Source organism: Streptomyces sp. WM6386 (genome assembly GCF_000972385.1).
In the GTDB taxonomy this organism is placed as follows: domain Bacteria; phylum Actinomycetota; class Actinomycetes; order Streptomycetales; family Streptomycetaceae; genus Streptomyces.
Genome location: NZ_JXTE01000012.1, coordinates 1 through 57503 on the forward strand (window position 1 = coordinate 1; position 57503 = coordinate 57503).

At 71.8% G+C, this 57503-nt stretch carries 49 protein-coding genes and 1 pseudogene (1 of these 50 running past the window's edge); 25 read left to right on the forward strand and 25 right to left on the reverse strand.

The window, feature by feature from the left end; genetic code table 11:
• Positions 1-99 (forward strand): annotated as a pseudogene (locus TN53_RS44810) (electron transfer flavoprotein subunit alpha/FixB family protein); the annotation flags it as partial.
• A 63-nt stretch (positions 100-162) separates the two neighbouring features.
• On the opposite strand, the gene TN53_RS09725 reads toward TN53_RS44810, so the two are convergent.
• Positions 163-1026, reverse strand: a complete 864-nt coding sequence (locus TN53_RS09725; protein ID WP_420719091.1) for an endonuclease/exonuclease/phosphatase family protein — start codon at positions 1024-1026, stop codon at positions 163-165.
• 203 nt (positions 1027-1229) lie between these two features.
• On the opposite strand from TN53_RS09725, the gene TN53_RS09730 reads away from it, so the two are divergent.
• The 3 genes from TN53_RS09730 to TN53_RS09740 all read left to right on the forward strand — a co-directional run bounded on the left by TN53_RS09730 (position 1230) and on the right by TN53_RS09740 (position 4694).
• Positions 1230-2525 carry a DUF6986 family protein gene (locus tag TN53_RS09730; protein ID WP_046258052.1) on the forward strand — a complete coding sequence of 432 codons (1296 nt, stop codon included), beginning with the start codon at positions 1230-1232 and terminating at the stop codon, positions 2523-2525.
• Between the two features lie 18 nt (positions 2526-2543).
• Positions 2544-2795, forward strand: coding sequence for a DUF7660 family protein (locus tag TN53_RS09735; RefSeq protein WP_046258053.1), 252 nt, complete (start codon positions 2544-2546; stop codon positions 2793-2795).
• Between the two features lie 78 nt (positions 2796-2873).
• Complete coding sequence (locus tag TN53_RS09740) at positions 2874-4694, forward strand: serine/threonine-protein kinase (protein ID WP_046258054.1); 1821 nt, start codon at positions 2874-2876, stop codon at positions 4692-4694.
• Here TN53_RS09740 and TN53_RS09745 read toward each other — a convergent pair.
• Both TN53_RS09745 and TN53_RS09750 read right to left on the reverse strand, forming a co-directional pair.
• The gene (locus tag TN53_RS09745; RefSeq protein WP_046258157.1) at positions 4640-5419 is read right to left on the reverse strand and encodes a hypothetical protein; all 780 of its coding nucleotides are present in this window, start codon (positions 5417-5419) and stop codon (positions 4640-4642) included. The two genes, TN53_RS09740 and TN53_RS09745, sit on opposite strands and share 55 nt — an antisense overlap.
• 262 nt (positions 5420-5681) lie before the next feature.
• Entirely contained in the window at positions 5682-6731 is a 1050-nt protein-coding gene (locus tag TN53_RS09750) for a LacI family DNA-binding transcriptional regulator (RefSeq protein ID WP_046258055.1), read from the reverse strand.
• Between the two features lie 194 nt (positions 6732-6925).
• Here TN53_RS09750 and TN53_RS09755 point away from each other — a divergent pair, with 194 nt between their 5' ends.
• The 3 genes from TN53_RS09755 (at position 6926) to TN53_RS09765 (ending at position 9683) form a co-directional block, all read left to right on the forward strand.
• A complete protein-coding gene (locus TN53_RS09755; protein WP_046258056.1) occupies positions 6926-7873 on the forward strand; it encodes an ROK family protein in 948 nt (315 codons plus the stop codon).
• 439 nt (positions 7874-8312) lie between these two features.
• Positions 8313-8504, forward strand: coding sequence for a hypothetical protein (locus TN53_RS09760; RefSeq protein WP_046258057.1), 192 nt, complete (start codon positions 8313-8315; stop codon positions 8502-8504).
• 138 nt (positions 8505-8642) lie between these two features.
• A complete protein-coding gene (locus TN53_RS09765; protein ID WP_046258058.1) occupies positions 8643-9683 on the forward strand; it encodes an NUDIX hydrolase in 1041 nt (346 codons plus the stop codon).
• Between the two features lie 279 nt (positions 9684-9962).
• Here the strand turns inward: TN53_RS09765 and TN53_RS09775 are convergent, their stop codons facing one another.
• Entirely contained in the window at positions 9963-11318 is a 1356-nt protein-coding gene (locus tag TN53_RS09775; protein ID WP_046258060.1) for a dipeptidase, read from the reverse strand.
• Positions 11319-11450: 132 nt separating this feature from the next.
• On the opposite strand from TN53_RS09775, the gene TN53_RS09780 reads away from it, so the two are divergent.
• Positions 11451-12689, forward strand: coding sequence for a geranylgeranyl reductase family protein (locus tag TN53_RS09780; protein WP_046258061.1), 1239 nt, complete (start codon positions 11451-11453; stop codon positions 12687-12689).
• On the opposite strand, the gene TN53_RS09785 is transcribed toward TN53_RS09780, so the two are convergent.
• Positions 12679-13128 carry a nitroreductase family deazaflavin-dependent oxidoreductase gene (locus TN53_RS09785; protein WP_095046416.1) on the reverse strand — a complete coding sequence of 150 codons (450 nt, stop codon included), beginning with the start codon at positions 13126-13128 and terminating at the stop codon, positions 12679-12681. The genes TN53_RS09780 and TN53_RS09785 overlap by 11 nt on opposite strands.
• Positions 13129-13275: 147 nt before the next feature.
• Between TN53_RS09785 and TN53_RS09790 the strand changes: the two genes are divergently transcribed.
• Positions 13276-14007, forward strand: coding sequence for a TetR/AcrR family transcriptional regulator (locus TN53_RS09790; RefSeq protein ID WP_046258063.1), 732 nt, complete (start codon positions 13276-13278; stop codon positions 14005-14007).
• On the opposite strand, the gene TN53_RS09795 is transcribed toward TN53_RS09790, so the two are convergent.
• Positions 13962-14747, reverse strand: coding sequence for an AfsR/SARP family transcriptional regulator (locus TN53_RS09795; RefSeq protein WP_095046400.1), 786 nt, complete (start codon positions 14745-14747; stop codon positions 13962-13964). The two genes, TN53_RS09790 and TN53_RS09795, sit on opposite strands and share 46 nt — an antisense overlap.
• Positions 14748-14773: 26 nt before the next feature.
• Positions 14774-15001, reverse strand: a complete 228-nt coding sequence (locus TN53_RS09800) for a hypothetical protein (RefSeq protein ID WP_046258064.1) — start codon at positions 14999-15001, stop codon at positions 14774-14776.
• 145 nt (positions 15002-15146) lie between these two features.
• Here TN53_RS09800 and TN53_RS09805 point away from each other — a divergent pair, with 145 nt between their 5' ends.
• Genes TN53_RS09805 through TN53_RS09815 form a run of 3 tightly spaced genes read left to right on the forward strand, consistent with a single transcriptional unit; the run spans position 15147 to position 19221 of the window.
• On the forward strand, positions 15147-17288 hold the full coding sequence (locus tag TN53_RS09805; RefSeq protein WP_095046401.1) for an MMPL family transporter: 2142 nt from the start codon (positions 15147-15149) through the stop codon (positions 17286-17288).
• A 53-nt stretch (positions 17289-17341) separates the two neighbouring features.
• Positions 17342-18559, forward strand: coding sequence for a sensor histidine kinase (locus TN53_RS09810; protein ID WP_095046402.1), 1218 nt, complete (start codon positions 17342-17344; stop codon positions 18557-18559).
• Positions 18556-19221, forward strand: a complete 666-nt coding sequence (locus TN53_RS09815; protein ID WP_046258067.1) for a response regulator transcription factor — start codon at positions 18556-18558, stop codon at positions 19219-19221. The genes TN53_RS09810 and TN53_RS09815 overlap by 4 nt, the downstream gene beginning before the upstream one ends.
• Here TN53_RS09815 and TN53_RS09820 read toward each other — a convergent pair.
• Together TN53_RS09820 and TN53_RS09825 are read right to left on the reverse strand one after the other, a co-directional pair.
• Positions 19182-19475: a DUF6332 family protein gene (locus TN53_RS09820; RefSeq protein ID WP_046258068.1), complete on the reverse strand. Its 294-nt coding sequence runs from the start codon at positions 19473-19475 to the stop codon at positions 19182-19184. The genes TN53_RS09815 and TN53_RS09820 overlap by 40 nt on opposite strands.
• A gap of 76 nt (positions 19476-19551) precedes the next feature.
• Positions 19552-21033 carry an MFS transporter gene (locus TN53_RS09825; RefSeq protein ID WP_046258069.1) on the reverse strand — a complete coding sequence of 494 codons (1482 nt, stop codon included), beginning with the start codon at positions 21031-21033 and terminating at the stop codon, positions 19552-19554.
• A gap of 85 nt (positions 21034-21118) precedes the next feature.
• Between TN53_RS09825 and TN53_RS09830 the strand changes: the two genes are divergently transcribed.
• Positions 21119-21517: a MarR family winged helix-turn-helix transcriptional regulator gene (locus tag TN53_RS09830; protein WP_046258070.1), complete on the forward strand. Its 399-nt coding sequence runs from the start codon at positions 21119-21121 to the stop codon at positions 21515-21517.
• 13 nt (positions 21518-21530) lie between these two features.
• On the opposite strand, the gene TN53_RS09835 is transcribed toward TN53_RS09830, so the two are convergent.
• Together TN53_RS09835 and TN53_RS09840 are read right to left on the reverse strand one after the other, a co-directional pair.
• Positions 21531-22262: a maleylpyruvate isomerase family mycothiol-dependent enzyme gene (locus TN53_RS09835; RefSeq protein WP_046258071.1), complete on the reverse strand. Its 732-nt coding sequence runs from the start codon at positions 22260-22262 to the stop codon at positions 21531-21533.
• Between the two features lie 144 nt (positions 22263-22406).
• Positions 22407-23576: an MFS transporter gene (locus TN53_RS09840; RefSeq protein WP_046258072.1), complete on the reverse strand. Its 1170-nt coding sequence runs from the start codon at positions 23574-23576 to the stop codon at positions 22407-22409.
• A 135-nt stretch (positions 23577-23711) separates the two neighbouring features.
• Between TN53_RS09840 and TN53_RS09845 the strand changes: the two genes are divergently transcribed.
• Complete coding sequence (locus TN53_RS09845; protein WP_046258073.1) at positions 23712-24332, forward strand: DUF6629 family protein; 621 nt, start codon at positions 23712-23714, stop codon at positions 24330-24332.
• Between the two features lie 175 nt (positions 24333-24507).
• Here the strand turns inward: TN53_RS09845 and TN53_RS09850 are convergent, their stop codons facing one another.
• From TN53_RS09850 to TN53_RS09860, 3 genes are read right to left on the reverse strand one after another with little or no spacing between them, the layout of a single operon-like run.
• The gene (locus TN53_RS09850) at positions 24508-25470 is read right to left on the reverse strand and encodes a nitronate monooxygenase (RefSeq protein WP_046258159.1); all 963 of its coding nucleotides are present in this window, start codon (positions 25468-25470) and stop codon (positions 24508-24510) included.
• 35 nt (positions 25471-25505) lie between these two features.
• On the reverse strand, positions 25506-26372 hold the full coding sequence (locus TN53_RS09855; protein ID WP_046258074.1) for a sugar phosphate isomerase/epimerase family protein: 867 nt from the start codon (positions 26370-26372) through the stop codon (positions 25506-25508).
• The gene (locus tag TN53_RS09860) at positions 26369-27385 is read right to left on the reverse strand and encodes a Gfo/Idh/MocA family oxidoreductase (RefSeq protein WP_046258075.1); all 1017 of its coding nucleotides are present in this window, start codon (positions 27383-27385) and stop codon (positions 26369-26371) included. Before TN53_RS09860 ends, TN53_RS09855 begins: the two co-directional genes overlap by 4 nt.
• A gap of 307 nt (positions 27386-27692) precedes the next feature.
• Between TN53_RS09860 and TN53_RS09865 the strand changes: the two genes are divergently transcribed.
• Positions 27693-28688: a LacI family DNA-binding transcriptional regulator gene (locus TN53_RS09865; RefSeq protein ID WP_046258076.1), complete on the forward strand. Its 996-nt coding sequence runs from the start codon at positions 27693-27695 to the stop codon at positions 28686-28688.
• A gap of 18 nt (positions 28689-28706) precedes the next feature.
• Here the strand turns inward: TN53_RS09865 and TN53_RS09870 are convergent, their stop codons facing one another.
• Positions 28707-29120 carry a VOC family protein gene (locus TN53_RS09870; RefSeq protein ID WP_046258077.1) on the reverse strand — a complete coding sequence of 138 codons (414 nt, stop codon included), beginning with the start codon at positions 29118-29120 and terminating at the stop codon, positions 28707-28709.
• Between the two features lie 182 nt (positions 29121-29302).
• Here TN53_RS09870 and TN53_RS09875 point away from each other — a divergent pair, with 182 nt between their 5' ends.
• Positions 29303-30781, forward strand: coding sequence for a glutamate--cysteine ligase (locus tag TN53_RS09875; RefSeq protein ID WP_046258078.1), 1479 nt, complete (start codon positions 29303-29305; stop codon positions 30779-30781).
• A 7-nt stretch (positions 30782-30788) separates the two neighbouring features.
• Here the strand turns inward: TN53_RS09875 and TN53_RS09880 are convergent, their stop codons facing one another.
• Positions 30789-31889 (reverse strand): Gfo/Idh/MocA family protein, encoded by a 1101-nt coding sequence (locus TN53_RS09880; protein ID WP_046258079.1) that lies wholly within the window; start codon positions 31887-31889, stop codon positions 30789-30791.
• Positions 31859-32569, reverse strand: a complete 711-nt coding sequence (locus tag TN53_RS09885) for a ThuA domain-containing protein (protein WP_046258080.1) — start codon at positions 32567-32569, stop codon at positions 31859-31861. The genes TN53_RS09880 and TN53_RS09885 overlap by 31 nt, the downstream gene beginning before the upstream one ends.
• 209 nt (positions 32570-32778) lie before the next feature.
• Here TN53_RS09885 and TN53_RS09890 point away from each other — a divergent pair, with 209 nt between their 5' ends.
• From TN53_RS09890 to TN53_RS09920, 7 genes are all read left to right on the forward strand, one after another.
• Positions 32779-34959 (forward strand): RICIN domain-containing protein, encoded by a 2181-nt coding sequence (locus TN53_RS09890; protein ID WP_046258081.1) that lies wholly within the window; start codon positions 32779-32781, stop codon positions 34957-34959.
• 93 nt (positions 34960-35052) lie between these two features.
• Positions 35053-35952 (forward strand): SCO3242 family prenyltransferase, encoded by a 900-nt coding sequence (locus TN53_RS09895; RefSeq protein ID WP_046258082.1) that lies wholly within the window; start codon positions 35053-35055, stop codon positions 35950-35952.
• Entirely contained in the window at positions 35949-36809 is an 861-nt protein-coding gene (locus tag TN53_RS09900; protein WP_046258083.1) for a sugar phosphate isomerase/epimerase family protein, read from the forward strand. The genes TN53_RS09895 and TN53_RS09900 overlap by 4 nt, the downstream gene beginning before the upstream one ends.
• 49 nt (positions 36810-36858) lie before the next feature.
• Positions 36859-37575: an EboA domain-containing protein gene (locus TN53_RS09905; protein ID WP_046258084.1), complete on the forward strand. Its 717-nt coding sequence runs from the start codon at positions 36859-36861 to the stop codon at positions 37573-37575.
• Entirely contained in the window at positions 37575-38429 is an 855-nt protein-coding gene (locus tag TN53_RS09910) for a TatD family hydrolase (protein WP_046258085.1), read from the forward strand. Before TN53_RS09905 ends, TN53_RS09910 begins: the two co-directional genes overlap by 1 nt.
• A 7-nt stretch (positions 38430-38436) precedes the next feature.
• A complete protein-coding gene (gene eboE, locus TN53_RS09915; protein ID WP_046258086.1) occupies positions 38437-39639 on the forward strand; it encodes a metabolite traffic protein EboE in 1203 nt (400 codons plus the stop codon).
• Entirely contained in the window at positions 39636-41012 is a 1377-nt protein-coding gene (locus tag TN53_RS09920) for an alkaline phosphatase family protein (protein WP_046258087.1), read from the forward strand. The genes eboE and TN53_RS09920 overlap by 4 nt, the downstream gene beginning before the upstream one ends.
• 124 nt (positions 41013-41136) lie before the next feature.
• Here TN53_RS09920 and TN53_RS09925 read toward each other — a convergent pair whose 3' ends face one another.
• The 5 genes from TN53_RS09925 to TN53_RS09945 form a co-directional block, all read right to left on the reverse strand.
• Positions 41137-41928: an ABC transporter permease gene (locus TN53_RS09925; protein WP_046258088.1), complete on the reverse strand. Its 792-nt coding sequence runs from the start codon at positions 41926-41928 to the stop codon at positions 41137-41139.
• Positions 41925-42917: an ATP-binding cassette domain-containing protein gene (locus TN53_RS09930; RefSeq protein ID WP_234441539.1), complete on the reverse strand. Its 993-nt coding sequence runs from the start codon at positions 42915-42917 to the stop codon at positions 41925-41927. Before TN53_RS09930 ends, TN53_RS09925 begins: the two co-directional genes overlap by 4 nt.
• Before the next feature lie 88 nt (positions 42918-43005).
• Positions 43006-43848 carry a DUF4097 family beta strand repeat-containing protein gene (locus TN53_RS09935; RefSeq protein WP_046258090.1) on the reverse strand — a complete coding sequence of 281 codons (843 nt, stop codon included), beginning with the start codon at positions 43846-43848 and terminating at the stop codon, positions 43006-43008.
• A gap of 94 nt (positions 43849-43942) precedes the next feature.
• Entirely contained in the window at positions 43943-44455 is a 513-nt protein-coding gene (locus TN53_RS09940) for a toxin-antitoxin system HicB family antitoxin (protein ID WP_046258091.1), read from the reverse strand.
• A gap of 207 nt (positions 44456-44662) precedes the next feature.
• Positions 44663-45847, reverse strand: coding sequence for an MFS transporter (locus TN53_RS09945; RefSeq protein WP_052745164.1), 1185 nt, complete (start codon positions 45845-45847; stop codon positions 44663-44665).
• A gap of 134 nt (positions 45848-45981) precedes the next feature.
• Between TN53_RS09945 and TN53_RS09950 the strand changes: the two genes are divergently transcribed.
• On the forward strand, positions 45982-46530 hold the full coding sequence (locus TN53_RS09950; RefSeq protein ID WP_046258092.1) for an LLM class flavin-dependent oxidoreductase: 549 nt from the start codon (positions 45982-45984) through the stop codon (positions 46528-46530).
• Here TN53_RS09950 and TN53_RS09955 read toward each other — a convergent pair.
• Both TN53_RS09955 and TN53_RS09960 read right to left on the reverse strand, forming a co-directional pair.
• A complete protein-coding gene (locus TN53_RS09955; RefSeq protein WP_046258093.1) occupies positions 46520-47977 on the reverse strand; it encodes a tryptophan 7-halogenase in 1458 nt (485 codons plus the stop codon). The two genes, TN53_RS09950 and TN53_RS09955, sit on opposite strands and share 11 nt — an antisense overlap.
• A gap of 37 nt (positions 47978-48014) precedes the next feature.
• Positions 48015-55973: a type I polyketide synthase gene (locus tag TN53_RS09960; protein WP_052745165.1), complete on the reverse strand. Its 7959-nt coding sequence runs from the start codon at positions 55971-55973 to the stop codon at positions 48015-48017.
• A 250-nt stretch (positions 55974-56223) separates the two neighbouring features.
• Here TN53_RS09960 and TN53_RS09965 point away from each other — a divergent pair, with 250 nt between their 5' ends.
• Complete coding sequence (locus TN53_RS09965) at positions 56224-57375, forward strand: S1 family peptidase (protein ID WP_046258094.1); 1152 nt, start codon at positions 56224-56226, stop codon at positions 57373-57375.
• A gap of 56 nt (positions 57376-57431) precedes the next feature.
• On the opposite strand, the gene TN53_RS09970 is transcribed toward TN53_RS09965, so the two are convergent.
• Positions 57432-57503: the end of a LacI family DNA-binding transcriptional regulator gene (locus tag TN53_RS09970; protein WP_046258095.1), read on the reverse strand. 975 nt of this gene lie beyond the right edge of the window; only the last 72 of its 1047 coding nucleotides appear in the window; the start codon falls outside the window, past its right edge; the stop codon is at positions 57432-57434.

Genomic DNA, 57503 nt, shown 5'->3' on the forward strand with positions numbered 1-57503 from the left:
GAGGCCCCGATCTTCGACCTCGTCGACTACGGCGTCGTCGGCGACCTCTTCGACGTCGTCCCCGCCCTCACCGAGGAGATCAACACCCGCAAGGGCTGATCCGCACCCAGGCGTGACGAGGCCCCCGTGGCCGCTCTCCGAGCGGTTCGCGGGGGCCTCCTCTCATGCCAGGGTGAGCGAGGCCTGCACCGGCAGATGATCGCTCGGGAACTGCCCGTCCCGCGCGAAGGTGTTGATCCGGGCGCGGTGGACGGTGGCGCCGGACGTGGCGAGGATCCAGTCGATGCGTTCGCCGCCGGGAGTGAGCGGCTTGTAGCCGTGGAAGGTCGCGTACAGCTCACCGGGGTCGGCCGCGGCGTCCCAGGTGTCGACGAGTCCGGCGCTCAGGAGCGTGTCGTAGGCCTGGTTGTTCCCGGCCGCCGCGTTGAAGTCGCCGGTCACGATGACCGGGGAGGAACGGGCGAGTTCCGCGATCCGCTCGGCGACGAACGACGCGGAACGCTCACGCGCGTACTGGCTCACATGGTCGAAGTGGGTGTTGAGGACGTGGAACTGGCGCCCGCCACGGGCGCGTTCACGAAAGCGGACCCAGGTGACGATCCGGGGGAGGGCGGCTCCCCAGGTGTTCGAGCCGATGCTCCTGGGGGTGTCGGAGAGCCAGTACGTGTCGTGCTCGACGGGGGACAGCCGGCGGTTGTCGTAGAAGATCGCCGTGGACTCGTCGTGGCTGCCGCCCTCGCGGCCGGTGCCGATCCAGTCGTAGTGCGGGCCGAGGTCGGTGTGGATGTCCCGCAGCTGCTGGTAGAGGCCCTCCTGGGTGCCGATGAGTGTGGGGGACTCGCGCCGTAACAGCTCGCGCATCACCGGGCGGCGGGCGGCCCAGCTGTGGGGTTCGGAGGTGCTCGCGAAGCGCAGGTTGAACGTCATGACCTCCATCCGGCGGTTGCCCGACCTGGCGACGGAGGCCGGCATCGAGGCCATCAGCGGCACGGCGACCGCCGCGGCCACCATGGTTCTCAGACCCATGCGGCGCGTCATTCTGTTGGTGTGCGACATGTAATCCCCTCCCGACGGGTCAGGATGAAGGCCCGAACCGGAGTGCGAAAGAGGGCGTCTGGAATGACTGTGGTGACTCATGCTGCGGACGGGTGTTGACCGGCAGGAACTCCACGGATAACTTCGCTCTACGGATTGTTGATTCCGTAGAGCGGAAAATAGGAGGGTGTGGCATGGGCCAGGGCCAGCAGGAGCAGGTGGCGACGAGCCTCGCGGGTGCCGTCAGCGAGGAGATCAGTGCCTCCCTCGCGCCGGTCGACGCCGAGCTGGAGCGCCGCTACCCCGGTGACCCCGGCACCCGCCAGCCCGTCCACACCGTCTACGTCCCCGGTGATGCCTTCGCCGCCGACACCCTGCGCTCCTGGGGCGACCGGGCCCTGACCGCCCTCGACGAACACGCCCCGGACGCCGCGTCCTTCGCCGCCGTACTGGGCCTGTCCGACGAACTCGCCGAACCGGTGTACTCCCGGGTGCGCGCCAAGCTGGCGCGCGAGCCCATCGAGGACCTGCGGGTGGACTTCGAGGACGGCTACCAGGGCAAGGACGAGGACCAGGACGCGGCTCGTTCCGCCCGCCTGATCGCCGAGGCGTACCGGAACGGCACGGCGGCCCCGTACATGGGCATCCGCATGAAGTGCATGGAGACGGCGGTACGCGACCGCGGCATCCGCACCCTGGACATCTTCCTCACCGGCCTGATGGAGGCCGGTGGCCTGCCCGAGGGGCTCGTCCTCACGCTGCCCAAGGTGACCTACGCCGAGCAGGTCACCGCCATGGTGCGCCTCCTTGAGGAGTTCGAGAAGGCGCGCGGTCTCGAGCCCGGCCGGATCGGCTTCGAGATCCAGATCGAGACCAGCCAGTCCATCCTCGCCACCGACGGCACCGCCACGGTCGCCCGGATGATCCAGGCCGCCGAGGGCCGCGCCACCGGTCTGCACTACGGCACCTTCGACTACAGCGCCTGCCTCGGCGTCTCCGCCGCCTACCAGGCCAGCGACCACCCGGCCGCCGACCACGCCAAGGCGATCATGCAGGTCGCGGCCGCGGGCACCGGCGTACGCGTCTGCGACGGCTCCACGAACGTCCTGCCGATCGGCCCGACCGCGAAGGTCCACGACGCCTGGCGCCTGCACTACGGCCTCACCCGCCGCGCCCTGTCGCGCGCCTACTACCAGGGCTGGGACATGCACCCCGGCCACATCCCGACCCGGTACGCCGCAGTCTTCGCCTTCTACCGCGAGGGCTTCGAGCAGGCCGCCGCCCGTCTCGCCCGCTACGCCAACCACACCGGCGGCGACGTCATGGACGAGCCCGCCACCGCCAAGGCCCTCGGCGGCTATCTGCTGCGCGGCCTGGACTGCGGCGCCCTCGATATCGCCGAGGTCGCCCGCCTGACCGGCCTGACCAGGACCGACCTGGAGCGCTTCGCGGCACCCCGGCGCGGTGACCTGACGATCTCCGGCCAGTAGGGCCCGTAGATTGCGGCCATGACGCTCGCACCCGATGACGAGATACGCACCCGCGAGGAACTGGCCGCGTTCGTCCGCGCACTGCACGAGGAGTGTCTCCAGCGGGGTGACGAGTGGGAGAACCGCACCCTCGACACCTTCCTGGAGGCGCTCTCGGCCTGGATCGACGACGCGGGGGGCTGGTACCGGAACTTCGACAAGGACCTCCCCGCCGGGGGCGACTGGACCTTCCTGGCCCGGGCGCTGCGTGCGGCGACCGTCTACGAGTGACGGGCGGCACCCGAGGAGCCGTGCGTGACGGATTAGTCTGGGCGACACGCACGGACGGGCCACAGGAACGGGGCGACGGTGTCATCGGGGGAGAACGGGCGGACGGAGGAGACCGGCCGAGTGCTGGCCGGGCGCTATCGCGTCGTGGCGCAGCTCGGCCGGGGCGGCATAGGCGTGGTCTGGCGGGCCGTCGACGAGGTCCTCGGCCGTGAGGTCGCCGTCAAGGAACTGCGCACCTACACCGACTCCGAGGGCCCCGAGCTCGCCGGCCTGCGGCTGCGCATGCAGCGCGAAGCCCGCGCCGCCGCCCGGGTGCGCCATCCCGGCGTCGTCGCCGTCCACGACGTGACCGAGGTCGACGGCCGCCCGCTGATCGTCATGGAGCTGGTCGACGGCCCCTCCCTGGACGACGTCCTGCGCGAGCGCGGCACCCTCGACCCGGCCGAGGCGGCCGGGATCGGCGCCAAGGTCATGGACGCGCTGGCGGCGGCCCACCGCGTCGGCGTCCTGCACCGGGACGTGAAGCCCGGCAACATCCTGCTCGACCGGTCGGGCCGGGTCGTCCTCACCGACTTCGGCATCGCGACGATGGAGGACCCGGGCGACGGCTCCGCCACCCACCTCACCCACAGCGGCGAACTCGTCGGCTCCCTCGACTACTTGGCACCCGAACGTGCCCAGGGCGCCGACCCCGGCCCGGCCTCCGACATCTGGGCCCTGGGCGCCACGCTGTACGCCACGGTGGAGGGCTCCTCGCCCTTCCGCCGCACGTCCACGTTCTCCACCCTCACCGCGATCGTCACCGAGCCGCTTCCGGAACCCGGTCGCGCGGGAGCGCTCGGGCCCGTGCTCCGGCGGCTGATGGACAAGCGGCCCGAGGGCCGCCCGGAGGCGGAGGAGGCGCGGGAACTGCTGCAGGCGGTCGCGGACGCGGGCGGCACGGATTCACCGACGACGACGCTGCGGGGTACGGCGGGGGCCGGGTCGGCGGAGACGGAGCGCGGTGTGCCCTCGGTGCCGCCGGGGTTCGGGCCGGTGACGCCGATCGCTCCGGCAGGACAGGGCTCTGCGACGGGTGGACCGGGCTCGGAGGGCTTCGGCCCTTCCGGCCAGGGTGTCCCCGCCCCGCAGGGTTACGGTGCTCCCGGCCACGCGGGTCCGTCTGCGCACGGCTTCGGAGCAGCCGCCCGGGGACCGCTGGACCCGGCTGACACCGGACCCGTGGACACCACCCGGCCCTCCCGCGGCAAGGGCCGGATGCTCCTCGCCGCGGCGGCCGTCACCGTCGTCCTGGCGTCGGCCGGCGTCACCGTCGCCCTGCTGAACAACAGCGGCGACAAGGAGACGGGCGCGCGACCGGCGGCGTCCGCCACCGGCATCGGAGCCACCTCCTCGGCGAGCGGCCGGGGCGGCGCCGTCCGCACGGGCGACCCCAAGCCCACCGGGAAAGAGGACGAGAAGACCCCGACGGCGACCGGGTCACCGAGCCGCACGACCGAGAGCACCCCCACGGGTCGAGCCACCACGTCCTCCCCGACGAAGACCTCGGGCGGCGGCGACGGCGGGACCTCGGGCGACGGTGGCGCGACGGGCGGCGGTGGCGCGCCGACACTCGCCCCGGCCTGCTCTTCCACCGGCGGGGGCAAGTACAACTGCACGGTCTGGAAGACCGCCGACTCCTACACCGCCTCCGGCACGAAGGTCGGCATCCTCCACGCGGGCACCAACTACTTCTACTGCCAGCAGAATTTGGGCCGCCGGGTGACGGACGGCGAGTGGACCAACGTCTGGTGGGCCAGGACGGACGACGACAGCGGCAACACGAATGTCTACGTCAGCGACGTCTACATCAAGGGCGGCGACAACGACGAACCGGTGCCGGGGCTCCCGGTCTGCTGAGCCCGCACGTGGCGCTCCAGGCCGGAGGAGGTCACCAGCTTCTCCTCCTTGAAGAGCCGCGTGCCCTGCCGGCACAGTCCTCGGTCGGCCCGTGCCCGGGTACAGAACTCCTCGGGCGTGACCCCGAACAGTTCCCTCAACCGGGCGGAGCCGACGAGGAGTTCGGTGAGCAGCGCCCGCTGGCCCGGGTGGGTGCGGGGGGCGCCGGTGCCGTCGTGGAGGACGCCGTGGCGGTTGACGTACACGTACACGCCCGGGAGTCGCGTGCCGTCCGCCAGCTCGATCCGTACCTCGGGGGAGGGCAGCCAGACACGCTGGTAGTTGCCGGTCGGCAGCGGTACCCCCTCGCTCGCGTCGACCACCGCCAACTGCTCCGCGTCGAGCCAGGTGACGAACAACTCCCGTACGGCAGCGGGTGCGTCGACCGGCGATGCCGACACATACCCCAGCAGGCTCACATGCGCGGAGACGCCGACGTCGATGCCCGTGACACGGGTCCGCACCATCGGGATGGGGGAGGTGATCCCGTACTCGGCCATCTTGTGGCGCAGTTGGGCCGGGCTGGCGTTGGAGCCGACGGCGAGGACGGGGGCGCGGCCCTCGTGCAACAGCCGGTCCAAGGGCAGGAGACGGTCCCCGTCCAGGAGCCCGGAGTCGGCCGGCCAGGCACCCGGGTAGCGCAGCGGATGATCACGCGGCGCCTCGGCCAGTCCCAGGGCCTCCAGGGTGCGGGCGTCCGGGGCGGGGCCACAGTCTCGTACGCCGCTCCGGCGGCCGGGCGCGACCGAAGACAGCCGCGAGGGGCGCTCCGACGCCGAACCCGGCTGTGACGCAGAGCCCACGTGTCCGTCCAGGGTCGGCTGGGGCTGCCGTGGTTCGCCTGGCGTCGCCTCGGGTGCCGGGCCCGGCTGTGACGGACCGTTCGCGTGATCGTCCGGGACCTGTTCGGGCTGAGCTGCCTCGCGGGTGCGCCGCTCCATCGGCCGCTCAGTCCGCCGGCGGCAGTTCGCCCGAGCCGCGGGTGATCAGGCGGGTGGGCAGCTCGATGCGTTCCGGGACGACCAGGGTGCCGTCGAGCTGGCGGAAGAGGCGCTCGGCGGCGGTGCGGCCGAGCGCTGCGGCGTCCTGGGCGACGACGGTGACGCCCGGCTGGAGCAGGTCGGCGAGCTCGATGTCGTCGAAGCCGACCAGGGCGACGCGGCGGGGATGCTCGGCGAGGACGCGGATCACGGTGACCGTCACCCGGTTGTTGCCCGCGAAGACCGCGGTGACCGGCGTCGGCCCCGAGAGCATCTGCTCGGCCGCCCGGCGCACCCGCTCGGGGTCCGTGACGCCGAGGGACATCCAGGCGTCCTCGACCGGTATGCCCGCGTCCTCCATGGCGGCCCGGTAGCCGCGCAGCCGCTCGGCGGCGGTGTGGATGCGGGGCATGTCGCCGATGAAGCCGATCCGGCGGTGCCCGTGGGCGATGAGGTGGGCGACGCCGTCGCGGGCGCCGCCGAAGTTGTCGGAGAGGACGACGTCGGCGTCGATCTGTCCGGCCGGACGGTCCACGAACACCGTGGCGACGCCCGCCTTCAGTTCGGGCTCCAGATACCGGTGGTCGTCACCGGCCGGGATGACCACCAGGCCGTCCACCCGCCGTGCGCAGAGCGCCAGGACCAACTCCTGCTCACGCTCCGGGTCCTCCGCGCTGGAGCCGTTGATCAACAGGGCGCCGTGGGCACGGGCCACCTCCTCGACGGAACGGCTCAGGGGCCCGTAGAAGGGGTCCGCGAGGTCCTCCAGGACCAGCCCGATGCTGGCGGTGCTGCCCTTGCGCAGCACCCGCGCGCTGTCGTTGCGGCGGAAGCCGAGCGCGTCGATGGCCTCCTGGACCCGGCGCTCGGTCTCCGGTGTGACGCCCGGCTCGCCATTGACCACACGGGAGACCGTCTTGAGGCCGACCCCGGCGCGCGCGGCCACGTCCTTCATCGTCGGACGGTTGCCGTAACGCGAGGCGGAGAGGCGGTCTGCGCGGCGGGTGGAGTCGGGCACGATGCGGCGTCCTGTTCCTGTCGTCCGAGAAAGGTGCGGCGTCCATGATTTTGTATGAGGATGTGGCGTCGAGCATAGAGCCTGGACAACGTTGTCAGATGCGGGGGACACTGTCCACCGTAATCTCCGGTTCCGTGCCCCCACCCCGGGATCGGCCCACCCTTGCTCATGGTTGACCGGGAGATCACACACTGATGCACACCGACCTCGTGGCCGCGCTCGACATCGGCGGCACCAAGATCGCCGGAGCGCTGGTCGACGACCAGGGCCGGATCCTGGTGCGAGCCCAGCGCGCCACGCCCGCCAAGGAGGACGGCGAGACCGTGATGGGTGCCGTCGAGGAGGTGCTCGGCGAGCTCACCGCGTCGCCGCTGTGGGGACGTGCCTCCGCCCTCGGCATCGGCAGCGCGGGGCCCGTGGACGCCTCCGCGGGCACCGTGAGCCCGGTGAACGTGCCGGGCTGGCGCGACTATCCGCTGGTCCGGCGGGTCCGGGAGGCGACGGGCGGGCTGCCTGTCGAGCTGATCGGCGACGGCGTGGCGATCACCGCGGCCGAGCACTGGCAGGGCGCGGCCCGCGGCCACGACAACGCGCTGTGCATGGTCGTCTCGACGGGCGTCGGCGGCGGTCTGGTCCTGGGCGGCCGTCTGCATCCCGGGCCGACGGGCAACGCGGGCCACATCGGCCACATCAGCGTGGACATCGACGGCGACCCGTGCGCATGCGGTTCGCGCGGCTGTGTGGAGCGCATCGCGAGCGGTCCGAACATCGCCCGCCGGGCTGTCGAGAACGGCTGGCGCCCCGGCCCCGACGGCGACACCTCGGCGGCGGCGGTCGCCGCCGCCGCCCGGGCCGGCGACCCGGTCGCCGTGGCCTCCTTCGAACGGGCCGCCCAGGCCCTCGCCGCCGGCATCGCCGCCACCGCGACACTCGTCGAGATCGACATCGCCGTGATCGGCGGCGGTGTGGGCAAGGCGGGCGACGTCCTCTTCACGCCGCTGCGCAAGGCCCTGACCGACTACGCCACCCTGTCCTTCGTACAGCGTCTGGTGGTCACACCGGCCCAGATGGGCACCGACGCGGGTCTGGTGGGTGCGGCGGCAGCCGCGCTCGCGAAGCGGACGGACGTGGCCCCGGTCTGACGGGTCCTCGGCAGGAACGTTCACTCGCCGGCCGGACCCGCCGGGCGACTGTCGGGTCCGGTATCGGCCACCGGAGCCGGCCGACCGGATTCAGCGGGCCTGCTCGCCCCGCAGGCAGTGCCGGCCGAGCCCGTGCCGAACGGTGAGCAGCCGCTGGGGACGATGCCCGGGGAGCGGGCCGACAGCGGGCTGATGCCCGGCGAGGGTCCCACGACCGGTCCGATGCCCGGCGAGGGGCCGGGCGCCGACCCGGGGCATGGGGGACTCCGCAGCCGGCCGAAGCCGGGAAAGGTGCCTGGCGAGGAGTGAGATCCGGCAGACCCACGAGTGCCCGGACCCTGGCGCCGCCGCGCGCCGGACCCGGGCACTCGCGTCCGCACGCCGGGCGCATTCGTCGGTGTTCCCGTGACTCCCGGTCGCCCGTGCCGTTGATCCGGGCATGAAGAAGCGCACCATGCTCGCCATCGCCACCATGGCCACCGGTTTCGTCGTCGCCGCTGTCACCCCGTCGCACGCGCTCGGGGACGACCTGCCCGACCTCGACGTGGACAAGACCGTCAGCACGCTCGGCGACACGATCGCCAGCGACAGCCTCTCCGTCGACGACACCGCCCTCGGGCAGAACGGCTGAGGCCGACCGGAACACGGCGCCGGCACCCCTCGCGTCAGGGGGTGCCGGCGCCGTCGTATGCGCCCCCTCAACTGGGGCTGGTTTCCGTGGCAGGGTGAAGCGGGCAAGCCTCAGGGGGCCAACAGAAGAGGGGGAACCGTGATCGTCTGGATCAACGGTGCGTTCGGTGCGGGGAAGACCACCACCGCACGAGAACTGATCGACCTGATCCCGAACAGCACGCTCTTCGACCCCGAGGTCATCGGCGGAGCGCTGACGCAGCTGCTCCCGCCCAAGCACCTCGCCGAGGTCGGCGACTTCCAGGACCTGCCGATCTGGCGACGTCTCGTGATCGACACGGCCGCCGCCATGCTGGCCGAGCTCGGCGGGACCCTCGTGGTCCCCATGACCCTGCTGCGCCAGGAGTACCGCGATGAGATCTTCGGTGGCCTCGCCGCCCGCCGGATCACGGTCCGGCACCTCCTTCTCGCTCCGGCCGAAACGATCCTGCGGGAGCGAATAGCCGGGCGGGAGATCCCGCCGGACCTGCCCCACGGCGACATACGGATACGGCAGTCGTCGTACGACCACATCGAGCCGTACCGCACCGCCCTCGCCTCCTGGCTGACCGCCGACGCCCACCCCGTCGACAACGGCGCCCTCACCCCGCACGAGACGGCCGTCCGCATAGCGGAGGCGGTCGGATCCGGTTCCGTACCCGTCTGCGACATCGTGCAGACCCCCGAACCGACCGCCGAGACCCTCGCCGCCGGAGTCCTCCTCTTCGACGAGCGGGACCGGGTGCTGCTCGTCGACCCCACCTACAAGGCCGGCTGGGAGTTCCCCGGCGGCGTCGTCGAACCCGGCGAGGCCCCCGCACGGGCCGGTATCCGCGAGGTCGCCGAGGAGACCGGGATACGGCTGGAGGACGTGCCGCGGCTCCTCGTCGTCGACTGGGAACAGCCCCGGCCGCCCGGCTACGGCGGTCTGCGCCTCCTCTTCGACGGCGGCCGCCTCGACTCCGCGCAGGCGGGGCGGGTGCTGCTGCCCGGGCCCGAACTGCGGGACTGGCGCTTCGTCACCGAGCAGGAGGCCGCCGACCTGCTGCCGCCCGTCCGCTACGAGCGGCTGAGGTGGGCGCTGCGGGCCCGGGAACGCGGGGCGGCGCTCTATCTGGAGGCGGGTGTTCCGGCGCCCTGATCCCAGGAGTCGTACGGCGGGGCCGTCAGCCTGCTCACCTCCTGGAACCTCCTGCTGAACCCGTCCATCGCCGCCGCCGTCCGCGCGTGCCGGGCGATGACATCGGCGGCGGCCTCCGGGACGCCCTGCGGCCGGGCGCCGTCGGCGCACGCGCGGATGAAGGCTGACCGTTGATCGCCGCGGTGGCCGTACAACTCGGTGACCAGCCACAGGACCAGGTACAGGGAGGTGTACGCGCGGTCGTAGGGGCGATGGCGGTCGAAGAACTGTCCCGGTCGCTCAGCTCGCCGCGTAGTTGCGCAGGAACAGTGCCTCCGCGACCGAGAGGCGCTCCAGCTCCTGCGGGGACACGCTCTCGTTCACCGCGTGGATCTGGGCCTCCGGCTCGCTCAGGCCGATGAGGAGGATCTCGGCGTGCGGGTAGAGGGCGGCGAGGGTGTTGCACAGGGGGATGGAGCCGCCCTGCCCCGCGTACTGCATCTCCTGGCCCGGGTAGGCGACCGACATGGCCTCGGCCATCGCCGCGTACGCCGGGCTGGTCGTGTCGGCGCTGAAGGCCTGGCCCTGGCCGATCTGCTCGGTGCGCACCCGGGCGCCCCACGGGGTGCGCGCCTCCAGGTGGGCCTGGAGCAGCTTGGTCGCCTCGGCGGCGTCGACGCCCGGCGGCACCCGCAGGCTGACCAGGGCGCGGGCGCCCGCCTGCACGGACGGGGTGGCGCCGACGACCGGCGGGCAGTCGATGCCGAGGACCGTGACGGCCGGGCGCGCCCAGATGCGGTCGGCGACCGTGCCGGAGCCGATCAGCTCGACGCCGTCCAGGACCTTCGCGTCCTTGCGGAACTGCTCCTCGTCGTACTGCAGTCCGTCCCACCCGGTCTCGGGGGCCAGACCGTCGACCGTCGTCGAACCGTCCTCGGCGCGCAGCGAGTCCAGTACGCGGATCAGCGCGGCCAGCGCGTCGGGCGCCGCGCCGCCGAACTGGCCCGAGTGCAGGTTGCCCTGGAGCGTGTCGACCTGCACACGGACCAGGGTCATGCCCCGCAGGGTGGAGGTGACCGTCGGCAGCCCGACCCGGAAGTTGCCCGCGTCGCCGATGACGATGGTGTCGGCCTCCAGGAGGTCCGGGTGTTCCTCGGCGTACCGCTCCAGACCGCCCGTGCCCATCTCCTCGGAGCCCTCGGCGATCACCTTGACGTGCACCGGCACGCCGCCGTTGGCCTTCAGTGCGCGCAGGGCGAGCAGGTGCATGATCACGCCGCCCTTGCAGTCGGCGGCACCGCGTCCGTACCAGCGGCCGTCGCGCTCGGTCAGCTCGAACGGCGGAGTGGTCCAGGCGGCCTCGTCCAGCGGCGGCTGCACGTCGTAGTGCGCGTAGAGCAGGACCGTCTTCGCGCCGGCGGGGCCCGGCAGGTAGCCGTAGACCGACTGGGTGCCGTCCGGGGTGTCGAGCAGGGCCACGTCCTGGAAGCCCTCGGCGCCGAGCGCGTCGGCGACCCAGCGGGCGGCACCCTCGCTCTCGCTCCTGGGGAACTGGTCGAAGTCCGCCACCGACTTGAACGCCACCAGTTCGGTGAGCTCCGCCCGCGCCCTGGGCATCAGCGAGGCGACGGTCTCGGCGACCGGATTCGACGACATGGGCACGCTCCTTGTAGGTGCGACGTTGTACATGTGGGTACGGAGATCCTCCCACAGTGGCCTGCGACGATGACGGTCGTAGGATGCGGGAGGCAGGTGCGGCAACGGGCTTGATCGGAGCAGTAGACCATCGTGACCAGCGAGAACTCTTCGGCGGACGACGCGCAGCAGGTGTGGGACGTCGTCGTGGTGGGTGCGGGGCCGGCAGGCGCCTCGGCCGCGTACGCGGCGGCGGTGGCCGGCCGTCGTGTGTTGTTGCTGGAGAAGGCGGAGCTGCCGCGCTACAAGACGTGCGGCGGCGGCATCATCGGCCCCTCTCGCGACTCGCTGCCGCCCGGCTTCGAGCTGCCGCTGCGGGACCGGGTGCACGCGGTGACCTTCTCGCACAACGGGCGCTTCACCCGGACGCGTCGCTCCAGGCAGATGCTGTTCGGGCTGATCAATCGATCCGAGTTCGACCACCAGCTCGTCGAGCACGCCCAGAAGGCCGGCGCCGAGCTGCGCACGGGCGCCGCCGTCCAGCGGGTCGAGCAGCACGGGACGGCGGTGCCGGACCGGCGTACCGTCGCCGTGGTCCTGCAGGGCGGCGAGACGGTGCTCGCGCGGGCGGTCGTGGGCGCGGACGGCAGCGCCAGCCGCATAGGAGCACATGTCGGGGTGAAGCTCGACCAGGTGGATCTGGGCCTGGAGGCTGAGATTCCGGTGCCGGAGACCGTCGCCGAGGACTGGCAGGGTCGGGTGCTCATCGACTGGGGGCCGATGCCCGGCAGTTACGGCTGGGTCTTTCCCAAGGGCGACACCCTCACGGTCGGGGTGATCTCGGCGCGCGGTGAAGGGGCCGCGACCAAGCGGTACTTGGAGGAGTTCATCGGGCGGCTCGGCCTCGCCGGGTTCGAACCGAGCATCTCCTCCGGGCACTTGACCCGCTGCCGGGCCGACGACTCGCCGATGTCCCGTGGCCGGGTGCTGGTGTGCGGGGACGCGGCGGGACTCCTGGAGCCGTGGACGCGCGAGGGCATCTCGTTCGCACTGCGTTCGGGGCGGCTCGCGGGGGAGTGGGCGGTGCGGATCGCCGAGGCGCACGACGCCGTGGACGCCCGGCGTCAGGCCCTCAACTACGCGTTCGCCATCAAGGCGGGGCTGGGCGTGGAGATGAGCGTCGGCAAGCGGCTGCTGATGGCGTTCGAGCGCCGCCCCGGCCTCTTCCACGCGGCGCTGACCGGGGTCCGGCCGGTCTGGAGGGCGTTCATGGAGATCACCCGCGGGTCCACGACGCTGGGTGAGCTCGTCCGCGGCCGTCCCATGGTCCAGCGTGTGCTGACCGCGCTGGACCGTCGGCAGGTACCGGACGGCGACGAGGTCACTTCCTGACGGTGATCCGGAAGACGGGGTGGTCCTGGGCGGCCGCGGCGATCTCCTCGTCCGAGGACTTCGCGGTGACCCCCTGGAAGTACTGGTTGACCTCCCAGCCCCACTTCTCCAGGTAGGTCCGCAGGATCGCGAGCTTCTCCGTGTCGGGAAGCTCCACCGCGGTGAACTCGCGGACCTTGCGGCCGATCCGCAGTTCCCCGCCGCCGGCCACGCGCATGTTGCGCACCCACTGGGAGTGGCCGCGGGCCGAGACCAGGTACTGCTCGCCGTCGTACGTGTGCGGGTTGACCGGGATGCGCTGCATCTTGCCGCTCTTACGGCCGCGCACCGACATCTCCGCCATCCCGGCCAGGCTGAGGCCGTGCCGGGCCAGCCAGCCGAAGACGCTGTTGAAGCGGACGTTGAGCGGGCTGCCCTTGAGGTAGTACGGCTGCGACATGCTGACCCCCATCGGATGGAGAGCGGTGCTCTCGCTGTGCCCTCAGTCTGCGGCAGAACGGTGCTCCAAAGCAAGAGCAGCGCTCTCTTTTTTGTTCGGCGCTCTCGTTTGTGTGCACTGCTCTGCATTCATGGGAGACTGGCTCCCATGAGCACCGCACACGGCGCCCGTGCCCGGGCCAGGATCGAAGTCACCGCGGCCATCAAGGACGCGGCGCGCAGACAGCTCGCCGCCGACGGTGCCGCGAAGCTCTCGCTGCGGGCCGTCGCACGTGAGCTCGGCATGGTCTCGTCCGCGCTCTACCGGTACTTCCCGAGCCGTGACGACCTGCTCACCGACCTCATCATCGATGCCTACAACTCTGTCGGCGAGAGCGCGGAGGCGGCGCACGACAAGGCCGCGGGCGCCGGGCCGGTCGAGCGCTGGACCGCGGCGTGCGAGGCGGTACGCGGCTGGGGACTGCGGCATCCGCACGAGTACGCGCTGATCTACGGCTCGCCGGTGCCCGGCTACGCCGCGCCCGACACCACCATCCCGGCCGCCGCCCGTGTCGGTCTCGTCTTCATCGGGATCGTCCGCGACGCCCACCAGGACAACGCCCTGAGCGAGCCCCCGCTGCCGACCGAACTGCGCCCCGAAGCCGAGCGGATGGCCGCCGACCTCGCCCCGGACCTGCCGCCCGGGTCGATGGCGGCGCTCGTCGCGGCCTGGGCCCAGCTGTTCGGGCTGGTGGGGTTCGAGCTGTTCGGGCAGTTCAACCGGGTCGTCGAGGACCGCGACACGTTCTTCCGGCAGGCCGCGACCCGACTCGCCCACGGGGTGGGGCTGGTGACTCAGCCGACCGGCACCGCCGGCGAGGGCAGCAGTTCCGGGTCCTGACGCAGCACCCGCGCATGCAGGGACCGCAGCGCCGGTCCCGGGTCCGCCCCCATCGCCTCCGCGAGCCGCTGCCGGGCGCCCTCGTAGGCGGTGAGCGCGTCGGAGGAACGGCCGAGGCGGCACAGGGCGAGCATCAGCAGCTCGACCAGCCGCTCGCGCAGAGGGTGCGTCGCCACGAGGCGGACCAGCTCGTGGATGTACTCGAAGGAACGGCCGAGCGTGATCTCGCCCTCCAGCCGCGCCTCCAGGACCGTGAGCCGCTTCTCGGCCCAGCGCAGCCGCTCCGCCGCCAACCAGGGTGCCCGCACGCCCTCCGCGAAGTCACCGCGCCACAACTCCTCGGCCCGACCCGCCAGTTCGACCGCCCGCCGCACCTCACCGGCATCCCGCGCGATGAGCGCCTCGGCCACCATGAGCCGCCGCTCGGCCAGGTCGCCGATGACGGCACCGGTCAGCCGGTACCCCGTGCCGGTCCACTCCAGCAGCACACCGTCCCCGAGCGCGCGGCGCAGCCCGGAGACGTACTTCTGCACGAGGTTGCGTACATGCACCGGCGGCGCCCCGCCCCACACCGCCTCGACCAGCCCGTCGTACGACAGGGTCCGCCCCTCCTGGAGCAACAGCACGGCGAGAACCGCGCGCTGCTTCGGCGGGCCCAGCGGGATCTCGGTGCCGTCGCGCAAGGCCCGTAGCGGGCCCAGCAGTTCGAAGCGCACGGTCCCGGCAGTCCCATCACCCATGCGTCGAGCCTAACGCCGCCCGAGCCTCAGTCCGGGATGACCAGACCCCGCTCGCGCAACTGCGGCAGGCAGATCTTCAGGCAGGACTCGACAGAGACGGCGTCCGTGCGCACGAGCAGGTCCTCGTGGAACGGGGCTCCGTTCGCGACGAAAGTCCACGGCTTGACGCCGTCGCGCATCCGTTCGGCATCGGCCTTGAACAGGACCGTGACCCCCTGCTCGGCCAACGCCTCCATGATCCGCACGATGTCCACCGCGGCTCCCTCGTTACCCGTCCTCGACCAGGGGGCAAAGCTACCCCTTCGCCGTCTTCCAGTGGATCTTCCAGCGGGTCTTCCAGCGAGCGGGCGGACGGTGAGCGGGTCACTCGATCCAGAACTCCCCTGGAAGGGCTGCCCCATGCTCACCCGGCTCGGCCGTCTGGCGGTGCGGCGCAGTCGCGCCGTGCTGATCGGCGCACTTCTCGTCCTGTTCGGTCTCGGCGCCTACGGTGCGGGCGCCCAGGAGGATCTCGATCTGTCGCGCTGGAGTGCGCCCGGCACCGAGTCGGTGCGTGCCGGGGACCTGTTGCGTGACGACTTCGGCACCGGGAACCCCGATCTCGCCCTCCTGGTCACGGCACGCGACGGTGACGTGGACAGTGTGCGCACCGAGCGGGCCGCGCGTGAACTCCTCGTGGAGGTCGCGGAGTTGCCGCTGGTCATGGACGTGACCTCCTACTGGGACGCCGGCAGTTCCGCCCTGCGCGGCGAGGGCGGGCGGCGCGCCCTGATCCTCGTTCACCTGGCGGGCGACGCCACCGAGATCCGCGAGGAACTGGCCGCCCTCTCGCCCCGGTTGACCCGCACCACCGCCGAGCTCGACGTCCGTGTCGGCGGGCAGGAGGAGATCTCCCGGCAGGTCGGCGAGGAGGCCCGAGCCGACTTCCTGCGGGCGGAGGCGTTCGCCCTGCCGGTCGTGGTGCTTCTCCTGATCCTGGTCTACCGGCGCACCGCCGCCGCTCTGCTCACGGTGGCCGTCGGTCTGTTGTCCGTCCTCGGCGCGCTCGCGGGTCTGCGCCTGCTGGCGCAGTTCACGCAGGTGTCGACGTTCGCCGCGAACCTGGCCCTTGTGCTCGGCCTCGGACTGGGCGTCGACTACGGCCTGTTCGTCATCAACCGCTACCGCGAGGAGCGCGCCGCGGGCCGCGACCGGGAGGCGGCCGTCCTCGCGGCGACCGTCACCGCCGGCCGCACGGTCGTCTTCAGTGGGATCACCGTCGCCGTGTCCCTGTGCGCGCTGCTGGTGTTCCCGTTCTTCTTCCTGAGCTCGTTCGCCTACGCCGGGGTCCTCGTGGTGCTCTGCGCGGTCGCCGGGGCCGTGCTCGTCCTGCCGGCCGCGCTCGCCCTGTGGGGTCACCGCGTGGAACGGCCCACCGCACTGGCCTCCGGTTTCTGGCACCGCACCGCGCTGGCGGCCATGCGTCGCCCGCTCCTCGCCGGTGCCGGAGTCCTCACGGTCCTCCTCGTCGCCGCCGCACCCCTGCTCGGCCTGCGCTTCGGCCTCCCCGACGAGCGCACCCTCCCCGCGGGCACGTCCTCGCGCACCACCTCCGAGATCGTCCACCGCGAGTTCGCCGCCGAACCCACCGACACCGTCCAGGTCGTCCTCACCGAACCCGCCGACACACGCGCGTACGCCGCCCGGCTCTCCCGCGTCCCCGGCGTGCACCAGGTCGACGCCCCCGACGGCACCTACCGGGACGGCCGGCGCACCGGAGCCCCCGGCCAGGACCGGCTGACGGCACCGGACGGACGCGCGCGCCTGGCCGTCGTACCCACACAGGAGGCGATGTACGGGAACGTCCCCGCCCTCGTCGAACGCATCCGGGACACCGCCGCCCCGGCCCCCGCCCTCGTCGGCGGCTACCCGGGCGAGACCACCGACTTCCGCGCCACCCTCCTGGACCGGCTGCCGTTCGCCGTGGGCCTGGTCCTGGTGGCGACGTACGTGATCCTCTTCCTGATGACCGGCAGCGTGCTGCTGCCGCTGAAGGCGACCGTGCTCAACCTGCTCAGTCTGTCGGTGATGTTCGGCTGTCTGGTCTGGGTCTTCCAGGACGGACACCTGTCCGGGCTCCTCGGCTTCACCCCGACCGGCTCGATCGAGCCGAGCATCCCGGTGCTGATGTTCTGCGTGGCGTACGGGCTCTCCATGGACTACGAGGTGTTCCTGCTGGCCCGCATCAAGGAGGAGCACGAGCGGACCGGCGACACCGAGCTCGCGGTCGGTGAGGGCATCCGGCGCAGCGCACCGCTGATCACCGCCGCGGCCGGGATCCTCGCGCTGTCCTTCCTGTCGTACGCCACCGGAGGTGTCGTCTTCCTCAAGGAACTCGGTGTCGGGACGGCCCTGACGATCCTCGTCGACGCCACCCTCATCCGGGTCGTCCTGCTGCCGGTGACGATGCGGCTCGCGGGGCGGGCGAACTGGTGGGCGCCGAAGCGGCTGCGGCGGCTGCGGGTCACGGAGGGCGACGTACTTCGCGGGGAGTACGTGTGATGACCACGCCCGGCTGACGTCTCGGGCGGCGGGCGGCGTCTAGCGTGGCGGACATGGATGAGCAGCGGGTGTCCGGAGGTCTGTGGTGGCGGCACGGGCCGCCGTGGTGGCACCACTGGGCCGAGGCGGAGCGCGCCTCGCGGTGGCCCTGGCTGTCCACCGCGCTGATCACGGTCTTCGTTCTGGGCGGATCCCGCTTCGCCGCCGAGGAGCAGCTGGAGCGGGCCCCGCTCGACACCTTCGCGCGCGTGCTGCTCGTCGTGGCGGCCGGACTGCTGCTGTGGCGCCGGCGGTACCCGGTGGTCGTGGTGTTCGGCACGGCGGCCGCCACGATGCTCTACCTGGGCGCCGGATACCCCTACGGACCGGTCTTCGTGACCTTCGCCCTGGGCTGCTTCAGCGCCATCGTCGCGGGACATCGCAAGGCCGCCTGGACGGCACTCGGCCTGCTCTGGACCGGGCATGTCCTGGTGGCCCACTGGTTCTACCAGTGGCTGCCGCCGTCCGGGGACGAGGCGGCCTCCTGGGGCTCGGAGGGGGTGGTGGGCGCCTGGGGTGTCGCCATCGTGGCGCTTGCTGAGCTGGCCCGGACCCGCCGTGAACAGTGGGCGCGGGAGCGGGCCGAGCGTGCGCAGGCGGCGCGACGGCGCGCCGACGAGGAGCGGCTGCGGATCGCCCGCGAACTCCACGACGTCCTCGCGCACAGCATCTCCGTGATCAATGTGCAGGCCGGCGTCGGCCTCGCCCTCCTCGACAGCGACCTCGAACAGGCCCGCACCGCGCTCACCACCATCAAGGCCGCCAGCAAGGAGGCGCTCGGCGAGGTCCGCCAGGTCCTCGACACCCTGCGCACCCCCGGGGACGCGCCCCGCGCGCCGGCCCCCGGGCTCGACCGGCTGCCGGAACTGGTGGAGCAGGCGGCGAGCGCGGGACTGACCGTGGAGATCGAGGGGGAGGCCCCGAAACTCGCGCCGGGTACGGATCTCGCCGCGTTCCGTATCGTCCAGGAGGCGCTCACCAATGTCGTACGGCATTCGGGATCGCGGCACGCGCGCGTGCACCTCGCTCATGACGACGGGACGACGCTACGGCTCCGTATCGACGACGACGGGCCCGCGACCGGCGCCGACGCGGGCGGCGGCGGCAACGGGCTGGCCGGAATGCGGGAGCGGGCCGCGGCCCTGGGTGGCACGATCGAGGCCGGGCCGCGTCCCGACGGGGGCTTCCGGGTGCTCGCCGTACTGCCCCTCACAGTGAAGGAGAACCGGTGATCCGTGTACTGCTCGCCGATGACCAGTCGCTTGTCCGGGCCGGATTCCGGGCACTGCTCGACGCGCAGCCGGACATCGAGGTGGCCGGCGAGGCCTCCGACGGTGAGGAGGCGGTGCGCCTGGTGCGTGAACTGCGCCCGGACGTCGTCCTGATGGACATCCGCATGCCGGTGCTCGACGGTCTCGCCGCGACCCGCCGGATCACCGACGACGAGCGGCTGCCGGGCGTCAAGGTGGTCATGCTCACCACCTTCGAGCTCGACGAGTACGTCTTCGAGGCGATCCGCTCGGGAGCCTCGGGGTTCCTGGTCAAGGACACCGAGCCGGAGGAACTCCTGCGCGCGGTAAGGGCGGTGGTGGAGGGGGACGCGCTGCTCTCGCCGGGGGTGACCCGGCGCCTCATCGCCGAGTTCGCGGCCCGTTCCAAGGAGCCCGCGACGGCCGACGCGCTGGCCCGGCTCACCGAGCGGGAGCGCGAGGTGATGGCCCTGGTCGGTATCGGCCTGTCCAACGAGGAGATCGCCCGGCGCCTGGTGGTCAGCCCGCTCACCGCGAAGACCCACGTCAGCCGCACGATGGTGAAGCTGGGGGCCCGTGACCGGGCCCAACTCGTGGTGCTGGCCTACGAGTCGGGGTTGGTGCGGCCGGGCTGGCTGGGCTGAGCCACCCCGTCCTCGCGCCGGAAGCGCAGCAGCACACTGAGGACCCGGGCCACGAACAGCACCGGTGTCAGCGCGAGGGCCACGTGCATCAGGAGCTTCTCCACCGTCCGCGGCAGCTCGAAGAGCAGCGCCGGACCCGCGAGCGCCCCGAAGACGACAGCCGCCGCGAACGCCGCGCTGAACAGCGCGTATCCGATCTCGACGGTGATCGCGTCCCGCGCGGCCTGATCCCGTCGTCCCCCGTATGCGGTCATACGACGAGTCTCACAGCCGTGCGCCCGACGGAGCAAGCACTCCGCCGGGCGCACGACAGGGGGAGGCGTCCCCCTCTCAGTCGCGCACGGTCACGCGCTCCGCCTCCTCCTGGGATGTGGACTTGACGACCACGACGGTCTTCTGGCGGGGCCGGACCCGCAGTCCGGTCAGCGAGATCAGCAGGCCCGCGACCGCGACACCGGTGACCACCGTCAGGCCGGGGAGGTAGCTGTCGAGGACGGCCTGGGGTGAGGCGTTCTCCGCGGGGGCGTTCGCCGTCAGCACCGCCGTGACCACGGCCAGGAAGAGCGCGCCGCCCAGCTGGACCGAGGTGTTGAGCAGACCCGAGACCATGCCCTGCTCGTGTTCGTCGACGCCGTTGGTGGCCTGGACGTTGAGGGAGGGGAAGGTCAGCGCGAAGGCGGCGCCGACGAGCAGCATGGTCGGCAGGATCACCGACGCGTAGACCGGGTCGAGGTCGATGCGCAGGAACAGCAGATAGCCGACGACCATCAGCGCGAAGCCGGCCACGATGAGCCGCGGGGTGCCGAACCGGTCGATGACCGTGCCCACCTTGGTCGCGGACAGCGCCACCAGTGTGCCCGCCGGCAGGAAGGCCAGCGCGGTGTGCAGCGCCGACCAGCCGAGCACCTGCTGCATGTAGAGGGTGACCAGGAACTGGAAGCCGATGTAGCTGCCGAGGAACGTCAACGCCCCCAGCTGGGCCCGGACTTGGGGACCGGAACGCAGGACGCCGAGCCGGATCAGCGGGCTGGGGCTGCGTCGTTCGACGGCCACGAAGGCGGTCAGCAGGACGGCGACGGCCAGGAAGGACAGGATCGTGCGGGTGGAACCCCAGCCGACCTCCGCCGCCTGGACGACGGTGAACACCAGCAGCAGCATCGAGGTGGTCCCGAGGACGGCGCCCGGGATGTCGTAGCCGCCGGTGCTCTTCTCACGTTCGCTGCGCGGCAGCAGCTTCAGGCCCGCGATCAGGGCGATCAGGGCGACGGGGGCGGGCAGCAGCATGGTGTAGCGCCAACTGGCCTCCGTGAGCAGGCCGGAGAAGACCAGGCCCATCGAGTAGCCGGTGGCGCCGCAGGTGGTGTAGATCGACAACGCGCGGTTGCGGAGGGGGCCTTCGGCGAAGGTCGTGGTGATGATGGACAGGCCGGCGGGCGCGGTGAACGCGGCACTCAGGCCCTTGATGAACCGGCTGGCGATCAGCAGCGGCCCGGAGTCGACGAGCCCGCCGAGCAGCGAGGCGACCGCGAAGACACCGAGGGCGACGAGGAACACCTGGCGCCGGCCCAGCAGGTCGGCGGCACGACCGCCGAGCAGCAGCAGGCCGCCGTACCCGAGGATGTAGCCGCTGACGATCCATTGCAGGGTCGAGGTCGACAGACCGAGGTCGGCGCCGATGGACGGCAGCGCGACGCCCACCATCGACACATCGAGCGCGTCCAGGAACATCGCGGCGCAGAGCACCAGCAGCGTGCCCCACAGTCGGGGAGTCCAACGCCCGTCGGACGCCGGGGTGTTGAGCGGAGAGGTCATGACGGAGACACTACATGCGCATGCATCGAATGCAAGCGCATTTAATTACGGTGCAATAATTTCGCCTCTCTGCTACGGTGCGCCCATGGCGGCGAAGAAGGCCGAGCAGACGCTCGTGGACCAGTGGCGGGACATCCTGGCGCTGCATGCGCGCACCCAGTGCGAGCTGGACCGTGCGCTCCACCAGCACGGCCTGTGCGCCAGCGACTTCGAGGTGCTCGACGTCCTCGCCGACGAGCGGCGCGCCACAGGCGGCGACTGCTCCTATCGCGTCCAGGAGATCTCCGACCGGGTCCATCTGAGCCAGAGCGCGCTGTCGCGACTGATCGCCCGGCTGGAGAAGGACGGACTCGTCGAGCGGGGCATGTGCTCGGAGGACCGGCGGGGCGTCCGGGTGGCGCTCACGCCGAAGGGGCGCACGCTGCACGGCGAAGTGCTCCCGTTGCAGCGTGCGGTGCTGACGAAAATGCTGGCCTCGGACTGATCGGGGCCGGGTCTCAGATCCCGGACGTCGTGCGCCACAGGTCGGCGAGAGAGTCGTCACCGGTCACGCGGGGGAACGGCACGCGATTCCACAGCGACAGGTACAACTGCGCCGCGTGACCGGTGATCTCACACTCCGCCTCCCCCTCCGCGGTCCGCTCGGCCGCGGGCGGCTCCTGGGACAGTCGTACGGTCCACACGGCATCCTCGGTGTCCGTCGCCCGGACCCGCAGTACCCGGGGCAGCTCGCTGCGCACCCTGCTCCTGGTGCGGGCGTGGAAGCCGGTCAGCAGCTCGTCGATACCGTCGGCGGCGAACTCCGGCGCGATGACGCTCGGCGTGCCGCCCCGCGCGGACTCCGCGTCGAAGCGGTGCACCGCGGTCTCGTGCGCCTGCCTGCGCGCCCAGAACGCGAGCGGCGAGGGCGCCGGCAGGAACTGCCAGCACTGCGTGTCCGGATCGGCCGAGGTGAGGATGGACACGAGGCGCCGGTGCCCCTCACGGAACCACTCCAGGAGCTCGGCGTCGTCGAGGTCCGGCAGACCTCCGAAGGGGCGCGGGGAGGTGTGCGCCTCGGTGACGTGCGCCCCCGCCCAGCGGTGCACCGCCCCTGTGTGCCGCACCAGATCCCGCACCTGCCACTCCGGGCAGGTCGGCACCTTGGCGCCCGTACCGGCCTGCTCGGCGGCCGCGGCGAGCGACTTGCCCTCCTGGTCGAGGATGCGGATGAACTCGGCAGTTTCCATGGGGGTGAGTGTGCCGCATGGAGCGCGGTCGAAGGGGCGGCCCGGCGGAGCACCGAGCAAGTCGTCCGAGTCCCGAGAGAGTTGGGGCGAGGATCTGGTCGGTGACCGTCACCTCATCGAACTCGACCTACGAGCGGACGGCCCTCAGGCATGACGTCGTGTGAGGAACCCGATGGCGGCTGCCATGGCGGCGAGGGCGGCCACGCTGGTGAGGGCGAGGGGAAGGGAGAACCAGTCCGCCATGAAACCGATCGCGGGTGGGCCCAGGAGCATGCCGCCGTAGCCGAGGGTGGAGGCGGTGGCGACGCCGGTGGGGCCGGCGAGCGTTCCGGCCCGTTCGATGGCGACCGGGAAGAGGTTGGCGAGGCCGAGTCCCGCGATGCCGAAACCGAGGAGCGCCGCCCACAGTTCGGGGGCGAGCGCGCCGAGCAGCATGCCGGCCGCCGCGGTGGATCCGCCGACGATCACGGTGCGGGTGCGGCCGAGACGCTCCAGCAGTGTCGTGCCGGTGAGCCGGCCGACGGTCATGGTGAGGGCGAAGCAGGAGAAGCCGACTGCGGCGACACCGGGGGAGGTGTGGAGGTCCTCCTGGAGATGCAGCGCGCTCCATTCGGCCATGGCTCCCTCGCCGTACGCCGTGCAGAGGGCGATCAGCCCGAAGACGACCACCAGCCCACGGGTCCGCCGGTCCAGTCGGCGCGGGGCGCTGCCCGCTCGCGGTTGCGTCCGGTCGGGCGGCACGGGCGGTGCGATCCGCAGCAGCGCGCGTCCGGCCACGGCCGTCACGAGGAGGCCGATGACGGTGAGGCCGAGCAGATGACGGGTGGGGGAGAGGTGTGCGGCGACCACTCCGCCGAGGCCGGCACCCACCATGCCGCCGAGGCTGAAGGCCGCGTGGAAGCTGGGCATGATGGGGCGCTTCAGGGTGGTGACCAGGTCGACGGCGGCGCTGTTGAAGGCGACGTTGATCCCGCCGTAGGCACTGCCGAAGATCAGCAGCACGGCGCCGAGGGCCGGCGCGGAGTGGGTGAGTGGGGGCAGGGCCACGCTGAGGGAGAGGAGTACGGCACAGACGACGGTGACCTGGTGGTTGCCGTAGCGGCGGCACAGGCGGCCGGTGAGCGTCATCGTGATGACGGCACCGGCGGAGACGCCGAGGAGCGCGAGGCCGAGGGTGCTGGCGGTGGCGTGGGTCTGCTCCTTGATGGCGGGGATGCGGACGACCCAGCCCGCGAAGATGAAGCCGTCGAGGGCGAAGAAGACGGTCAGGACGATGCGGAGTCGGCTGAGTGCGTTCCCCTTGTCACCCGGCACGTCGTTGTGCGTTCGGGTTTTGTTTATTAGCGGCACAAAGTCAGGCTAGGTGGGGTGGCGTGCTGGGGCAAGGGCATGCGGTTCGGCTTCGGCTTCCGGTGTGCGACTGTGACGGATCGTTGTCATGGTGGTGCCATGTGCTGGAGTGCGACGGCCGATCTCGTTGCCGGTGCCGGGATCGCCGGCGTCGGTGTGGCCTGCGTGGCTCGGGTACGCAGGGTCGGTGATCTTCCGATGGCCTCGGTGCCGTTGCTGCTCGGTGCGCATCAGCTGATCGAGGCCCGCGTCTGGCAGGTCGATGGCGGGACCGGGCCCGCCACCGTCGTATGGGCGGTGATCGCCCTTCCGCTCCTGGCGGCGTGGGTGCCGCTGGCCGTGCTGTGCGCGGTACCGCGGCGGGCGTGGGGCCGGCTGGCGGTTCCCGTGGTGTGCGGTGTCGTGACCGCCGGCGTGATGGCGTACGCCATCGCCACCCGGCCCGTGCGTGCGGAGATCCGCGGTCATACCGTCGGCTACGTCCTCGGGCTGCCCCACACCGAAGTGCTCATCGCGGGCTATCTGCTCGCCACGGTCGGCGCCCTGCTGCTCTCCGGTGACCGCTGGCTTTTCGGATTCGGGGCCCTGGCGGCGGTGGGGGCGCTGGCGTGCTGGGCGATGTGGCGGCTGGAGTTCGTCTCGACCTGGTGTGCGTTCGCGGCGGTGTGCTCGTTGGTGGTCTTCGGGTGGGTGCGTCGGCGGTCGGCGTATTCCCCTTGAGCGTGGTGGTGTTGCTACCGGGATCGGTGATCCTGCCAGCGGGAGAGGCCTGGTCGGTCCCGGTGCCCGTGGCGCAGGGTGGGTTCATGAACACCGGTGAGCCGTCACAGCTCCGCAGCCGTGTGACACCACTGCGCTGCCTCAAGGGAGACATGTACGTACCGAGCAGGACCGGTCAGCGGCCCGCCGCTCTCGCCAGAGCCGCTTCGGCTTCGGCGGCGAGGGCGGATACGAGTGCGGTCGCGGGAGGCAGATCGGTGACGAGGTCCACCGCCTCGCCCGCCCAGATCGGCGACGGGGGTACGGCGCCGCGTGCCACGTCGGCGTCGTAGGCCCGGCGGGCAGCCGCGGGATCCGCGGCGAGTTCGGCCTCGCGGCCCCGCCATCGGTCGAGGTAGGTGTGTCCGAGGGTGCGAGCCGTGTATTTCGAGGGCCATCGGGAGCTTCGGGCGATGTCGAGGATGCGGTTGCGTTCGGTGTCCTGCCCCCGTCCCCGGACCAGGGCCTCGGCGACCGAGGGATCGACGAGCGCCTCGGCCGTGGCCTGGAAGCGGGTTCCGATCAGCGCCCCGGCGGCCCCCAGGGCCAGGGCGGCAGCCACCCCCCGGCCGTCGGCGATGCCGCCGGCCGCCAGCACCGGCACCGGTGCCACCAGATCCACCACGACCGGCACGAACGGCAGCGTGGACCGCCCGTGCCGGGCGCCGTGTCCACCGCTCTCGGTGCCCTGCGCCACGATGACATCGGCGCCCAGGTCCACCGCCTGCCCGGCCTCCTCCAGGTCGGTGACCTGGAGGAGCACCGCCACACCGGCCTCGTGGACCCGGTCGACGAACGGGCTCGGATCGCCGAAGGAGAACATCACCGCGGCGGGGTGGTGTTCCAGGACCTGATCGACCGCGCGCAGCTCGGTCGCCCAGGTCTGGAACCCGACGCCCCACGGTTCCTCGACATCCGCCAGGATCGGCAACTCCCGGGCCAGCAGAGCCGGATGCCCGCCTCCCGCCCCCAGCAGCCCGAGCCCGTTACCGCGCGAGACGGCCGCGGTGAGCGCACCGCCCGCCGAACCGCCCATGGGAGCAAGGGCGATGGGATGCCGCACACCGAACAACGTCGTGAAAGCCGTCGACAACGTCATGCGCGGCATCGTCTCATCCATCACGCACCGCCCCCCTAGGAGGCGAGCTCCTTCGTGATGCGGTCGAGCATGAACGCCGAGGACTCGTGGGCGCGTTCCTCCCAGGCGAAGACGCAGGCGGTCGCGACGCCGTCGAAGTTCAGGTCGCGCAGGGTGGCGAAGAAGGCGTCCCAGTCGACCTCGCCCTGACCGATGTCGAGGTGCTGGTGGATACGGGCGGTGGTGCCGGGCGGGTTGAGGATGTAGCGAAGCCCGCTGGAGCCCTTGTGGTTGAAGGAGTCGGCGATGTGCACATGCTGGAGCTTGTCCCCGGCGTAGCGCATCATCGCGGCGATGTCGGCGGTCGGATCGGCCCCTGACAGATGGAAGGAGTGCGGCGCGCAGTACAGGTAGTTGACCCACGGCTTGTTGAGGGCGCGGACCAGGTCGACCGCGGGGGTGTTCTCCTCACAGAAGTCGTCCGGGTGGGCCTCCAGGTTCAGAGCGATGCCTTCCTGCTCGAACACCGGCAGCAGCTCCTCCATCGAGCGCCAGAACGCCGCCTCGCTCTGCGCGGCGCGCTCTGGGCGGCCGTTGAACTCCGAGTTCATCAGCGGGCATTCGAGGTCGGCGGTGATCTCGATCATCCGCTTCCAGTAGCGGACGGCCGTCTGACGCTCGCTCTCGTCCGGTGACGACCACTTGTAGAGCGGCAGGACCGAGGACAGCTGAACGCCGTGCGTCCGCAGGGAGTTACTGAGCTGGGCGATCCGCTCGTCGTCGGCCCGCGGGTGCAGGAAGAACGGCATGAAGTCGTCGCGAGGCGACAACTCGATGTAGTCGTAGCCGAGTTCGGCCACCGTGCGCACCATGTCGTCGATCGGCAGGGCGCGGAACATGTACGGGTCGAGGGTGATCTTCACGCGGCACCTCCGTAGAAGGCGGGACGGGGCTTGAGGTCGGTGGCGACGACATGGCCCGACTCCAGGGCCTCGACGGTCGCGCTGGTGATGGCGGTGGCCGCGTAGCCGTCCCACGCCGAGGGACCGCTGGGTTCCATGGCGGCGGCGATACCCGCGATCCACTCACGGAACTCGGTGTCGAAGGCGTCCGCGAACCGGCCCACCCAGTCCGTGAGCACCTCCGTGCTGTGCCGGCCCGCACTGCGCAGACCGACCGCCGCCGGGTCCGGCAGCCGGACCAGACCCTCCTCGCCCACGGTCTCGCACTGGATGTCGTAGCCGTACTGGCAGTTGACGAAGACCTCCAGATCGACGCGTACGCCCTTGGCTGTCTCGAAGAGCATGATCTGCGGGTCCTTGAGGTGAGCGAACCGCTTGCTCGTGGCGCGCGGTGTGATCACCTGGGTGGAGACGATCTCGTCGTCGAGCAGCCAGCGCAGCACGTCCACCTCGTGCACCGCCGTGTCCAGGGCGGCCATCGAGGAGGTGTACGACTCGGGAGCGGTCGGATTGCGGTGGGCGCAGTGCACGATCAGCGGCTCACCGATGCGGCCCGAGTCGATGACCTGCTTCATCCGCCGGTAGCCGGCGTCGTAGCGGCGCATGAAGCCGACCTGGACCAGGCGGCGGCCGTGGGCCTGTTCCGCCTCGATGATCCGCAGACAGTCCTCGGCGCTGGTGGCCAGGGGCTTCTCGCAGAACACCGGCTTGCCCGCGGCTATCGCGTTGAGCACGTGCTCGGCGTGGGTGGGCCCCCACGAGGTCACGAGGACGGCGTCCACCTCCGGAGAAGCGATCAGGGCCGTGCCGTCGGGCAGCACCTGGGCGCCGACCGGTGCGGCCGCCTCCGTGGCGCGGGCAGCGTCGATGTCGGTCACCGCGGTGACCTGGGCGCCCGTGACGGTCTCGGTGAGACGCCGGATGTGCTCCTTGCCGATCCAGCCGGCGCCGATGACACCTACACGTACAGTCATGATCGTTTCCCAACTGGTCCTGAACCAGGAGAAGCGCGCCCGGAGTTCGCTTCGAGGGGTTAGGGCGCGTCCCTTGGTCCCGGGGACCTAGAGCTTCACGAAGGCGAGCGAGAGGACACCGGCCGCCACGAAGAGTGCTTCCCTTGCTGTCGCGCTCTACTAGCGCGCTCTAGTACGAGTACGATGATCCCTGTCCAAATGTCATGTCAATAGCTTGTCGCCGGGAGATTTCTCGGGAGCCCGCTAATGTGGGCGCCGTCGGAGGGTGGGTTCACAGGTGGATGCATCGGGCAGGCAGCGGCCCACGATGGCGGACGTCGCCGAGAAGGCGGGAGTCTCCCGGGCGCTGGTCTCGATCGTGTTCCGCAACCAGCCGGGGGCGAGCGAGGAGACCCGGCAACGGGTGCTGCGGGTGGCCGACGAGATCGGCTACCGGCCGGACAGCGCGGCCCGGTTGCTGGCCCGGGGGCGCAGTCGCACCATCGGCGTGATGTTCACCGTGCACCAGACCTTCCAGACGGATCTCATCGAGGGGATCTACCCGGAGGCGGAACGGCTCGGCTACGACGTGCTGCTCTCCGCCACCGCCCTGGGCCGCAGCGAGGAGAAGGCCGTCGAGGCGCTGCTCGGCCACCGCTGCGAGGCGGTGATCCTGCTGGGACCCGACGCCGAGCCCGCCTATCTCGAAGAGCTGGGGCAGCGCGTGGTCACCGTCTCGGTGAGCCGCAGGGCGCCGCGGGCCCGTGTGGACTTCGTGCACAGCGCGGAGGGCAAGGGTGTCCGGCAGGCCATGGATCACCTGGTGGAACTGGGCCACCGGCGGATCGTGCACATCGACGGTGGCCGTGGTCCCGGGTCGGCCGACCGGCGCCGTGCCTATCGGGCGGCGATGCGCCGGCACGGGCTGGAGGCGGAGGTGCGGGTCGTCGCGGGCGAGCACACCGAGCAGGCCGGCATCGAGGCCGGCCGGCTGCTGGTGGCGGAGCGCGACCAGGGCGTGCCCCTGCCGACGGCGGTCCTGGCGGGCAACGACCGGTGTGCCATGGGCCTGTTGATGGCGCTGACGCGGGCCGGCGTGGAGGTTCCGCGCGACATGTCCGTCGTCGGCTACGACGACAGCCACCTCTCACACCTCATGCCGATCGGGCTGACGACCGTACGCCAGGACGCCGTGCTGATGGCGGAGCACGCGGTGCGGTTCGCCGTGGAACGGCTGGAGAGCCCGGAGCTGGAGCCGCGGGAGGCGGTGCTGGATCCCAAGCTGGTGATCAGGGGGACCAGCGGGCCCGCCCCGCGGGGGTAGGGCGGGCACCGGTCTCGCTCAGCCCTGTGGCTCGCTGATGTTGACCATCCACGGGATGCCGAAGCGGTCCGTGCACATGCCGAACACATCGCCCCACATCTGCTTGTCGAGCGGCACGGACACCGATCCGCCGGCCGAGAGCTTTTCCCAGTAGCCGCGCAGCTCCGCGTCGTCTTCGCCGCTCAGGCTCACCGAGAAGTTGGTGCCGGGGGTGTGTTCCATGCCGGGCGGGGAGTCGGCGCCCATGAGGGTGAAGCCGCTCGGGGTCTCCAGCATGCCGTGCATGATCTTGTCGGCCTCGGGGGAGTCCGGCTGGCCGAAAGAGCCGTAGGTGTTGAGAGCGAGGGTGCCGCCGAAGACCTCCTTGTAGAACTCCAGCGCCTGTCGGGCGTCTCCGTCGAAGCTGATGTAGGGATTGAGTCGCGAGCCCATGAAACCCTCCCGGAACGGGGCAAAGAATCGGTAGTCCGGAGGGTAGCCCGGGGCACTGACAACGGCATTCCGGGCGGGCGGGCCGGCCCCTGCGGTGCTCCCTCGCCCCTTGACTGTCCCGGGCGCGTCCGAGGTGCGACTCTGGGACGAGAGACATCCGCCGAGGGGACTCGGAGGGCACGATGGGACGTGATGTGCCGGCCCTGGTGTTCACGCGGGAGGACCGCCGTCGGTACCGGGACAAGATGCACACCTGCCTCGATGTGCTGGCGCAGATGCTGCGCGAGTCGGGGTTCGAGAGTGAGCGTCCGCAGGTCGGGCTGGAGATCGAGCTCAACCTGGTGGACGACGACGGGCTGCCGGCGATGCGGAACACCGAGGTGCTCCAGGCGATCGCCGACCCGGCCTGGTCGAGTGAGCTGGGGCGCTTCAACCTGGAGATCAACATCCCGCCCCGTGAGCTGACGGCCGGCGGCCCCGGTGCCTGGGAGCAGTCGATCCGCGACGCGCTCAACCACGCCGAGGAACGTGCCTCGGCCGTGGGCGCGCATCTGATCATGATCGGCATCCTGCCCACCCTGGGCGAGGCGGACGTCGGCGAGCACGCCCTGTCCGGTGATCCGCGGTACCGGCTGCTCAACGAGCAGATCTTCGCGGCACGGGGCGAGGACCTGCGGATCAGGGTGGACGGCGTGGAACGCCTGGCGATGTACGCCGACGCCATCACGCCGGAGGCCGCCTGCACCAGCACCCAGTTCCATCTGCAGGTCGCGCCGAAGGAGTTCCCGGACTACTGGAACGCGGCCCAGGCCGTCGCGGGCGTACAGATCGCCCTGGCGGCGAACTCGCCCTACCTCTTCGGCCGGGAGCTGTGGCGCGAGACCCGTATCCCGCTGTTCGAGCAGGCCACCGACACCCGTCCGCAGGAGATCAAGGCGCAGGGCGTGCGGCCCCGGGTGTGGTTCGGCGAGCGGTGGATCACCAGCGTCTTCGACCTCTTCGAGGAGAACGTGCGCTACTTCCCCGCCCTGCTGCCGGTGTGCGACGAGGAGGACCCGCAGGAGGTGCTGGACGGCGACGGAGTGCCGGAGCTGGGGGAACTGACACTGCACAACGGCACGATCTACCGCTGGAACCGCCCCATCTATGCCGTCACCGACAGCGGACCGCATCTGCGCATCGAGAACCGGGTCCTGCCCGCCGGACCCACCGTGGCCGACATCATCGCCAACGGCGCCTTCTACTACGGCCTGACCCGCGCGCTGGTCGACGAGGACCGGCCGGTGTGGACGCGGATGTCCTTCTCGGTCGCCGAGGAGAACCTCCACGCGGGGGCCCGCGACGGCATCGACGCCCGTCTGTACTGGCCCGGTGTCGGCGAAGTCCCGGTCACGGAACTGGTGTTGCGACGGCTGCTGCCCCTGGCCCACCGGGGCCTGGAGCTGGCCGGCATGGACGCGGAGTGGCGCGAACCGCTGCTCGGGATCATCGAGCAGCGCTGCGTCAGCGCCCGCAACGGCGCCCTGTGGCAGGTGGAGACGGTCCGTCAGATGGAGAAGGAAGGCATCCACGACCGCCAGGAGGCGCTGCGGCGGATGACCTCGACCTACATGGACTACATGCACCTCAACGCGGCCGCGCACACCTGGCCCGTGGACTGAGAGCTTCTCAGCTCCTCCAGTCCCGGGCGGCCGTCAGCGGCACGGGGGCCGGCGGCTGCGTCGAGGTCATCAGCTCGATGCGCCGGCCCTCCGCCGACGAGCGGAGCAGCGCGGTCATCGTCTCCAGTACGTGCAGGGCGAGTTCACCGCCGGCGCGGGGGGCCCGCTGTTCGTCGGCGGTGACGAAGTCCAGCAGGCCGATGCCCCGCGTGCCGTCGACGTAGCCCGCCGAGGGCGGGAGAGTGCGCCACTGGGTGCCGCCGAGCTCGAAGAGGCGTACCTCGCCGTCGAAGTGGTTCGGGTCCGGCACCGTGAGGGTCCCGGTCTCGCCGTGGACCTCGATCGGTGCGGCGGTCGTGGTCACGCCGTCGAAACTCGTCGTGATCGTCGTCAGTGTTCCGTCGGTGTGTTCGAGCACTCCGGAGACATGGCTGTCGACCTCGACCGGGATCCGCTCGCCCGCGCGGGGGCCGGATGTGATGACGCGCTCGGTGCGCAGCCGGCTGGACGCCCCGGTCACGGCCCGCACCGGGCCCAGGAGATGGACCAGGGAGGCGAGGTAGTACGGGCCCATGTCCAGGAGGGGGCCGCCTCCGGTGGTGTAGTAGAAGTCCGGGTGGGGATGCCAGCGTTCGTGCCCCGGGGTGATCATCACGGCCGAGGCGAACAGGGGGCGTCCGATGCTCCCCGCCGTGACGGCCGCCCGAGCCGTCTGGATTCCGGTGCCCAGGACGGTGTCGGGTGCGCACCCCACCCCCACGCCCGCCTTCGCGGCGGCCTCCAACACGGCGTGGGCATCGGTGAGTTCGGCGGCCAGCGGCTTCTCCCCGTAGACGTGCTTGCCGTTCGCGATCGCGCCGAGGGCGATCTCGGCGTGGGCCGCGGGGACGGTGAGATTCAGGACCGCGTCCACGTCCGGGCTGCTCAGCAACTCCTCGACGGTCAGCGCCCGGACGCCGGGGAACTCGGCGGCGACCGCGGCCGACCGGGCGGCGTCCAGGTCGGCGACCGCGGTGACACGGACGGCCGGGTGGCCGGCGAGTGTGTCCAGATAGGCGCGGGAGATGACGCCGAGACCTACGACGCCGATGCGGTGCGCGTCGCCCACAGCATGCCCCTCTCGATGACGGTACGGACGTTGGGGTTCTCCAGCACGTCGAGGCTGTGACCCGGTGTCGTCACGACGATCCGCCCGGCGCCCCACTGCCGGGTCCAGACCGCCGGCACGGTGACGGGCCGGTGCCAGGGCTGCCAGGGCCGGGCCGGATGGGTGGTGGTGGCCAGTACGTCGATCAGGTCGTCGTGGAGCACCCAGTACTGCTCGGTGGTCAGCTCGAAGTCATCGAGGCCCGCGGTGACGGGGTGTTCGCGGCCGAGTTCGGTGAGGGTGACGGTGTGCGGCAGGAAGTTGTCCGACTCGTCACCGCGACGCTCGCACGGCTCCTTGCCGGGGTGGGTCGCGAACTGGCCGCCCACCAGGTGGAGATAGTCGGAGGAGGCGCGGAAGGAGTCGGCGATGCCGCCGTGCCAGCCGGTGAAGCCGGTGCCGGCCACGACCGCCGCGCTCAGCCCCGCCAGTTGCTCGGAGGTGATCTCCGACATCGTGACGCACTGGACGACGAGGTCGGTGTCCGCCAACTCGGCGGTGTCGGCGTAGACATCGGTCGACTCCTCGACTCGAACGGCGTATCCGTTGCTTCGCAGGAAGGGCACGAACAACTCCGTGGCCTCGACCGGCCGGTGCCCCTCCCATCCGCCTCGGACCACCAGGGCCTTCTTCTGCGTCATCTCGATCCTTTGCCCAGCCGGTGAACAGCGCCTTCACTATGCGCCAATCGCCCGCTCCCACGAAAGAGTTGCCGGGTTCCGCGAAACTTTCGGCGGGTGGGCACCCGGAAAGGCGGTGGTCTGTACCAAACCCTTGACATGTCCATACCTCACTTCTTAAATCACGCAGTGAACTAAGTCGCCGCCCCCCACCAGAAGCGGATGAAGACATGCTCCGACGACTCCCGAGACCATCCGTCGCTCTCGCGGCCACGGCCGTCATCGCCTCGACGCTCACCGTCCTGCAGCCCACCGAGGCGGTCGCCGCCCCGCCGACCGGCTGGACCACGGTGGTGAACAGCGGCAGCGGCAAGTGCCTGGACGCCCGGTCGGCCGCGACCGTGAACGGCACCGCCGTGCAGCAGTACGCCTGCAACAACAGCACCGCCCAGCAATGGAGCTTCACTTCGACCAGCGACGGCTACGTACGGATCAACAACCGCAACGACGCCGCGCAGGTCGTGGACGTCAGCGATGTGTCCACGGCGGACAACGCGGCCGTGCACCTGTGGACGTACGGCGGCGGCAACAACCAGCAGTGGCAGGCCGTCGACGAGGGCGCGGGCGCGTACCACTTCGTCAACCGCAACAGCGGCAAGTGCCTCGACGTCCCGTCCGCCTCCACGGCCGACAGCGTCCAACTGGTGCAGTACACCTGCAACGGCACGGCCGCCCAGCGCTTCCAGGTCGCACCCGTGAGCACCGCGCCCGGGGATGTCGACCTCGGCCCCAATGTCGTCGTCTTCGACCCGTCGATGCCGTCGGCCACCATCCAGAGCCGGCTGAACCAGATCTTCCAGCAGCAGGAGACGAACCAGTTCGGCTCCCAGCGCTACGCGGTCATGTTCAAGCCCGGCACCTACAGCAACGACGTCAACGTCGGCTTCTACACCCAGGTCCTGGGCCTCGGTCAGTCACCCGACTCGGTCACGATCAACGGCGCCGTGCATGTGGAGGCCGACTGGTTCCCGCCGCAGAACGCCACCCAGAACTTCTGGCGCGGCGCCGAGAACCTCTCGGTCAACCCCACCGGCGGCACGGACCGTTGGGCGGTCTCGCAGGCCTCCGGATACCGGCGTATGCATGTCCGCGGCAACCTGGAGCTGAGCGACGGCGGTTGGTCCAGCGGTGGCTTCATGGCCGACAGCAAGATCGACGGCCAGATCCGCTCCGGCACCCAGCAGCAGTGGCTGACCCGCAACTCCCAGCTCGGCAGCTGGACCGGCGCCAACTGGAACATGGTCTTCGTCGGCAGCCAGGGCGTCCCCGGCAACAGCTTCCCCAACCCGCCCTACACCACGGTGAACCAGACCCCCACGGTCAGGGAGAAGCCCTTCCTGTACGTCGACGCGGCGGGCGCCTACAGGGTGTTCGTCCCCTCCGTACGCACCAACTCCTCGGCCACCACCTGGGCGAACGGCAACGCCGCGGGCACCTCGCTCGGCATCGACCAGTTCTACGTCGTGAAGCCGGGCGCGACCGCCGCACAGATCAACGCGGCGCTGGCCGAGGGCAAGAACCTCCTGGTCACCCCCGGCGTCTACCACCTGAACCAGACCCTGCGGGTGACCCGCCCCGACACCGTCGTCCTCGGGCTCGGCCTCGCCACCTTCATCCCCGACAACGGCATCACCGCCATGACGGTCGCCGACGTCGACGGAGTGAAGCTCGCGGGCGTCCTCTTCGACGCCGGCACCACCAACTCGCAGACCCTCGTGGAAGTCGGCCCGTCCGGCGCCGCCACCGACCACTCGGCGAACCCCACCTCATTGCACGACGTGTACTTCCGCGTCGGCGGCGCGGCCGTGGGCAAGGCCACCACCAGCCTCGTCGTCAACAGCGACGACGTCATCGGCGACCACATGTGGATCTGGCGCGGCGACCACGGCAGCGGCATCGGCTGGAACACCAACACGGCGGACACCGGGCTGGTGGTCAACGGCGACGACGTGACGATGTACGGCCTGTTCGTCGAGCACTACCAGAAACACCAGACCATCTGGAACGGCAACGGCGGCCGCACGTACTTCTACCAGAACGAGATGCCCTACGACCCGCCCAACCAGGCCGCCTGGATGAACGGTTCCACCCAGGGCTACGCCGCCTACAAGGTCGCGAACTCGGTCACCAGCCACCAGGCCTACGGACTCGGCAGCTACTGCTACTTCGACGTCAACCCGAGCGTCACCGCAGAGCACGCCTTCGAGGTCCCCAACAACACGGGCGTCCGCTTCCAGAACATGGTGACCGTCTCCCTCGGCGGCACCGGCACCATCCTGCACGTCATCAACGACCGGGGAGGCCCCTCCAACTCCTCGACCAATGTGGCGAATCTGGTGAGCTACCCGTGAGGGGAACGCCGGGCCCGCCCTGCACATGAATTCTTCACAGGGTCGAGAGTAAGAGGATGTCCAAGACTGGAGCGTTGGGCGTAGGGTCCGATCATGGACGGCCCCAACAACCGCAATTCCTCCCCCCGCCTCGCTGATCTGGCGCAACTCGTCCGTCTGCCCGCAGCGTTGAGCGTGCCCGGTGACGTGCTGGCCGGGGCCGCCGCGAGCGCCGGGGCACCGCCGCCCCGCATCCTCGGCACGATGGCCTCGTCCATCGCCCTCTACTGGGCCGGGATGGCGCTCAACGACTACGCGGACGCGACCGTCGACGCGGTGGAGCGCCCCCAACGCCCCGTACCCTCCGGGCGAGTCGGGCGCCGCACCGCGCTCGCCACCGCCTGCGCACTCACCGCCGCCGGGCTCGGCCTCGCCGCCCTGACCGGCGGGCGGCGGGCGCTCGGTGTGGCGCTGCCGCTGACCGGACTGGTGTGGGCGTACGACCTCGGCCTCAAGTCCACCCCGGCCGGCCCCGCCGCCATGGCGGGCGCGCGGACGCTGAACGTCCTGGCCGGAGCCCAGCCGGGACACAGGGCGTCCGCACTGCCGGCCGCCCTGCTGGTCGGCGCGCACACCTATACCGTCACGGCGCTGAGCCGTCACGAGGTGTCCGGCGCCCCGCGTGAGGTGCCCGCCGCCACGCTCGTCGGCAGCACCGCGACCGCCGTCGCCGCCGCGGTACTTCCCGGCATACGAAGGCGCGGTGGGACCGCGCGGATCGGCGCGGCCCTGGGAGCGCTCGCCTACCTCGCCTCGTACGGCACCGCCCAGGCCCGCGCGGCACGCGAACCGTCCGCGACGAACGTGCGGAACGCCGTAGGCACCGGGATCATGTCGCTGATGCCCCTCCAGGCGGCGCTCACCGCGGGCGGCGGGAGAGCGGGGCTCGCCGGAGTCCTCGCCGCCGCGCATCCGCTGGCGCGCAGACTCGCGCGGAAGGTGTCGCCGACATGACCCCGATATCCGGGCCTCCGGACCGGCTCCGGTACGGGTTCGGCACCAACGGCTTCGCCTGCCACCGCCTCGACGACGTACTGACCGTCCTCGCCGACCTGGGCTACGACTCCGTCGGCCTCACCCTGGACCACGGACACCTCGACCCGTACGCCGCCGACCTGTCCCGCCAGGTCGACCGGCTGGCACGGCGGCTGGATCAGCTCGGTCTCGCCGTCATGGTGGAGACCGGAGCGCCGTACCTCCTGGATCCGTGGCACAAGCACCACCCCACCCTGATGTCCGATTCCGATGCCGGGCGGCGCGTCGACCTGCTGGCGCGCGCGGTGCGCATCGCGGCCGATCTCGGTGCCCCGGCCGTCCATCTGTGCAGCGGCCCGGCGCCACGGGGCATGCCCGAGGACGAGGCCTGGAAGCGGCTGACCGCGGGCTGCGAAGAGGTCCTGGAGATCGCCGGTGAGCACGGTGTGGCCCTGGGCTTCGAGCCCGAGCCGTACATGTTCGTCGACACCGTGCAGCGCGTCCTGGACCTGCGGCGTCGGCTCGGCGATTCCGACCTGTTCGGCATCACCCTGGACATCGGGCACGCCCACTGCGTGGAGGAGCCTCCGCTGCTCGACTGCGTCGCGGCGGCGGCGCCGCACCTGGTGAACGTGCAGATCGAGGACATGCGGCGCGGGTTCCACGAGCACCTCGAACCCGGTGCGGGCGAGATCGACTTCCCGCCCGTCCTGGCCGCGCTGAAGGCCTCCGGCTATCTCGGGCCGGTCTCGGTGGAGATCCAGGGCGCGTCCCTGGACGCGCCCGACGTCGCCCGCCGCTCCCTGGAGTTCCTGAAGGCCGCCGAGCCGTCCTGAGGCCGCGCCTTCCTCCGACATCAGCGCACCCGAACAGGAGAACTGTGCCGTGGACTCGCACATATCCACTGCCCTCGACCGACAACTCACCCCCGACGCGCAGCTCTGGCTGACCGAAGCCGTCGCCGGCGTCGGACAGGACCCCACAGCCGTACGCACCGTCTTCCCGGCCGTCGGCCGACGCTGCGGGCGCGGCCCCCTCGTCCCCGGCTGGACGGTGGCCGACGCCGCCCGCGCCCGGCTGCTCGCGGCCCTGCCACTGCGCGGAGCCGAGCTCGCCGAGGAGGTCACCGCCCTCCACCGGTACGGGGACGCCGCCGAACAGCGGGCGGTACTGCGTTCGCTGGCCCTGCTGGAGAAGGTGGATCCCTCCTTCGCCGGCCTGGGCCTGCCGCTCGTCCACGCGGCCCTGCGCGGCAACGACACCGGCCTGATCGAGGCGGCCCTCGGCCCGTACGCCGCACGCCACCTGGACTACGACGGCTACCGGCACGCCGTACTGAAGTGCGTCTTCTGCGAGATACCCCTCGACCGGATCGCCGGACTGGACGAGCGCGCGGATCGCGAACTAGCCCGCATGCTCGCCGACTTCGCCCATGAGCGGGTCGCCGCCGGCCGGGCCGTCCCCGCGGACGTCTGGCCGGTCCTGCGGGCCCACCCCGGCACGCTGGAGGCCTCCGGGCTGCCCGCCGAAGCCGACTCACCCGTCCCCGCCCGCCGAACCGCCGCCGAACGGGCCCTCGCCGCTTTCACCGGAGCCGCATGATGCGCATCCTCGACCCCCATATCCACATGACCTCACGCACCACCGACGACTACGAGGCCATGTACGCCGCCGGCGTCCGCGCGGTGGTGGAACCCTCCTTCTGGCTCGGACAGCCCCGCACCTCGGTGGAGAGCTTCACCGACTACTTCGACGCACTGCTCGGCTGGGAGCCGTACCGCGCCGCACAGTTCGGCATCCAGCACTACTGCACCATCGCCCTCAACCCGAAGGAGGCCAACGACCCGCGCTGCACCGGCGTGCTGGACCTCCTGCCGCGCTACCTGGCCAAGGACCGCGTGGTGGCCGTCGGTGAGATCGGCTACGACTCCATGACCCCCGAGGAGGACGAGGCCCTGGCCCGCCAGCTCCGACTCGCCGTCGAGCACGAGCTGCCCGTGCTGGTCCACACCCCGCACCGCGACAAGGCCGTCGGCACCCGCCGCACCCTCGACGTCGTGCGGGAGTCCGGCATCCCGCCCGAGCACGTCCTCGTCGACCACCTCAACGAACTCACCGTGGGCATGGTCGCCGACAGCGGCTGCTGGATGGGCTTCTCCATCTACCCGGACACCAAGCTGACCGAGGACCGCATGGTGCGCATCCTCCAGGAGCACGGCACCGAGCGGATGCTCGTCAACTCGGCCGCCGACTGGGGGCGCAGCGACCCGCTCAAGACCCGGAAGACCGCCGACGCGATGCTCGCCACCGGCTTCGACGACGACACCGTCGACCAGGTCATGTGGCGCAACCCGGTCGCCTTCTACGGGCAGAGCGGCCGCCTCGACCTTGAGGACGTCAAGGCCGACGACACGGCCCTCTTCGAGGGCAACTCGATCAAACGCGGCGGAGAGTGACCCCGCCGTGCGCTTCGGACACCCCGACGGCACCACCGTCCACCTCGCCTATTGCAGCAACGTCCACCAGGCCGAGGATCTCGGCGGAGTGGTGGACCAACTCGCCGCGTACGCCGAGCCCGTACGGCAGACCCTCGGCGCCGACCTGCTCGGCATCGGCCTGTGGCTGGCCCGCGACGTGGTCAACGAACTGTCCGCCGCTCCCGACGCCGTACGCCGCCTGCGCGCCGAACTGACCGCGCGCGGCCTGGAGACGGTGACCCTCAACGCCTTCCCCTACGGCGGGTTCCACCGCGACGTCGTGAAGAAGGACGTCTACCTGCCCGACTGGGCCGATCCCGTCCGGCTGCGTTACACGGTCGACTGCGCCCGGGTCCTGGCGGGTCTGCTGCCGGACGACGCCCGGCGTGGCAGCGTCTCGACCCTCCCACTGGCCTGGCGTACACCGTGGCCGACCGAGGCGCGGGACTCCGCACGGCGGGCTCTCGACCAACTCGCCGGGCAGCTCGCCGGGTTGGCGCGGGAGACCGGCCGTACGATCAGGGTCGGGTTCGAGCCCGAGCCCGGATGCGTGGTGGAGAACACCGTCCAGGCCGCCCGGGAACTCGGGGGAGTGGACCCCGACTGGCTGGGGATCTGCCTCGACACCTGTCATCTCGCCGTGCAGTTCGAGGAACCGGCCGCCGCACTGCGCCGGCTCGCCGAGGCCGGGCTCCCGGTCGTCAAGGTGCAGGCGTCCAGCGCGCTCCAGGCCGCCGACCCCGCCGACCCCGAGGCGCGGCGCGCCCTCGCCCGGTTCGCGGAACCCCGGTTCCTGCACCAGACGCGCACCGCCCCGAACGGCACCGTCACCGGCGTGGACGACCTTCCCGAGGCACTGGCCGGCGGTCTGGACCCCGGCTCGCCCTGGCGGGTGCACTTCCACGCGCCCCTGCACGCCGCGCCCGAGCCGCCGCTCAGCACCACGGCGGACGAACTGACCTCGTCTCTAGGTGTGTTGCTCGGCGGCCCGCAAGCCGTGAGCGACCACGTCGAGGTCGAGACCTACACCTGGTCGGTCCTTCCCGAACACCTCCGTCCGCAGGACCGCGAGGGCCTCGTCGCGGGTCTGGCCGCCGAACTGGCCTGGACGCGCGACCGGTTCGAGGAACTCGGCCTGAAGCCACATCTCGATGCGACAGCACACTCACCCAAGGAGCCCGTCCCATGACCCGACTGGTCGTCCTCGACATCGTCGGCCTCACCCCCCGCATGCTCAGCCACATGCCCGCCGTCTCGGCCGTCGCCGAACAGGGCTTCCAAGCCCGGCTCAACACCGTGCTGCCCGCTGTGACCTGCTCCGTGCAGTCCACCCTCCTCACCGGCGCGCCGCCCTCCGAGCACGGAATCGTCGGCAACGGCTGGTACTTCCGGGACCTCGGCGAGGTCCTGCTGTGGCGCCAGCACAACGCCCTCGTCGGCGGGGAGAAGATCTGGGACACCGCCCGCAAGGCCGAGCCCGGCTACAAGGTCGCCAACGTCTGCTGGTGGTACGCCATGGGCGCCGACGTCGACCTCACCGTCACCCCCCGCCCGATCTACTACTCCGACGGCCGCAAGGAACCCGACTGCTACACCTGGCCGCCCGCCCTGCACGACGAACTCGCCGACAGGCTCGGCGATTTCCCCCTGTTCACCTACTGGGGACCCAACGCCGGGCTGCCCTCCAGCCAGTGGATCCTCGCCGCCGCCCGCCAGATCTTCGACGAGCACCGCCCCGACCTGACCCTGGTCTACGTCCCGCACCTCGACTACGAGCCCCAGCGCTCCGGCCCCGGCTCCCCGCAGACCGCTCGTGAGGCCCGCCGCCTCGACGACGCCCTGCGGCCTCTGCTGGACCACTTCCGGCGCGAGAACGCGACCGTCGTCATCCTGAGCGAATACGGCATCGCGCCCGCCTCCCGCCCCGTCGACATCAACCGCGCCCTGCGCCGGGCCGGACTGCTCGAAGTGCACACCCAGGACGGCATGGAGTACCTCGACCCCTGGACGTCCCGGGCCTTCGCCGTCGCCGACCACCAGATCGCCCACGTCTATGTCCGCGACCCGGCCGACACGGCGGCGGTGGCGAAGATCGTCGCCGAACTCCCCGGAGTCGAGCAGGTGTTGGACGCCGAGGGCAAGGCGGCCCACGGACTCGACCACGAACGCTCGGGAGAGCTGGTCGCCGTAGCGGAGTCCGACGCCTGGTTCACGTACTACTACTGGCTGGACGACGACCGTGCCCCGGACTTCGCCCGCCAGGTGGAGATCCACCGCAAGCCCGGCTACGACCCCGCCGAGCTCCTCTACGACCCCGCGGTCCCCGCCGTGAAGGCCCGCGCCATCGGCCAGGTCGCCCGCAAGAAGGCCGGGCTGCGCTACCGCATCCAGACCGTCCCGCTGGACCCCTCCGGCGTCCGCGGCAGTCACGGCCGCCTGCCGCAGGACCCGCAGGACAGCCCCGTACTGCTGTGCTCGCGGCCCGACAGCGCACGCGACGAGATCGACGCGACCGACGTCAAGAGCCTCCTCCTGACGCTGGCCGGCATCACCACCGACTGAGCCACCGGAGCTTCCCCGACCCCTGGGGTGCGGCAGCTGTCTGTGGCCTGGTGACGGCTTCGAGGGCACCGGCCGCCTGATGCGGTCGGTGCCCTCGGGCGGGCGGCGGGGCGAGCCGGCGCCGCTACTTCGGGTCGCGGTCGAAGAGCGACTTGGACCAGAAGTAGCCGAGCGCCGTGAGACCCAGGCACCAGGCCACGGCCAGCCAGCCGTTGTGGCCGATCTCGGTGCCGAGCAGCAGTCCGCGCAGGGTCTCGATGGCCGGGGTGAAGGGCTGGTACTCGGCGATGGGCCGGAACCAGCCCGGCATCGCGTCCACCGGGACGAAGGTGCTGGAGATCAGCGGCAGGAAGATCAGCGGCATCGCGTTGTTGCTCGCCGCCTCGGGGTTCGGGCTGGACAGGCCCATGGCGACCGCGATCCAGGTGAGGGCCAGGGCGAAGAGCGCGATCAGCCCGAACGCGGCGATCCATTCCAGGACGGTGGCGTCGACGGAGCGGAAGCCGATGGCCAGCCCGACGACCCCGACGAGGACTCCACTGGCGATGCACTGCAGCACGCTGCCGATGACGTGCCCGATCAGTACCGATCCGCGGTGGATCGCCATGGTGCGGAAGCGGGCGATGATGCCCTCGTTCATGTCCATGGAGACGGACACCGCGGTGCCGATCGTGGTGGAGCCGATGGTCATCAACAGAATGCCGGGGACGAGATACGCGATGTACTCGGAGCGGTCCGCCCCGCCGCCCCCGATGCCGGCGCTCATCGCGTCGCCGAAGATGTAGACGAAGAGCAGCAGCAGCATGACCGGGGTGAGCAGCAGGTTCAGGGTCATCGACGGGTAGCGACGGGCGTGCAGGAGGTTGCGGCGCAGCATCGTGGACGAGTCGCGTACGGCGAGGGACAGGGTGCTCATCGGACGGACTCCTTGGGCTTGTCGGTGTCGCCGGTCAGGGCGAAGAACACGTCGTCGAGGTCGGGGGTGTGCACCGTCAGCTCGTCGGCCTCGATGCCGGCCGCGTCCAACCAGTCGAGGAGGGAGCGCAGTTCGCGCTGGCTGCCGTCGCTGGGGATCTGCAGCGCGAGAGCCTCGTCGTCCCGGGTGACCTCACGCAGAGCGTCGGCGGCGCTCCGGTAGGCGTCCGGGGCGGTGAAGCGGAGCCGGACGTGGCCGCCGGGGATGAGCCGCTTGAGCTCCTCGGCGCTGCCCTCGGCGGCGATCTTGCCGTCGTTCAACACCGCGATGCGGTCGGCGAGTTGGTCGGCCTCCTCCAGGTACTGCGTGGTGAGGAAGACGGTGACTCCGTCCGTGACCAGCTCGCGGATGATCTGCCACATGTTGTGGCGGCTGCGCGGGTCGAGGCCGGTGGTGGGTTCGTCGAGGAAGATGATCCGCGGATTGCCGACCAGGGTCATGGCGATGTCGAGGCGGCGCTTCATGCCGCCGGAGTAGGTGGAGGCGGGCTTCTTCGCGGCCTCGGTGAGGTCGAACCGCTCCAGGAGTTCGGCGGTGACCCGACGTCCCTCCTGCTTCGGCAGGTGGTGCAGGTCCGCCATCAGGAGCATGTTCTCCTCGCCGGTGATCAGCCCGTCGACGGCGGAGAACTGCCCGGTGACACCGATCGCGGCCCGCACCCCGTCCGGTGACATGGCGACGTCGTGGCCCGCGACCTGGGCCTGTCCGCCATCGGCGGTGATCAGCGTGGACAGGATCTTCACGGCGGTGGTCTTGCCGGCGCCGTTCGGCCCGAGCAGCGCGAACACCGAGCCGGCCGGGATGTGCAGATCGATGCCGTCGAGGACGACCTTGTCGCCGTACGACTTGCGCAGATCGACGGTGGAGACGGCGGCCGGCGGCGTGTGACCGCCATCCTGCCTGGGCGTGGGCATGACAGAAGAAGGCATGGGGCCCTCCGATCGAAGGCTGAAGGAGAACGAGCTGAGGGAGAACGAGGCGAGGGGCCGGCGTGGTGGGGAGGGGAGGCGGTGGCCGTCAGGCCTTGGCGCGGAGGACGTCGATGTTGCCCCAGTTGGTCCGTGCGTGAACCTTGACGGTGTCCTCGGTCTGCTCCGGGGCCTCGGAGGCGGCGATCGTGTTGCGCACCTGCCCGCGGTTGGAGCTGACGTCGAGCCAGGCGGCGGTGCCCTGGCGGATCCCGATCTCGATGGCGCCGTTGGATGTCTCCAACCGGACCTCGCCGCGGGCGACTTCGGCGACACGCAGGTGGCCGTTGGTCGTGGTCCCGGTGACCGACGACTCGGCGCGCGCGATGTCGATGCCGCCATTGGCGCCGTTCATCCGCAGCTCGCCGGTCACGGCCCCGACGGTCGTGGTGCCGTGTGTGTTCTTCAGGACGGCGGGTCCGTCGACGAGGCCGACGCGCAGGTTGCCGGAGCTGGTGGTCAACTCGGCCTCGCCCTCGACCCGGTCGACGGTGATCGAGCCGTGCGACACGTTCAACCGGAGCGGCCCCGTGGTGTCGAGGCGGACGTCACCGGTGGAGGTCTTCACACGGACCTCCCCGAGCCGGCCCTCGCCGAGCACCTGGATCCAGGAGCCGGTCAGCTCCACGCTCGAGTCCGTGGGCAGGTCGACCGTCACGTCGACGGCGCCGCTGGGACCGACGAGGCGACGCTCCTTCGTCCTGACGGTCAGGACGCCGCTCGTGTACACGACCTCGGTCTGTTCGGCGGCCCGCACGTCCTTGTCCTTCTTCGGGTCGCGGGGCCGCACCTCCACGACGGTGTCGGGGCGGTCGCCCGCGGTGAGCTGGATGGAACCGGCCCCCACGTGCGCGGTGACCGAGATCGGTTCGGAAGTGTCGAAAGAAGGCATGACTGTCCCGTCCTCTTGGGTCTTCAAGGCGTCCCCCCTGGTGGGACGTGGTGTGGGTGCGGTGTCGATTTCCTGGGGCCGGGCGTTGGTGCGGTCAGCGCACCCAGCCCGTGAAGCTCTGTCCGAGGGTCTGGGTCTTCTCCGGCGTACGTGGCCGGGTGCCGCCGTCGACCGCGTACGACACGGCGCGCACCAGCCACGCGTTGACCGACAGGCCCTCGCGGCTCGCGGCCTCCTCGGCGCGTGTCTTGAGGTGGGCCGGCAGCCGCAGATTGATGCGGGCGGTACCGCCCTCGTCTCCGTCGGTCGGGGTCCTGAGCGGTTCGGCGGGCGTGGCCGGCTCCGCGGGGGCGCCGCCGTAGGTGGGCGGCGGTGTCACCACGAAATCGGGGTCGAGCCCGCGCAGCCGTACGTCGACCGAGCCGGGAGCGAGATCGCGGGTGATCTCGTCCATCGCGGCGGAGAGCACGTTGAGCATGGTCAGCCGAGTCGCCGACTCCAGGGGAGCGGTAAGTCGCTCCGCCAGCTCGCGGGCTTCGTCGCCACCGGCTTCGGCGGCCACCGCGAGTTCGCGGCGGAGGCTGTCGACATACGGGGTGAGGTCCATGACGCCATCATGGCACCACGATGGCGCCATGTGCAAGCCATGGAGTGGCGCCAGTGGTGTCACCTCGGGGGCTGGCTGCTCCGACCTGCGAAAACGCGGTGATGCCTATCTGGCTGGCGGTGGTGCCATGCGTGCTCAGATGTCCTCGCGGGCGCGGAATGGCGTCACAGTGGCGTTAGGAGGTGCCATGAGGTGCCACGGCACACGTCACCTGAGAAAGAGCAGGAGCAGCACGATCGCGACCGACACCGTCAGAAGCCCACCCCCGGTGACGGCCCAGCCGGCCCCGAACGTGGCCCCCGCCACACCGTGTGCCAGGTCGCCCAACCGCGGCCCGCCCGCCGCCACCACCGTGTCGATCCCCTGGAGCCGGCCCCGCATCCCGTCCGGCACGGCCGTCTGCAGAACCGTCCGACGAAAGACGCCGAGCACGAGAAGTGCGCCGCCCGCCAGGGCCAGCCAGCCGGCCGCCGCGACCAGCGAGCCGGCCACTCCGAACCCCGCGACGGCCAGCCCCCAGACGCCCACCGAGACCGCGACCGCGACGCCGTGCCGGCCCACGCGGGTGAAGGCCCCGGAGAAGAGTCCGGCCAGCACCCCGCCCGCCGAGAGGGCGGCGTACAGAACGCCGATGTCCGACGGCTGGAAGGTCTCCTGGGCCAGCTGCGGGAAGAGAGCGGTGGGCAACCCCAGGAACAGCGCGGCGAAGTCGGCGAGATACACCAGCAGCAGTACCTGACGCCGCGCCACGAACCGAAAGCCGTCAGCGATCTCCCGGACACCGGCCCGCTTCCCGGCGCAGCCCAGGGCAGGGAGCGGTGGCAGCCGCCACACCGCCCACACCGTCGCGCAGACGGCGACGGCATCCGCCAGATACAGCGTCCGCGCACCCACCACCGGCAGCAGTACGCCGGCCAGCAACGGACCCGCGATCCCGGCGGACATGACGACCGTCGACTGCAGCGCGTTGGCGGCGGCCAGCGACTCGGGCGGCACCAGACGGGGAACGACCGCCCGCCCCACCGCGGCATTGGCGCCGAACAGGGCCTGCTGTACACCCACCAGCACCAGCAGCACACCGACCGACCGCAGGCCCGCGCGGGCCTGGGCCCACAGCAGCAGCGAGGTCACACCGATCCCGGCCGTCGTCACCAGCAGTACCCGCCGCCGGTCCCGCACGTCGGCCAGCGCACCTCCCCACAGCGCGGCCGCGGCCATCGGCGCGAAGCCCACCAACCCGGCCAGTCCGACGTAGGCGGACGACCCGGTGAAGCCGTAGAGCTGCAACGGCACCACGACCGCGGTGAGCTGAGCTCCCAGACCGGTCACGAGGCCGGCCGCCCACAGGCGTCTGAAGGCGCCCCCGCGCAACGGCCGTACGTCCACCAGCACCCGCGCCTCCTCGCCCGTCCGATCCCTGAAACCGATGCTGGAGGCTCCCCTCGGGGCAAGGTCAACGAGCGCTGTCACATGCTTGTCATGTGCGAGCGGGAATGCCCCTCCCGCGCCCGCCGGTTGCCCGGGGTATGACCATCGGCGTAGCACTCCCTGTCCAGTACCGGATCGATCGCACGGTGCAACTCGCCCGGGAGGCCCATGAGTTCGGGCTGCGTTCCGCGTGGTTCGGGCAGACCTTCGGGTACGACTCGCCCTCGCTCGCCGCGATCGTCGGCCGCGAGGTGCCCCGACTGCATGTCGGGACCGCCGCGATCCCCGTCTTCGGCCGCCATCCGCTGCTCGTCTCGAGCCAGGCGCAGACGGCCCAGGCCGCCACCGGAGGCCGGTACCACCTCGGGCTCGCCCTCGGCACCAGGCATCTGACCGAGACCGGCTTCGGCATCCCGTACGAGCGCCCGATCGCCCGGCTCCGCGAGTTCCGGGTCATCGGCCTCTCCGGTGCCGCCCGCGCCGCCGACCTGGCCGTCATCGGCGACGAGGAGACCGTCGCCGCCGAGGTGCGCCGCTACCGGGAGGCCGGGGCGACGGAGGTGGTGTTCACCGCGACGGACCTGGGCGGCGAGGAGGACCGGCGCCGCACCTGGAAGCTGCTGGGGGAACTGGCGGTCACGCCTTGACCCAGGCCAGGCCGTCCGGCGTGACGGCCAGGCCGTCGGGGTCGGCCGGACCGGGGTCGTCGAGCGGGCCGCCGTAAAGGGCCTGCTCCTGAAGGTCGTTGCCGGTCCGGAAGGTCTCACCGACGACCGGGGCGGACAGCAGCGGGTTGATGCGGCCGTCAGAGGCCGCCAACTTCCCCACCGCGCTGTCGAGTTGGGCCGCCGCGGTGTGCCAGCCCGTATGGACCACCGCGGTGTCGCCGGACACCAGTCCGCCCGCCAGTTCGGCGAACGCGGCGGCCTCGCCGAGCTCCACCTCGGTGATCTTCTTCGCCGACCAGAAGTAAGAGTTCTCGTTGCGCTCCATGTCGTAGAAGGAGATCAGGAAGTCGTAGAACACGCGGTACTCGCGGCGGTAGCGGGCCTCGAACTCGGCGAAGCCCCGTTCCTCGGACACGCTGCCGTCCAGCGCGGAGTTCACCGAACGGGCGGCGAGCAGGGCACCGTAGGTGGCCAGATGGACGCCGGAGGACAGCACCGGGTCCACGAAGCACGCGGCGTCGCCGACCAGCGCCATGCCCGGAGTCCAGAAGGACTTCTTCCAGTACGACCAGTCCTTGCGCACCCGCACCTGGTCGTACGGCCGCTCGGTCGCCTCCGGTACGCCCGCCACCAGCCGGCTCACCTCGGGACAGGCCGCGATCATGTCCCGCCACGCGGCCCGAGCGTCGCGCTGGACGGCCGGCGTGTGCTCGGGGGAGATCACCGCGCCGACACTCGTCAGGTCGTCGCGCAGCGGGATGTACCAGAGCCAGCCGGCGTCGAACGCGGCGCAGAAGATGTTGCCGCTGTTCGGCTCGGGCAGCCGGGCCCCGCCCGCGAAGTAGCCGAACACGGCGAGGTTGCGGAAGAAGTCGGAGTACACGCGCCCGCCACCGACCCCGCCGTGGAGCCGGCTGGTGTTCCCGGACGCGTCGATGACGTAAGGGGCGTATGCCGTACGGGAGGTGCCGTCGGCGTCGGTGTACTCGACGCCCCGCACCCGCTCGTCGTCGGCGACGACGCGCCGCACCGGACTGCCCTCGCGGACCTCGACGCCGGCCCGCCGGGCACCGCGCAGCAGGATCTCGTCGAACCGTGAGCGCTCCACCTGGAAGGCCGTCGCGGTGGGCTCGGGCACACGCGGAGTCATGGCGAAGGAGAACTGCCACGGCTCGGGGTCACGGCCCCAGCGCAGCGTGCCGCCGCGCTTGAGGGTGAAGCCGGCCTGCTGCACCTCGTCGGCGACACCGAGGATGCGGCACAGGCCGTGGACCGTGGCGGGCAGGAGCGACTCGCCGATCTGGTAGCGCGGGAAGGTCTCCCGCTCCAGCAGCAGGACCCGGTGTCCGCGCTTGGCCACGACGGTCGCGGCGGTCGATCCCGCGGGACCGCCGCCGACGACGATCAGGTCGTACTCCCGGGTCATACGGCAACTCCTGTTTCCCTGGTGCGATGTCGGCGGATCATGCCGTCAGCCAGGCGCGCATCGCCGCGGCCGTGGTGTCGGCGTCGTGGTGGACGAGGGTGTAGTGGTCGCCGGGGACGTCCGCGGTGTCGTGCGGCAGAGGCCAGCGCGGCAGCCACTCCCCGTCGGGGTCGATGCGGCGCATCTGCGCGGTCGGCCGGCCCCGCACCAGGAGAGTCGGAACCGGTGACGGTTCGGGGTCCCAGTTCTCCAGCACGCGCGCGTAGCCCCCGCCGGCGATCAGCAACGAGTCCTCGAACTCGGCGACGACGTCGTCCGGCAGCTCCGCGCCGGCCGTCATCAGGGCCAGCGCCCGTTCGTCGTCCCGGCGCAGCACACCCGCATGGGCGTCGAGCAGGATCAGCCCGGCCGGCGGCCGCCCCGACCGGGCGAGCTCCCGCGCCACGGCGTGCGCGATCGCGCCCCCGGCGCAGTAGCCCACGAGGACGACCGGCCCCTGGGACGACAGAGCGCCCACCGCGTCGACATGCGTCCGCACGACCGCGGCCGCGTTGTCGGGCACGGCCTTGCGGGCGCCGAGACCGGGGTGCTCCAGCAGGAACAGGTCGCGCTCGCCGTCGAACTGCTTGGCCAGACCGGCGGGGACGCGATGGTACGGCGTGAGGTAGTCCGGGATGTACGCCAGCGTGGTGCCCGCACCCCGCGCCAGCCGGACCGGATCGACCGCGTACCGGCCGCGCTCGGCGGCGGTGAAGGACGGGAGGGCGTGGGACGCCAGGTAGCGCAGCCCCATCGCCTCCAGAGGGCCGCGCTCGCGCAGGACCTGGTGGTACAGGGGGCCGAAGCGGTAGGAGGATGGCTCGTCCCCGCCTTCGGCACCGCTCCCGGGTTCGGCCTCTGCGTCCGGAAGAGCTTCGCGCAGGGTGTCGTGGACATGCGCGGCCAGCGAATGCAGCGTCGGATGGTCGAACACGATCGTGGACGCCAGCCGCACGCGCGTGAACGCGCTGAGCCGGTTGCGGAACTGCACCGCCATCAGCGAGTCGAAGCCCAGCTCCCCGAAGGCGCGATCGGTGGGGAGCGCGGCCGGGTCCTCGAAGCCCAGCAGCAGCGCGAATTCGGCGCGGATCAGGTCGACCAGCACGTGCTCCCGCTCATGTGCCGGAACGGAGGCGAGCCGCTCCCGCCAGGCGCCGGGAGCCTGCGCGGCGGCGGTCGGGGCGACGGCCGGACGCTTCGGCACCAGGTCCGTGAGGACCGGCGGGGTGGCCGGACCGCCGAGCGCCCTCAGGTTCAGAGGGATCGGCACCAGCACCGGCTCCGGGGTCCGCAGCGCCCGGTCGAGCAGAGCGATGCCCTCCTCCTCGTCCACCGACAGGACACCGCCGTCGCCGAGTCGGTGCGCCGGGACCTGGGCCGCCATGCCGTCGTCCCCGGCGGTGATCCACGGGCCCCAGGCCAGGGCCTGCGCGGGCAGGCCCTGGGCGACGCGATGCCGGGCGAGCGCGTCGAGAAAGCCGTTGGCCGCCGCGTAGTTGGCCTGTCCGGGGCGGCCCAGCACGCCCGCGGCCGAGGAGTAGAGCACGAACGCGGACAGCCCGAGATCCTTGGTGGCCTCGTGCAGATGCCAGGCGGCGTCCGCCTTCGGCGCGAGCACGGCCGCCAACCGCTGCGGGGTCAGGCCGTCCACGACGCCGTCGTCCACGATGCCGGAGAGATGGAACACCGCCGTCAGCGCCGGCCGACAGGACGCGACCAGGGTGTCCACGGCGGCGCGGTCGCTGACCTCGCAGGCCGTCGTGCGCACGGTCGCGTCGAGTTCGGCGGCCCATGCCGGCGTACGACCGCTGCGGTTCACCAACAGCAGGTGGCGGACCCCGTGTTCGGCCACCAGGTACCGGGCGAGGCTCGCGCCGAGCGCACCGGTGCCGCCGGTGATCAGTACCGTCCCTTCGGGATCGAGGGCGGGTGCCGCCGCCTGGGGCCGCACCGCGGTCAGCCGGGGCGCGAGGACGACGCCGTCCTGAACGGCCACCTGGGGTTCGCCGGTGCGCAGTGCCGCGTCGAGGTCCGCCGGGGACGCGGGGCCATCGCGGCGGTCGACCAGCACGATCCGGCCGGGGTGCTCGGACTGGGCGCTGCGGAGGAGTCCGGCGACCGCGGCCGCCGCCGGGTCGGGATCGTCTCCGGTGGCGTTGTGGGTGAGCACCAGGAGCCGCCCCGGCCGCGCGTCGGCGATCCAGTCCCGCACGCCCGTGAGCGTGGCGGTGAGCAGCGTCAGTGCCCGCTCGGGCAGGGCGGTTGCCGTGTCCGGTCCCGTCAGGTCGAGCAGTTCGTGCCGCGTGTCGCCGTCGCCGCCCGCCGTGCCGGGCCGCCATGCCAGGCGGTACAACTCGGCCTCGACAGCGGGGCGTTGGGCGGGCAGGACGCGCGTTACCAGGGACTCGACCGTGGCGATCGGCTGTCCGGCGTGGTCCGTGAGAGCGACCCGGAACTCGTCCGGGCCGAGCCGCTCCAGCTGGGCCCGGGCGGAGGTGGCGCCGGTGGCGTGGACCGTCAGTCCGGCGCAGGTGAGCGGGACCCGCGCCTCGCCCGGGCCTTCGGCCACAAGGGCGGCGTGCAGCGCCGCGTCGAGGAGTGCGGGATGCAGGGTGTACGAGCCGGCGGTCGCCGCTTCCCGGGGCGGCAGGGCCAGTTCGGCGAACAGGGACGTCCCCCGGCGCCACAGCGCCGTCACCGCGCGGAAGGCCGGACCGTAGTGGTGGCCGTGCGCGGCGAGCCGGTCGTAGTCGACCGGCAGCGGCTCGGCACCGGTGGGCGGCCATGTCCCGCGCGGAACGACGGGCGCCGCGGCGGCCGGGGCGATGGTCGCGGTGGCGTGCCGCGTCCACGTGTCGCCCGCCCGGGCCCAGACGGTGACCGGCCGGTTCCCCGCCTCGTCCGGACCGTCGGTGACGACCTGAAGGCGCACCGGCTCCGACTCCGGCAGGACCAGCGGCTCCCGGAAGGCCAGTTCGGTCAGCCGGACCGGACCCGATGTCCCGGCCGCGTGGCAGACCAGCTCGGCGAACGCCGCCGCGGGCACCAGGACCCGGCCGCCGATCGCATGGTCGGCGAGCCAGGACTGGCGTACGACGGAAAGCACCCCGGCGTGCCGCACGCCGGGTCCGTCGGCGTCCGGCTGCGGCTCGCCCAGCAGCGGATGCCCGGCCGGGGCGGTGTGCCGTACCGCGTCCAGCCAGTAGCGCTGCCGCTGGAACGGGTAGGTGGGCAGCGGGCGGCGACGGGCACCGCTGTCCGCGTACACCGACCGCCAGTCGACCGGGACGCCGTGCACATGGAGCGCGGCCAGCCCCGCGAGTGCGCCGCGTGCGTCGGCGCACGGCGTGAACACCGCGCCCGCGTCCGGGGCGAGACAGTCCTCGGCCGCCACACTGAGCGCGGCGGCCGGACCGGCCTCGACGAACGCCGTCACGCCCGCCTGCGCCAGCCAGTTCACCGCGTCGGCGAACCGGACGGTCTCGCGCACCTGCCGTACCCAGTAGTCGGCGGTGGCGAGCGCCTCGGGCTCGGGGCGGCCGGTCACCGTGGACACCACCGGTACCGACGGCCGGTGGTAGCTCACGGTCTCGGCGACCGCCCGGAACTCGGCCAGCATCGGGTCGAGCAGCGGCGAGTGGAAGGCGTGGCTCACCCGCAACCGGGTGCTCCGGCCGCCGAGCGAGTCGGCCAGCGCGGTCACCGCGTCCTCGTCACCGGACACCACGACGGACGTCGGCCCGTTGACCGCGGCGATCGTCACGCGGCCGCGCGCCTCGCCGAGCCGGCGTGCCACCTCGGCCTCCGGTGCCCGCACCGCGATCATCGCGCCACCGGCGGGCAGCGCGGCCATCAACCGCCCGCGCGCGGCGACCAGCCGGACCGCGTCGCCGAGCGAGAACACCCCGGCGAGATACGCGGCCGTCAGTTCGCCGATCGAGTGACCGACCAGGTAGTCCGGTCGTACGCCCCAGTCGCCGAGCAAGGTGTGCAGGGCGACCTCGAAGGCGAACAGCGCGGGTTGCGCGTAGTCGGTGCGGTCCAGCAGGTCGCTGTCGGGATCGTCGATCACTTCCCGCAGCGGCCGGTCCAGCAACGGCCCGAACCACTCGCACACTTCGGAGAACGCCGCGTCGAACACCGGGAACCTCGCGGCGAGTTCGCGGCCCATCCCGGCCCGCTGCGTGCCCTGGCCGGCGCAGAGCAGCGCCAGCCCGGGGGTGCCACGCACGGTGTTCCTGAGCAGCGCCGGACCGTCCTCGCCGGCCGCCAACCGCCGTAGACCGGCGATCAGTTCGGAGGCGTCGGAGCCCAGTACGGCCGCGCGGTGAGGCAGGGGAGCCCTGGTGGCCGCCAGTGAATACGCGATGTCCAGCGCGGCTTCTCCGGTCGCGTCCGAGGCGGCGTCCGTGTCCGCCAGTGTCGCCGCGAGTTTCCCGGCGTGGGCCCGGAGACCGGCCGCGTCGCCGCCGCTCACCAGCCAGGAGGCCACGGGCAGTCGACGCGTGGCCTCGGCTGTGCCGTCCGACTCCGAGGGCTGCTCGATGATCACATGCGCGTTGGTGCCCCCGATGCCGAACGAGGAGACCGCCGCCCGGCGCGGCCGGTCGCGCCGCGGCCACGGCCGCGCCCGGTCGAGCAGTCGCACCGCTCCCGCGGACCAGTCCACGTGCGGCGACGGCCGCTCCGCGTACAGCGAGCGGGGCAGTTCGCCGTGGTGCATCGCCTCGATCATCTTGATCACGCCGGCCACCCCGGCCGCGGCCTGCGAGTGCCCGAGGTTCGACTTGACCGAGCCCAGCCACAACGGGTCGGCCCGGTCACGGCCTTGCCCGTAGGTGGCCAGTACGGCACCCGCCTCGATCGGGTCGCCGAGAGCGGTGCCCGTGCCATGCCCCTCGACCGCGTCCACGTCGGCCGGGCCGAGGCCCGCGTCGGCCAGCGTCAGCCGGATCAGCTCGCGCTGCGCCTCGCCGTTGGGGGCCGTCAGCCCGTTGGACGCGCCGTCGGAGTTCACCGCGGACCCGCGCAGCACGGCCAGCACCGGATGGCCGTTGCGCCGGGCGTCCGACAGCTTCTCCAACAGCACCAGCCCGACGCCTTCGGCCCACGCGGTGCCTTCCGCGTCCGCCGCGAACGACCGGCACCGGCCGTCCGCCGACAGAGCGCGCTGCCGGCTGAACGCGATGAACGGCTGCGGGCTCGACAGCACCGTGACCCCACCGGCCAGCGCGAGCGTGCACTCGCCCGCCCGCAGCGCCCTGGCCGCCAGGTCCATCGCGACCAGCGACGACGAACAGGCCGTGTCGACGGTCATCGTCGGACCGCGCAGGCCCAGGACGTAGGAGATCCGGCCCGAGGCCACACTGCCCGACGACCCGATGCCGATGTGCGACTCCAGCTCGTGCGGCGAAAGGCCGGTGCCGTAACCGGCGTGCATCAGACCGACGTACACCCCGGTACTGGAGCCGCGCAGCGACGGCGCGGGGATGCCGGCGCGTTCCAGCGTCTCCCAGGCGACCTCGAGGAGCAGCCGGTGCTGGGGGTCCGTGGCCAGCGCCTCGCGCGGGGAGATGCCGAAGAACAGCGGGTCGAAGTCGGCCACACCGTCCAGGAAGCCGCCGCGCCGGGTGTAGGTCGTGCCCAGCCGGTCGGGGTCGGGATGGACGAGGGTGTCGATGTCCCAGCCGCGGTCGGTGGGGAAGTCGCCGGTGGCGTCCACGCCCTCGGAGACCAGCCGCCACAGGTCCTCGGGGGAGCTCACGCCGCCCGGGTAACGGCAGCCGACGGCCACGATCGCCACCGGTTCGGCCTCCGGGCCGCGGCGGGGAGCGGCCGTCGCGGGAGCGGGTGAGGACGCGGGAGCGGTGGTGTCACCGCTCATCCGGCTGTCCAGGTAGGCGGCGACCGCGGCCGGGTTCGGATGGTCCCAGACCAGCGTGGCCGGCAGCCGCAGGCCGGTGCGCAGACTGAGCCGGTGCCACAGGGTCATGGCGTCCAGCGAGGTCAGGCCGAGATCGGCGAACGCGGTGCCGGGATCGGCCGCCGTGCCCCGGATCGCCTCGGCCTGGGCGCACACCAACTCCGTGAGCGCGGTGCGTCGTTCACCGGCCGTGAGACCGGCCAGCCGCGCCAGTTCCGGTGCCGGCGGGCGCTCGGCGAGCGTCTCGCGCAGCACCGCCCGCCGGGGCTTGCCCGCCGCCGTGCGCGGGACGGCCGGCGTGAACAGGACCTCCTCGGGCACCTTGTGCGCCGAGAGCACCTCGGCGCATCCCCGCAGCAGATCGGCCGGGTCGAGCGACTGCTCCGCCGGCACCACGAACGCCACCGGGACCTCGCCGAGCAGCGGATGCTCCCGTGCCACCACGGCCGCGTCCCGCACCCCGGGCAGAGCGCGCAGCACCCGCTCGACCTCGGCCGGGTCGACGTTCTCGCCGCCGCGCACGATCCGGTCGCCCAGCCGGCCGGTGACGGTCAGACCGCCGTCCCCTCCGAGCCGGCCCAGGTCGCCTGTGCGGTACCAGCCGTCGCGCACGGCATCGGCGCTCGCCTCGGGCCGGTTGTGGTAGCCGAGCATGACACCGGGGCCGCGCACCCAGATCTCACCCTCGCCGCCGACCGAGTCCTCGTCGCCGACCGCGTCCAGCCCGCTGTCGGGGTCGACCAGGCGGACCTCCATGCCGGGCACCGGAGTCCCGCTGCCGCCCCGTGCCCGCGGCCCGTTCAACGCCTCCATGGCGATCTTGCCGCAGGTCTCGGTGGAGCCGTAGCCGTCCAGGAGCGGTGCGCCGAACCGCTGCTCGACCTCTTCCCGTAGATCCGCGTCGCTCGGTGCGCCCGCGGTGACGCACACCCGCAGCGTGGGCACCGCGCCCAGGCCGCTGTCGAGCAGCTGCCGGAAGGTGAGCGGCACGCCACCCAGCACGGTCGGCTCGAACTCGCCGATCAGCCGGACCAGTCGGGCCGGGTCCGGCGCCGAGGTGATCCGCGCGCTCGCCCCGGCCACGGTCGTGCCCAGCACACAGAGGGAGTGGGCGTAGGTGTGGGCCAGCGGCAGCGGCCAGAGCACACGGTCCGTGTCCGTGAGCCCCAGCCGAGGCAGATAGCAGGCGAACGAGGACCAGAGCGCGGACCGCTGGCTGGACACGGCCGCCGTCGGTGTCCCGGAGGTGCCGGAGGTGTAGAGCAGCCAGGCCGGTTCATCCAGCCCGAGATCATCGCGGGGAGCGACCGGACCTTCGGCCCCGAGACCGCCCCCGGCTTCGAGACTGCCCCCGGCTTCGAGACTGCCTTCGGCTCCGAGACTGCCTTCGGCTCCGAGGCCGCCCGCGGCCGCAAGACTGTCCCGGGCTTCGAGGCCGCCCTCGGCTCCGAGACTGCCCCCGGCTCCGAGGCCGCCCCCGGCTTCGAGGCTGCCCTCGGCCCCGAGCCTTCCCCCGGCCTTGAAACCATCCCCGGCCCCGAAACTGCCCCCTGCCTTGAAGTCACCCCCGGCCAAGTGCGCGCCCCCGGCGATGAGTTCGTCGATGTGCGAGGCATCCTCCGGCACCTCGCCCTCGCCGGTCACCACCAGCCGCACCGATCGTCCGGCGACCATCCCGGCGATGCGCGGCAGACGCCGCTGATCGGTGACGACCACGGCCGGATCACAGTCGGCCAGCAGGTACGCGAGTTCGGCATGGGTGGCGCGCGGAGGCAGCGGTACACCGATGGCCGCGGCCCGGACGGTGGCCAGCAGTCCCTCGACCAGCTCCACACTGTTGTCCAGGCAGAACGCCACCCGGGCACCGCGCTCGACCCCGAGTCCGGCCGCCAACCGGGCGGTCCGACGGTCCAGTTCGGCCCAGCTGACACCGCGCCGGTCGTCGGCGAACGCGAGCTTCCCGCCGTACCGTACGGCGTTCTCCGCGAGCAGCTCCGCCACCGGCCGAACCACGACCGCTTCCGCCAAACCCATCGGGCCTCCTGTCAGGGGGAGTCCGCACCGCGGCGGATCTTGAAGCAGCGTACGTCGGTGCGGCACAACCATGGCCGAAACCCGGCCAGTTGACCGGGAGGGTGCAGTCCCAAGCGGGCCGTCCGTTGGTATGGACCTGTTCATGATCGGCCGCTAGGCTCTGCCGCGCCACACCCCTGAGAGCGCTCTCAGAGATCCACTGCTCCTGCGGTTCCACCCCACTCCACTGGAACGACGAAGGGCAACCCCCATGAGACGCACCGGATTCACGCATGCCGCTCTGGCCGTGCTGCTCACGCTCGGCGTCGGCCTCGCCGCGGGCGCCGCCCCCGCCTCGGCCGGCGATTCCGCCGCGCAGGCACCCGCCTCCGCCGGTCTCCTTACCGCCATGCAGCGCGACCTGAACCTCTCGAAGGCCGAGGCCGAGGAGAGGCTCGCCGCCGAGCGTCGGGCCACGGCCCTGGAGCCCAAGGCCCGCCGGGCCGCCGGGACTTCCTTCGGCGGCACCTGGTTCGACGCCACCGCCGGCCGGCTGACCGTCGGCCTCACCCCGGACGCGACGCCGGCGACCCTCCGGGACGTACGGGCCACGGGCGCCGCCGTCCGCACTGTCACGTACAGCGCGCGCGAACTGGCCGCCGCCCGGGCACGGCTCGACAAACTGCCCGCACCCGCGGGAGTGAGCAGCTGGCACGTTGACTTCAAGGCGAGCACGGTCGTCGTGAACGTCGTCGCGAGCGAGCAAGCGGACAACGATGTCCGGCAGTTCACGGCCCGGGCCCACCGCGCGGGCCCCGTCACCGTCCGGCACGTCTCCGCCGCACCCCAGACTTTTGCCGCCGGAACCGTCGGCGGCGACCCCTACTACACCGGCAACGTCCGCTGCTCCATAGGGTTCTCGGTGTACGGCGGGTTCATCACCGCCGGGCACTGCGGGCAGCCGTCCGCCGCCGTCTACGGCTGGGACCGCAGCTACATCGGCAACTTCCAGGGCTCGTCCTTCCCGGACAACGACTACGCCTGGGTCAACGTGGGCAGCGGCTGGTGGACGGTGCCGGTCGTGCTCGGTTGGGGCACCGTCTCCGACCGGCTCGTGCGCGGCTCGAACGTGGCGCCGGTCGGCTCCTCGATCTGCCGCTCGGGTTCGACCACCCACTGGCACTGCGGCACAGTCCTCGCGACGAACGAGACCGTCAACTACAGCCAGGGCGCCGTGCACCAGATGACCAAGACCAGCGTCTGCGCCGAACCCGGCGACTCCGGCGGCTCGTTCATCAGCGGCGACCAGGCACAGGGTGTCACCTCCGGCGGCTGGGGCAACTGCAGCGGTGGGGGCGAGACCTGGTTCCAGCCCGTCAACGAGATCCTCAACCGGTACGGCCTGACGCTGCACACCGCCTGAACCGTGGGGCCCGGCCCCGTTCGGCCGGGCCCTCACAGCCCCACGACGAGTGACAGTCAGCCTCGTGGGGGTGCGGTGCTCTGTCTGAGCACCAACCGGGTCGGGACCAGGTCGGTGCCCGGCCGGGA

Coding starts and splice junctions, on each gene's coding strand:
- TN53_RS09760 (WP_046258057.1), top strand. CDS start 8,313: ATGAAGAAGCGCACCATGCTCGCCATCGCCACCATGGCCACCGGTTTC.
- TN53_RS09775 (WP_046258060.1), bottom strand. CDS start 11,318: ATGTCGTCGAATCCGGTCGCCGAGACCGTCGCCTCGCTGATGCCCAGG.
- TN53_RS09735 (WP_046258053.1), top strand. CDS start 2,544: ATGACGCTCGCACCCGATGACGAGATACGCACCCGCGAGGAACTGGCC.
- TN53_RS09920 (WP_046258087.1), top strand. CDS start 39,636: ATGACCCGACTGGTCGTCCTCGACATCGTCGGCCTCACCCCCCGCATG.
- TN53_RS09890 (WP_046258081.1), top strand. CDS start 32,779: ATGCTCCGACGACTCCCGAGACCATCCGTCGCTCTCGCGGCCACGGCC.
- TN53_RS09895 (WP_046258082.1), top strand. CDS start 35,053: ATGGACGGCCCCAACAACCGCAATTCCTCCCCCCGCCTCGCTGATCTG.
- TN53_RS09790 (WP_046258063.1), top strand. CDS start 13,276: ATGAGCACCGCACACGGCGCCCGTGCCCGGGCCAGGATCGAAGTCACC.
- TN53_RS09805 (WP_095046401.1), top strand. CDS start 15,147: ATGCTCACCCGGCTCGGCCGTCTGGCGGTGCGGCGCAGTCGCGCCGTG.
- TN53_RS09955 (WP_046258093.1), bottom strand. CDS start 47,977: ATGACCCGGGAGTACGACCTGATCGTCGTCGGCGGCGGTCCCGCGGGA.
- TN53_RS09950 (WP_046258092.1), top strand. CDS start 45,982: ATGACCATCGGCGTAGCACTCCCTGTCCAGTACCGGATCGATCGCACG.
- TN53_RS09850 (WP_046258159.1), bottom strand. CDS start 25,470: ATGACGTTGTCGACGGCTTTCACGACGTTGTTCGGTGTGCGGCATCCC.
- TN53_RS09820 (WP_046258068.1), bottom strand. CDS start 19,475: ATGACCGCATACGGGGGACGACGGGATCAGGCCGCGCGGGACGCGATC.
- TN53_RS09865 (WP_046258076.1), top strand. CDS start 27,693: ATGGCGGACGTCGCCGAGAAGGCGGGAGTCTCCCGGGCGCTGGTCTCG.
- TN53_RS09830 (WP_046258070.1), top strand. CDS start 21,119: ATGGCGGCGAAGAAGGCCGAGCAGACGCTCGTGGACCAGTGGCGGGAC.
- TN53_RS09925 (WP_046258088.1), bottom strand. CDS start 41,928: ATGAGCACCCTGTCCCTCGCCGTACGCGACTCGTCCACGATGCTGCGC.
- TN53_RS09845 (WP_046258073.1), top strand. CDS start 23,712: ATGTGCTGGAGTGCGACGGCCGATCTCGTTGCCGGTGCCGGGATCGCC.
- TN53_RS09860 (WP_046258075.1), bottom strand. CDS start 27,385: ATGACTGTACGTGTAGGTGTCATCGGCGCCGGCTGGATCGGCAAGGAG.
- TN53_RS09810 (WP_095046402.1), top strand. CDS start 17,342: ATGGATGAGCAGCGGGTGTCCGGAGGTCTGTGGTGGCGGCACGGGCCG.
- TN53_RS09870 (WP_046258077.1), bottom strand. CDS start 29,120: ATGGGCTCGCGACTCAATCCCTACATCAGCTTCGACGGAGACGCCCGA.
- TN53_RS09940 (WP_046258091.1), bottom strand. CDS start 44,455: ATGGACCTCACCCCGTATGTCGACAGCCTCCGCCGCGAACTCGCGGTG.
- TN53_RS09755 (WP_046258056.1), top strand. CDS start 6,926: ATGCACACCGACCTCGTGGCCGCGCTCGACATCGGCGGCACCAAGATC.
- TN53_RS09835 (WP_046258071.1), bottom strand. CDS start 22,262: ATGGAAACTGCCGAGTTCATCCGCATCCTCGACCAGGAGGGCAAGTCG.
- TN53_RS09935 (WP_046258090.1), bottom strand. CDS start 43,848: ATGCCTTCTTTCGACACTTCCGAACCGATCTCGGTCACCGCGCACGTG.
- TN53_RS09875 (WP_046258078.1), top strand. CDS start 29,303: ATGGGACGTGATGTGCCGGCCCTGGTGTTCACGCGGGAGGACCGCCGT.
- TN53_RS09910 (WP_046258085.1), top strand. CDS start 37,575: ATGCGCATCCTCGACCCCCATATCCACATGACCTCACGCACCACCGAC.
- TN53_RS09965 (WP_046258094.1), top strand. CDS start 56,224: ATGAGACGCACCGGATTCACGCATGCCGCTCTGGCCGTGCTGCTCACG.
- TN53_RS09730 (WP_046258052.1), top strand. CDS start 1,230: ATGGGCCAGGGCCAGCAGGAGCAGGTGGCGACGAGCCTCGCGGGTGCC.
- TN53_RS09785 (WP_095046416.1), bottom strand. CDS start 13,128: ATGTCGCAGCCGTACTACCTCAAGGGCAGCCCGCTCAACGTCCGCTTC.
- TN53_RS09825 (WP_046258069.1), bottom strand. CDS start 21,033: ATGACCTCTCCGCTCAACACCCCGGCGTCCGACGGGCGTTGGACTCCC.
- TN53_RS09930 (WP_234441539.1), bottom strand. CDS start 42,917: ATGCCTTCTTCTGTCATGCCCACGCCCAGGCAGGATGGCGGTCACACG.
- TN53_RS09960 (WP_052745165.1), bottom strand. CDS start 55,973: ATGGGTTTGGCGGAAGCGGTCGTGGTTCGGCCGGTGGCGGAGCTGCTC.
- TN53_RS09725 (WP_420719091.1), bottom strand. CDS start 1,026: ATGGGTCTGAGAACCATGGTGGCCGCGGCGGTCGCCGTGCCGCTGATG.
- TN53_RS09885 (WP_046258080.1), bottom strand. CDS start 32,569: ATGACGCAGAAGAAGGCCCTGGTGGTCCGAGGCGGATGGGAGGGGCAC.
- TN53_RS09795 (WP_095046400.1), bottom strand. CDS start 14,747: ATGGGTGATGGGACTGCCGGGACCGTGCGCTTCGAACTGCTGGGCCCG.
- TN53_RS09900 (WP_046258083.1), top strand. CDS start 35,949: ATGACCCCGATATCCGGGCCTCCGGACCGGCTCCGGTACGGGTTCGGC.